Annotated in this window: 55 protein-coding genes and 1 pseudogene (1 of these 56 running past the window's edge); 24 read left to right on the plus strand and 32 right to left on the minus strand. The window is 71.0% G+C overall.

Annotated elements, in window-relative coordinates; translation table 11 throughout:
• The 8 genes from ACIA47_RS07925 to pdxH all read right to left on the minus strand — a co-directional run.
• The coding region (locus ACIA47_RS07925; protein ID WP_396706428.1) for a DDE-type integrase/transposase/recombinase at window positions 1-659 on the minus strand (659 nt) is incomplete at its 3' end.
• 454 nt (window positions 660-1,113) lie between these two features.
• Complete coding sequence (locus ACIA47_RS07930; protein ID WP_350854005.1) at window positions 1,114-1,980, minus strand: DUF4230 domain-containing protein; 867 nt, start codon at window positions 1,978-1,980, stop codon at window positions 1,114-1,116.
• A 99-nt stretch (window positions 1,981-2,079) separates the two neighbouring features.
• Window positions 2,080-3,243, minus strand: coding sequence for an acyl-CoA dehydrogenase family protein (locus ACIA47_RS07935; RefSeq protein ID WP_396706430.1), 1,164 nt, complete (start codon window positions 3,241-3,243; stop codon window positions 2,080-2,082).
• A gap of 44 nt (window positions 3,244-3,287) precedes the next feature.
• Window positions 3,288-3,593 carry a type II toxin-antitoxin system VapB family antitoxin gene (locus ACIA47_RS07940; protein WP_030329612.1) on the minus strand — a complete coding sequence of 102 codons (306 nt, stop codon included), beginning with the start codon at window positions 3,591-3,593 and terminating at the stop codon, window positions 3,288-3,290.
• Window positions 3,594-3,780: 187 nt separating this feature from the next.
• A complete protein-coding gene (locus ACIA47_RS07945) occupies window positions 3,781-4,383 on the minus strand; it encodes a nitroreductase family protein (protein WP_396706432.1) in 603 nt (200 codons plus the stop codon).
• Window positions 4,383-5,312 carry an aldose 1-epimerase family protein gene (locus ACIA47_RS07950; protein WP_203120297.1) on the minus strand — a complete coding sequence of 310 codons (930 nt, stop codon included), beginning with the start codon at window positions 5,310-5,312 and terminating at the stop codon, window positions 4,383-4,385. The genes ACIA47_RS07945 and ACIA47_RS07950 overlap by 1 nt, the downstream gene beginning before the upstream one ends.
• 10 nt (window positions 5,313-5,322) lie before the next feature.
• Window positions 5,323-6,630 carry an MFS transporter gene (locus tag ACIA47_RS07955; RefSeq protein ID WP_396706435.1) on the minus strand — a complete coding sequence of 436 codons (1,308 nt, stop codon included), beginning with the start codon at window positions 6,628-6,630 and terminating at the stop codon, window positions 5,323-5,325.
• Window positions 6,627-7,256, minus strand: coding sequence for a pyridoxamine 5'-phosphate oxidase (pdxH, locus tag ACIA47_RS07960; RefSeq protein WP_396707317.1), 630 nt, complete (start codon window positions 7,254-7,256; stop codon window positions 6,627-6,629). Before pdxH ends, ACIA47_RS07955 begins: the two co-directional genes overlap by 4 nt.
• Window positions 7,257-7,534: 278 nt before the next feature.
• Here pdxH and ACIA47_RS07965 point away from each other — a divergent pair, with 278 nt between their 5' ends.
• From ACIA47_RS07965 to sepH, 3 genes are all read left to right on the plus strand, one after another.
• Window positions 7,535-8,641: a citrate synthase 2 gene (locus ACIA47_RS07965; protein ID WP_124774249.1), complete on the plus strand. Its 1,107-nt coding sequence runs from the start codon at window positions 7,535-7,537 to the stop codon at window positions 8,639-8,641.
• A 196-nt stretch (window positions 8,642-8,837) separates the two neighbouring features.
• Window positions 8,838-9,965 carry a phosphoserine transaminase gene (serC, locus tag ACIA47_RS07970; protein ID WP_396706437.1) on the plus strand — a complete coding sequence of 376 codons (1,128 nt, stop codon included), beginning with the start codon at window positions 8,838-8,840 and terminating at the stop codon, window positions 9,963-9,965.
• A gap of 186 nt (window positions 9,966-10,151) precedes the next feature.
• Complete coding sequence (gene sepH, locus ACIA47_RS07975; protein WP_203120300.1) at window positions 10,152-11,231, plus strand: septation protein SepH; 1,080 nt, start codon at window positions 10,152-10,154, stop codon at window positions 11,229-11,231.
• A gap of 54 nt (window positions 11,232-11,285) precedes the next feature.
• Here sepH and ACIA47_RS07980 read toward each other — a convergent pair whose 3' ends face one another.
• Together ACIA47_RS07980 and ACIA47_RS07985 are read right to left on the minus strand one after the other, a co-directional pair.
• On the minus strand, window positions 11,286-12,116 hold the full coding sequence (locus tag ACIA47_RS07980) for an alpha/beta fold hydrolase (protein ID WP_396706439.1): 831 nt from the start codon (window positions 12,114-12,116) through the stop codon (window positions 11,286-11,288).
• A gap of 15 nt (window positions 12,117-12,131) precedes the next feature.
• Window positions 12,132-12,797, minus strand: coding sequence for a DUF4097 family beta strand repeat-containing protein (locus ACIA47_RS07985; RefSeq protein WP_396706441.1), 666 nt, complete (start codon window positions 12,795-12,797; stop codon window positions 12,132-12,134).
• Window positions 12,798-13,034: 237 nt separating this feature from the next.
• Between ACIA47_RS07985 and ACIA47_RS07990 the strand changes: the two genes are divergently transcribed.
• Window positions 13,035-13,802, plus strand: coding sequence for a helix-turn-helix domain-containing protein (locus tag ACIA47_RS07990; protein WP_396706443.1), 768 nt, complete (start codon window positions 13,035-13,037; stop codon window positions 13,800-13,802).
• Here ACIA47_RS07990 and thpR read toward each other — a convergent pair.
• From thpR to ACIA47_RS08015, 5 genes are all read right to left on the minus strand, one after another.
• Complete coding sequence (gene thpR, locus ACIA47_RS07995; protein ID WP_396706445.1) at window positions 13,772-14,353, minus strand: RNA 2',3'-cyclic phosphodiesterase; 582 nt, start codon at window positions 14,351-14,353, stop codon at window positions 13,772-13,774. The two genes, ACIA47_RS07990 and thpR, sit on opposite strands and share 31 nt — an antisense overlap.
• Before the next feature lie 13 nt (window positions 14,354-14,366).
• Entirely contained in the window at window positions 14,367-14,876 is a 510-nt protein-coding gene (locus ACIA47_RS08000; RefSeq protein ID WP_396706447.1) for a hypothetical protein, read from the minus strand.
• Window positions 14,877-14,970: 94 nt separating this feature from the next.
• Window positions 14,971-16,254 carry an MFS transporter gene (locus ACIA47_RS08005; RefSeq protein ID WP_203120305.1) on the minus strand — a complete coding sequence of 428 codons (1,284 nt, stop codon included), beginning with the start codon at window positions 16,252-16,254 and terminating at the stop codon, window positions 14,971-14,973.
• Window positions 16,255-16,326: 72 nt separating this feature from the next.
• Window positions 16,327-16,776 (minus strand): MarR family winged helix-turn-helix transcriptional regulator, encoded by a 450-nt coding sequence (locus ACIA47_RS08010; RefSeq protein WP_030486369.1) that lies wholly within the window; start codon window positions 16,774-16,776, stop codon window positions 16,327-16,329.
• A gap of 115 nt (window positions 16,777-16,891) precedes the next feature.
• Window positions 16,892-18,370 carry an NCS2 family permease gene (locus tag ACIA47_RS08015; protein ID WP_396706450.1) on the minus strand — a complete coding sequence of 493 codons (1,479 nt, stop codon included), beginning with the start codon at window positions 18,368-18,370 and terminating at the stop codon, window positions 16,892-16,894.
• Between the two features lie 88 nt (window positions 18,371-18,458).
• Between ACIA47_RS08015 and ACIA47_RS08020 the strand changes: the two genes are divergently transcribed.
• On the plus strand, window positions 18,459-18,704 hold the full coding sequence (locus ACIA47_RS08020; protein WP_203120307.1) for a DUF2530 domain-containing protein: 246 nt from the start codon (window positions 18,459-18,461) through the stop codon (window positions 18,702-18,704).
• A gap of 33 nt (window positions 18,705-18,737) precedes the next feature.
• Here ACIA47_RS08020 and ACIA47_RS08025 read toward each other — a convergent pair whose 3' ends face one another.
• Window positions 18,738-19,577: a DUF3027 domain-containing protein gene (locus tag ACIA47_RS08025; protein WP_112581830.1), complete on the minus strand. Its 840-nt coding sequence runs from the start codon at window positions 19,575-19,577 to the stop codon at window positions 18,738-18,740.
• An 88-nt stretch (window positions 19,578-19,665) separates the two neighbouring features.
• On the opposite strand from ACIA47_RS08025, the gene ACIA47_RS08030 reads away from it, so the two are divergent.
• The 3 genes from ACIA47_RS08030 to ACIA47_RS08040 all read left to right on the plus strand — a co-directional run bounded on the left by ACIA47_RS08030 (window position 19,666) and on the right by ACIA47_RS08040 (window position 23,004).
• Complete coding sequence (locus ACIA47_RS08030) at window positions 19,666-21,267, plus strand: MFS transporter (RefSeq protein ID WP_203120308.1); 1,602 nt, start codon at window positions 19,666-19,668, stop codon at window positions 21,265-21,267.
• Window positions 21,264-21,914, plus strand: coding sequence for a futalosine hydrolase (locus ACIA47_RS08035; protein ID WP_112725243.1), 651 nt, complete (start codon window positions 21,264-21,266; stop codon window positions 21,912-21,914). The genes ACIA47_RS08030 and ACIA47_RS08035 overlap by 4 nt, the downstream gene beginning before the upstream one ends.
• A gap of 241 nt (window positions 21,915-22,155) precedes the next feature.
• Window positions 22,156-23,004, plus strand: a complete 849-nt coding sequence (locus ACIA47_RS08040; protein WP_396706453.1) for a 1,4-dihydroxy-6-naphthoate synthase — start codon at window positions 22,156-22,158, stop codon at window positions 23,002-23,004.
• On the opposite strand, the gene ACIA47_RS08045 is transcribed toward ACIA47_RS08040, so the two are convergent.
• Complete coding sequence (locus ACIA47_RS08045) at window positions 22,965-23,351, minus strand: cold-shock protein (protein ID WP_196920747.1); 387 nt, start codon at window positions 23,349-23,351, stop codon at window positions 22,965-22,967. The genes ACIA47_RS08040 and ACIA47_RS08045 overlap by 40 nt on opposite strands.
• A gap of 27 nt (window positions 23,352-23,378) precedes the next feature.
• Window positions 23,379-24,002 carry an HAD family hydrolase gene (locus ACIA47_RS08050; RefSeq protein WP_091395288.1) on the minus strand — a complete coding sequence of 208 codons (624 nt, stop codon included), beginning with the start codon at window positions 24,000-24,002 and terminating at the stop codon, window positions 23,379-23,381.
• Window positions 24,003-24,085: 83 nt separating this feature from the next.
• Between ACIA47_RS08050 and ACIA47_RS08055 the strand changes: the two genes are divergently transcribed.
• Window positions 24,086-26,569, plus strand: a complete 2,484-nt coding sequence (locus tag ACIA47_RS08055; protein WP_396706456.1) for a helicase-associated domain-containing protein — start codon at window positions 24,086-24,088, stop codon at window positions 26,567-26,569.
• A gap of 30 nt (window positions 26,570-26,599) precedes the next feature.
• Here ACIA47_RS08055 and ACIA47_RS08060 read toward each other — a convergent pair whose 3' ends face one another.
• Window positions 26,600-26,836, minus strand: coding sequence for a hypothetical protein (locus ACIA47_RS08060; RefSeq protein WP_091395293.1), 237 nt, complete (start codon window positions 26,834-26,836; stop codon window positions 26,600-26,602).
• Between the two features lie 96 nt (window positions 26,837-26,932).
• Window positions 26,933-27,811, minus strand: coding sequence for a L,D-transpeptidase family protein (locus ACIA47_RS08065; RefSeq protein WP_396706458.1), 879 nt, complete (start codon window positions 27,809-27,811; stop codon window positions 26,933-26,935).
• Window positions 27,812-27,983: 172 nt separating this feature from the next.
• On the opposite strand from ACIA47_RS08065, the gene ACIA47_RS08070 reads away from it, so the two are divergent.
• Window positions 27,984-29,663, plus strand: coding sequence for a DNA repair helicase XPB (locus ACIA47_RS08070; protein ID WP_124854244.1), 1,680 nt, complete (start codon window positions 27,984-27,986; stop codon window positions 29,661-29,663).
• A gap of 251 nt (window positions 29,664-29,914) precedes the next feature.
• Here ACIA47_RS08070 and ACIA47_RS08075 read toward each other — a convergent pair.
• A pseudogene (locus ACIA47_RS08075) lies at window positions 29,915-30,058 on the minus strand (GntR family transcriptional regulator); the annotation flags it as partial.
• Between ACIA47_RS08075 and ACIA47_RS08080 the strand changes: the two are divergent.
• Entirely contained in the window at window positions 30,040-30,297 is a 258-nt protein-coding gene (locus tag ACIA47_RS08080) for a hypothetical protein (RefSeq protein ID WP_203120325.1), read from the plus strand. The pseudogene ACIA47_RS08075 and the gene ACIA47_RS08080 sit on opposite strands and share 19 nt — an antisense overlap.
• 30 nt (window positions 30,298-30,327) lie before the next feature.
• On the opposite strand, the gene ACIA47_RS08085 is transcribed toward ACIA47_RS08080, so the two are convergent.
• Window positions 30,328-30,897, minus strand: coding sequence for a TetR/AcrR family transcriptional regulator (locus tag ACIA47_RS08085; RefSeq protein ID WP_203120311.1), 570 nt, complete (start codon window positions 30,895-30,897; stop codon window positions 30,328-30,330).
• Window positions 30,898-30,986: 89 nt separating this feature from the next.
• Here ACIA47_RS08085 and ACIA47_RS08090 point away from each other — a divergent pair, with 89 nt between their 5' ends.
• Window positions 30,987-31,358, plus strand: a complete 372-nt coding sequence (locus ACIA47_RS08090) for a DUF4267 domain-containing protein (RefSeq protein ID WP_396706461.1) — start codon at window positions 30,987-30,989, stop codon at window positions 31,356-31,358.
• Between the two features lie 507 nt (window positions 31,359-31,865).
• The gene (locus ACIA47_RS08095) at window positions 31,866-35,960 is read left to right on the plus strand and encodes a hypothetical protein (protein WP_396706463.1); all 4,095 of its coding nucleotides are present in this window, start codon (window positions 31,866-31,868) and stop codon (window positions 35,958-35,960) included.
• A gap of 208 nt (window positions 35,961-36,168) precedes the next feature.
• Here ACIA47_RS08095 and ACIA47_RS08100 read toward each other — a convergent pair whose 3' ends face one another.
• On the minus strand, window positions 36,169-37,086 hold the full coding sequence (locus ACIA47_RS08100) for an RNA polymerase sigma-70 factor (protein ID WP_396706465.1): 918 nt from the start codon (window positions 37,084-37,086) through the stop codon (window positions 36,169-36,171).
• 168 nt (window positions 37,087-37,254) lie between these two features.
• Between ACIA47_RS08100 and ACIA47_RS08105 the strand changes: the two genes are divergently transcribed.
• Complete coding sequence (locus ACIA47_RS08105) at window positions 37,255-37,740, plus strand: carboxymuconolactone decarboxylase family protein (protein ID WP_396706467.1); 486 nt, start codon at window positions 37,255-37,257, stop codon at window positions 37,738-37,740.
• A 33-nt stretch (window positions 37,741-37,773) separates the two neighbouring features.
• On the opposite strand, the gene ACIA47_RS08110 is transcribed toward ACIA47_RS08105, so the two are convergent.
• The 3 genes from ACIA47_RS08110 to ACIA47_RS08120 form a co-directional block, all read right to left on the minus strand.
• On the minus strand, window positions 37,774-37,980 hold the full coding sequence (locus ACIA47_RS08110; protein WP_396706469.1) for a hypothetical protein: 207 nt from the start codon (window positions 37,978-37,980) through the stop codon (window positions 37,774-37,776).
• Window positions 37,981-38,069: 89 nt separating this feature from the next.
• A complete protein-coding gene (locus ACIA47_RS08115; RefSeq protein ID WP_396706471.1) occupies window positions 38,070-39,032 on the minus strand; it encodes a zinc metalloprotease in 963 nt (320 codons plus the stop codon).
• Between the two features lie 159 nt (window positions 39,033-39,191).
• On the minus strand, window positions 39,192-39,944 hold the full coding sequence (locus ACIA47_RS08120; RefSeq protein WP_396706473.1) for a TIGR03089 family protein: 753 nt from the start codon (window positions 39,942-39,944) through the stop codon (window positions 39,192-39,194).
• Between the two features lie 140 nt (window positions 39,945-40,084).
• Between ACIA47_RS08120 and ACIA47_RS08125 the strand changes: the two genes are divergently transcribed.
• Complete coding sequence (locus ACIA47_RS08125; protein ID WP_396706475.1) at window positions 40,085-41,182, plus strand: hypothetical protein; 1,098 nt, start codon at window positions 40,085-40,087, stop codon at window positions 41,180-41,182.
• 248 nt (window positions 41,183-41,430) lie between these two features.
• Here the strand turns inward: ACIA47_RS08125 and ligD (ACIA47_RS08130) are convergent, their stop codons facing one another.
• Both ligD (ACIA47_RS08130) and ligD (ACIA47_RS08135) read right to left on the minus strand, forming a co-directional pair.
• Window positions 41,431-42,342 (minus strand): non-homologous end-joining DNA ligase, encoded by a 912-nt coding sequence (ligD, locus tag ACIA47_RS08130; protein WP_203120319.1) that lies wholly within the window; start codon window positions 42,340-42,342, stop codon window positions 41,431-41,433.
• Window positions 42,332-43,273, minus strand: a complete 942-nt coding sequence (gene ligD, locus ACIA47_RS08135; protein ID WP_203120320.1) for a non-homologous end-joining DNA ligase — start codon at window positions 43,271-43,273, stop codon at window positions 42,332-42,334. Before ligD (ACIA47_RS08135) ends, ligD (ACIA47_RS08130) begins: the two co-directional genes overlap by 11 nt.
• Window positions 43,274-43,358: 85 nt before the next feature.
• Here ligD (ACIA47_RS08135) and ACIA47_RS08140 point away from each other — a divergent pair, with 85 nt between their 5' ends.
• The 6 genes from ACIA47_RS08140 (at window position 43,359) to ACIA47_RS08165 (ending at window position 48,662) form a co-directional block, all read left to right on the plus strand.
• A complete protein-coding gene (locus tag ACIA47_RS08140; RefSeq protein ID WP_196920728.1) occupies window positions 43,359-44,390 on the plus strand; it encodes a Ku protein in 1,032 nt (343 codons plus the stop codon).
• A gap of 73 nt (window positions 44,391-44,463) precedes the next feature.
• Complete coding sequence (locus tag ACIA47_RS08145) at window positions 44,464-45,102, plus strand: DUF4241 domain-containing protein (RefSeq protein ID WP_396706479.1); 639 nt, start codon at window positions 44,464-44,466, stop codon at window positions 45,100-45,102.
• A 146-nt stretch (window positions 45,103-45,248) separates the two neighbouring features.
• The gene (locus tag ACIA47_RS08150) at window positions 45,249-45,920 is read left to right on the plus strand and encodes an FKBP-type peptidyl-prolyl cis-trans isomerase (protein WP_396706481.1); all 672 of its coding nucleotides are present in this window, start codon (window positions 45,249-45,251) and stop codon (window positions 45,918-45,920) included.
• Between the two features lie 189 nt (window positions 45,921-46,109).
• Window positions 46,110-46,937, plus strand: coding sequence for a hypothetical protein (locus ACIA47_RS08155; RefSeq protein ID WP_396707319.1), 828 nt, complete (start codon window positions 46,110-46,112; stop codon window positions 46,935-46,937).
• Window positions 46,938-46,969: 32 nt separating this feature from the next.
• Window positions 46,970-47,623: an HAD family phosphatase gene (locus tag ACIA47_RS08160; protein ID WP_203123686.1), complete on the plus strand. Its 654-nt coding sequence runs from the start codon at window positions 46,970-46,972 to the stop codon at window positions 47,621-47,623.
• Window positions 47,624-47,651: 28 nt separating this feature from the next.
• A complete protein-coding gene (locus ACIA47_RS08165) occupies window positions 47,652-48,662 on the plus strand; it encodes an NADPH:quinone reductase (RefSeq protein ID WP_396706483.1) in 1,011 nt (336 codons plus the stop codon).
• Window positions 48,663-48,845: 183 nt separating this feature from the next.
• On the opposite strand, the gene ACIA47_RS08170 is transcribed toward ACIA47_RS08165, so the two are convergent.
• On the minus strand, window positions 48,846-50,480 hold the full coding sequence (locus tag ACIA47_RS08170; RefSeq protein WP_203123690.1) for a fatty acid--CoA ligase: 1,635 nt from the start codon (window positions 50,478-50,480) through the stop codon (window positions 48,846-48,848).
• A 71-nt stretch (window positions 50,481-50,551) separates the two neighbouring features.
• On the opposite strand from ACIA47_RS08170, the gene ACIA47_RS08175 reads away from it, so the two are divergent.
• Window positions 50,552-51,043 carry an NUDIX domain-containing protein gene (locus tag ACIA47_RS08175; RefSeq protein ID WP_396706485.1) on the plus strand — a complete coding sequence of 164 codons (492 nt, stop codon included), beginning with the start codon at window positions 50,552-50,554 and terminating at the stop codon, window positions 51,041-51,043.
• 15 nt (window positions 51,044-51,058) lie between these two features.
• Here ACIA47_RS08175 and ACIA47_RS08180 read toward each other — a convergent pair whose 3' ends face one another.
• On the minus strand, window positions 51,059-52,093 hold the full coding sequence (locus ACIA47_RS08180) for an aldo/keto reductase (RefSeq protein ID WP_396706487.1): 1,035 nt from the start codon (window positions 52,091-52,093) through the stop codon (window positions 51,059-51,061).
• 125 nt (window positions 52,094-52,218) lie between these two features.
• Here ACIA47_RS08180 and ACIA47_RS08185 point away from each other — a divergent pair, with 125 nt between their 5' ends.
• Window positions 52,219-52,851, plus strand: a complete 633-nt coding sequence (locus ACIA47_RS08185; RefSeq protein WP_396706489.1) for a TetR/AcrR family transcriptional regulator — start codon at window positions 52,219-52,221, stop codon at window positions 52,849-52,851.
• 63 nt (window positions 52,852-52,914) lie between these two features.
• Here the strand turns inward: ACIA47_RS08185 and ACIA47_RS08190 are convergent, their stop codons facing one another.
• Window positions 52,915-54,591, minus strand: a complete 1,677-nt coding sequence (locus ACIA47_RS08190) for an MDR family MFS transporter (RefSeq protein ID WP_203123676.1) — start codon at window positions 54,589-54,591, stop codon at window positions 52,915-52,917.
• A gap of 158 nt (window positions 54,592-54,749) precedes the next feature.
• Complete coding sequence (locus tag ACIA47_RS08195) at window positions 54,750-55,292, minus strand: type 1 glutamine amidotransferase domain-containing protein (protein WP_112677663.1); 543 nt, start codon at window positions 55,290-55,292, stop codon at window positions 54,750-54,752.
• Window positions 55,293-55,475: 183 nt separating this feature from the next.
• Here ACIA47_RS08195 and rfaE2 point away from each other — a divergent pair, with 183 nt between their 5' ends.
• Window positions 55,476-55,769, plus strand: the start of a protein-coding gene (gene rfaE2, locus ACIA47_RS08200; RefSeq protein ID WP_203123674.1) for a D-glycero-beta-D-manno-heptose 1-phosphate adenylyltransferase. The gene runs 1,542 nt beyond the window's last position; the window shows 294 of its 1,836 coding nt (coding positions 1-294); it begins with the start codon at window positions 55,476-55,478; the stop codon falls past the right edge of the window.

Raw genomic sequence — 55,769 nt, forward strand, 5'->3', positions numbered from 1 at the left:
TGGCGGTAGACGCCTAGCAGGTTCTGTAACTCGGTGAGGGTGCCGGGGGCGGGTTGGGTGCTCAGCCATTTCTTGAGGGTTTGGTGGTGGCGTTCGACCTTGCCGCAGGTCTGCGGATGGTAGGGGCTGGAGTTGATCGGCCGGACGTTGTGGTCCAGGAGGTACTGGACGAACGTGGAGATCGATCCAGGTCGGGTCAGCCTGCTGGTGAACGCGGTGCCGTTGTCGGACAACACGATCGCCGGGGCGCCGTACTCGGTGAACGCCTGTCTGAGCGTGGTGATCGCGCCTTCGGCGGTCTCCGCGATCGTCGCGTGAGAGCCGACGAGGGTGCGGGTGCAGTCGTCCAGGACGTCGAAGACCGCAGCGAGGTTGCCGTCGGCGAGCCGGACGTTCGTGGCGTCGATCTGGTAGCAATCCCGGGGCCGGGCGTAGGCGAACCGCCGAAACGAGCTGCGCGGCCGTTTCGCCGGGTTCCGTTCGAGCAGGTCATGCCGGGCCAGGACCCGGTTGATCGTCGACCTCGAGGGCACCCGCCACCCCGGAGCGGTAGCGTCGTGCACCTCGACCAGGGCGTCGTGGATGAAGTCGGCACCGTTGTCCAGACCGAGTTCGGCGCGCAGCTTGCAGATCCAGGCGTCCAAATCCGGCGGCGTCACCCGCGGACTGCTCTGCGGCCGCCGGGACCGCTCACGCCACTCTCCCTCGTCCCGGATCCGTGCCTGATGCCGATACACGGTACGGACCGACACACCATGCTCACGCGCGAACTCGGCCGCGTTGATCCGCACCCCAGCAACCAACTGGGCATCGAGCAGATTCAAGACATGCCGCCGAGAAGCCATGCCAGGCACCGTGTACCAGCACACCCAAGATCCCTACCAAGTGACACATGTATCGGGACTTCATCACTGACAGATGTCATGGGACTGAATAGTCACGCGCTGACGGAAACTGTCCAAGATTGCTCGTACCGCGGCCACACCGACATCTCAAACCCGGCAGGTAGGTGGCCAGAGAGCGGCTTGGGGCCGCAGGCCCACCCGCAGAGGCAGAGACGGAAACGCCCGCTCCGACGAGTCGGGGCGGGCGCTTCGACGTACGGGGGGCAGGTCAGGGAGCTATGTAGGTGACCGTTATCTGCTGGTAGCCGAGGGAGCGGAGCAGCCCCTCCAGCATCTTGCGGGTGTTCTCCTCGGCTCGGGCCGAGAGCCCGCTGTCGCGGGCGGCGGCGGTGATCCGGTCCTCGGCGAGCTGGTAGACCTGCTGCTGCCGGTTGGGGTCGTTGCCGACCAGGTCACCGAGTCGGTTGAGCAGACCGCGCTGCTCGGCGAAGACGTAGCTCTTCTCCATGTCGAGGTTGGTCTCACCGAGCTGCGGCGCGGGCAGCTTGATCTCGACGGACTTGCCGTCGGCCGACTGGACGACGGCACCCTCACCGATCTTGGTGAAGTCGACGTACGCCTCGACGCTGCCGGCCCCGACGAACAGGGTGCGCTCGTTGAGCAGGAAGTCTGGAACGTTGCGTCGGTCGTTCTGCGTGTCGACCACGACCTGGAAGTTGCCTTCCGCGGCCACGTAGCGGCTGAGGTCCTGGATCGACTTCAGCAGCGGTGGCTGACTGCGGTCGGTCTGCTCCTTGGCGAACGGGTTGCGGAACTCCGGCAGGATGCCGGTCGCCTGAATGCCGAGCAGGACGACCACGGCCAGCGCGGCGGCGCCGAGCAGCAGGAGCAGACCTCGGGCCGCCCCACCGCCACCGCCGGGGCCGTCGCCACCGCTCGTCGGGCCACCGGGACCACCGGGGCCTCCAGGCCCGCCGGGACCAGCAGGCCCGCCGGGACCGGCCGGCTCGCCGGGGCCACCCGGCGTATCCGTGGTCCAATCGGGTGTCGCGGTCGACCGCGCCTTGAGATCGTCACCGGTCGGGTAACCGGGGAACTCTCTCGTGGGCTCGTTGCTGCCAGCGTCGCGGGCCATCACGCTCACCGTCCTCGTCAGACACGTCGTCTGTCAATGACGGTACGGCCCCGATACGACAGTCGCGCGGCGAGCGCCAGGAAGCGACAAACGAGCAGGTCAGGCGAACGCGGAGAGCCCGGTGAGCCGCTGCCCGATGACCAGTTGGTGGATCTCGGAGGTGCCCTCGTAGGTCAGCACGCTCTCCAGGTTGTTGGCGTGCCGCATCACCGGGTACTCACCGGAGACGCCGTTGGCGCCGAGGATGGTTCGGCACTGCCGGGCGACGGCCAGGGCCTCCCGCACGTTGTTCAGCTTGCCCACGCTGACCTGCTCGGGCCGCAGCCGCCGGGCGTCGGCGAGCCGGCCCAGGTGCAGCGCAAGCAGTTGCCCCTTCACCAACTCGACGGCCATGTCGGCGAGCTTCGCCTGGGTGAGCTGAAAGCCGGCCAGTGGGCGACCGAACTGGATGCGGGTGCTCGCGTACGCCAGTGTGGTTTCCAGACAGTCGCGGGCCGCGCCGACCGCGCCCCAGACGATGCCGTAGCGGGCCTCGGTGAGGCAGCTCAGCGGCGCCTTCAGCCCGACCGCCTCGGGCAGTTGGGCGTCGGCCGGGAGCCGGACGTCGTCGAGCACGATCTCGCCGGTCACGGACGCGCGCAGCGACATCTTGCGGCGGATCTCCCGGGCCGTGACGCCGGGAGTGTCCATGGGTACGGCGAAACCCCGCACGCCCTCGTCGGTGCGCGCCCAGATCACCGCGACGTCCGCGATCGGGGCGTTGGTGATCCACATCTTCCCGCCGGTGAGCACCCAGTCGTCACCGTCGCGGCGGGCCCGGGTGGCCATCGAGGCGGGATCGGAGCCGTGATCCGGCTCGGTCAGGCCGAAGCAGCCGATCACCTCACCGGTGGCCATCGACGGCAGCCACCGTTGCTTCTGCTCCTCACTGCCGTAGCGCCAGATGGCGTACATGGCGAGCGATCCCTGCACGGAGACCAGGGAGCGGAGGCCCGAGTCGCCGGCTTCCAACTCCTGGCAGGCCAGCCCGTAGGCGACCGCGGAGGCGCCGGCGCAGCCGTAGCCGGTCAGGTGCATGCCGAGCAGGCCGAGCCTGCCGAACTCGCGGGCCAGCTCCCGGGCGGGCACCTTGCCGTCCTCGTACCAGTCGGCGACGTGGGGTCGCACCCGGTCGTCGACGAGCTGGCGGACGACGTCACGGATCTGCCGCTCCTCCTCGCTGAGCGACGGGTCCAGGTCGAGCAGGTCCAGCGCAGCGGTCACGGACGCCACCCTAACGGAGGTTCAGCGCGGGAAAGAAGGGCTCGTCACTCGATGGGCTCGGAGAGCACCAGCACCCGGGCGTGGATCTGGTTGCGCTGCTGGAGGGCGGCGCGCAGCGCCCGGTGCAGCCCGTCCTCCAGGTAGAGCCCGCCGTTCCACTGCACGACGTGCGGAAAGAGGTCACCGTAGAAGGTGGAATCCTCGGCGAGGAGCTTGTCCAGCGCCAACTCGCGCTTGGTGGTGATCATCTGATCCAGGCGCAGTGGCCTCGGCGGGATCTCCGCCCACTGCTTGAGCGTCAGATTGTGCTCCGGATAGGGACGCCCGTCCCGGACCGCTCTGAAGATCACGACGGCACGCTCCCCTCCCCGTGGCCGGGCCGACCGACGGCGCTGAGCCGGGCCGCGGCGGGCACCGCGCGGCGCGGCACCGATGACCGTGCCAGCCTAGCCGCCCAGCGCACGCTACGTTCTGCTCCCTGATGTCAGTTTCGCTATCGCTCGTCCGATCCTCAACCGGACGAACGGGACGTCCGCGTCAGTTCCACCGGCCGCGCCGCACGACCTCGTCCATCGGACGACGTCCACGGCGCAACGATGGTGACCGATGGTCGGCTGCACGGTAACCGATTGTGACGGCACCGATGGGTTGGTACTCCGCCGGCACGCCGAACGCGTCCCGGTAGGCGGGGAGCCGCTGCGGCGGAATGCCGAAGAAGCACGCCCCCAGCCCCTCGTCCACAGCGGTGAGCAGCATCAGCAACGCCGCGAATCCGGCGTCCACGTGCCAGTACGGCACCGGCCAGCGGTCCGTGGACTGATCCGTCCAGCCCTTGTCCGGCTCCGCGTACCGCCGCAGGTAGGCCGACTCGTTGGCGTGCGGCACCACGATCAGGGGTGCCCGGCGCATGCCCGCGAGCCAGCGTTCCCGCCCGCCGCCATCGGGGGTGGTGGCGGCCCAGAACCGGTCCCGATCGGCCAGCTCCTCCAACACCAGGAAGCCCCAGCCCTGGGCGAAGCCGGCCGACGGCGCGCGGACCGCGTGGCCGAGCAGCCGGTCCACCACGTCGGGCGGGACCGGGCGGTCCGGGTCGTAGTTGCGCACCATCCGCCGTCGGCGGACGACCTCGGCGAACTCCATCAGGCGCCGGGGCGGATGCCCCAGGCACCTCGCCAGGTGGTGCCGGGCTTGAGGGTGAGCAGGTCCTTCCCCGACCGGAACGCGTCCGGTGGGCAGGTCATCGGCTCGATCGCCACCGAGCGGCGGTGCCGTTCGCCGGTGAGGGCGTCCCCGGTGAACACCTGCCACCAGCCGAACTCGGCGTCCGCCCAGATGCTCACAGCGGTCGCACCGTCCGGCGCGGAGAGGCTCACCGACGAGCCGCCGTCAGCGTCCCGGATCACCTCACCGAAGCAGGCGTCCAGCACGGCCGCGCCGATCCGACGCGGGCTGGTCCAGTCGTACTCGGTGCCGGCCACCGGGGTCACCCCCACCGGCAGCAGCCGACCGTCCACCACCACCCGGCTCCGGGTGGGCAACCGCAGCACCAGGTCGTCCACAGCGACGCCCGGCAGTTGCAGGTACGGGTGCACCGAGAAGCCGAACGGGGCCAACTCCCCGCCGATGTTGGTCACCTCGTGCTCGGCACGCAGCCCGTCCGCGTCGACGCTCCACCGGCTGCGCAGCCGCAGCGGCCACGGGTAGCCGGGCTGCGGCGGCAGGTCGTAGCCGACCGTCACGGCGTCCGCCGCCTGCTCCAGCAACTGCCACGGCACCCAGTTGACCAACCCGTGGATGGCCACGTGCCGCTCCGGCTCGGTCAGCGAAAGCTGGTGCGTCCGCCCGTCGAACGAGTAGCGACCATCGCGGATCCGGTTCGGCCACGGTGCCAGCACCTGCCCGGTGCAACCGGGGCAGACCTCGTCGGTCTGGTACCCGTCGAGCAGGTCGACACCGTCGTGCCGGTACGTCCGGAGCCCACCGCCGACCTCCACGATGACGGCCTCGTGGCCGGCGGCGGAGATGGTCCACTGGGCGCCGGAGAACGGGCGCGGATCGGGGCTTTCCATGCCGGCGACCCTAACCGGTCAGGGTCCGGTTGTCGCTCGACGCCGTCCCCGCCCGGTAGCGCAGCAGCGCCGGGAACGCGACAGCGAGCACCACCACGAGCACCGCGGACGCGAGCCCACCGGCCACCCAGGCCACCCCGCCGCCGAACCCGGCGGCCATGGTGCCGGCGCGCAGATCACCCAGGCGTGGGCCACCCGCCACCACTACCGTGTTCACGCCCTGGAGTCGGCCGCGCATCCGGTCCGGTGCGTAGACCAGCAGCATCGACTGACGCAGCACCGCGCTGATCAGGTCGGCGGCGCCGGCCACGGCGACCAGCACGACCATCAGCCAGAGCTGGTGGGCCAACCCGGCCGCGGCGATCGCCAGGCCCCAGCCGACCACCGCGAGCACCAGGCCGAGCCCCTGGCGGCGGAGCCGGCCGATCCAGCCGGAGGTCAACCCACCGATCATCGAGCCGATCGCGATGGCGCTGTAGAGCAGACCGACCGCGCCACCGCCGCCGAAGCGTTCGTGCGCGATCTCCGGAAAGAGGGCCCGTGGCATGGCGAGGATCATCGCGATCAGGTCCACACCGAAGGACAGCAGCAGGACCGGGGTGGTGGCCAGGTAGCGGAATCCGTCGACGACGCTGGCCAGACCGGCACGCCGGGCCTGGCCGTCGGCGGTGGGCTCGGGCGGGAGCGAGGGCAGCCGCAGCGCGGCCCAGAGCATCGCGGTGAACAGCACCGCGTCCAGCCCGTAGGCGATCGGCAGGACCACAGTGGTGTCCGGCGAGGCCGAGAGGATCAGACCGGCGGCGAGCGGGCCGGCGACCGAGGCGGCGGTGAAGGTCGTGTAGTTCAGAGTGGTGGCGGACGCCACCAGGCCTTCCGGCACCAGCCGGGGCAGCATGGCGCTGCGGGCCGGCGAGCTGATCGCGAACGCCACCGACTGCAACGCCATCAACGCCAGCAGCAGCACCGGGCTGCCCACGTCCAGCACCGCCTGGAGCAGCAGCCCGAGAGTGGATGCCCAGAGCAACAATGAGCCGCCGAGCAGCACCGCACGCCGGTCACGGGCGTCGGCTATCGCGCCGCCCCAGAGCCCGAAGATCAGCAACGGTACGAAGGCAGCCACGCCCAGCAGGCCCACCCAGAACGAGTCCCGGGTCAGGGCGTACATCTCCACCGGCACCGCGACGGCGGTGAACTGGAAGCCGAACATCGCCACCGTGTTGCCGAGCCAGAGCCGGCGGTACGCCGGAACCCGCAGCGGGCGCACGTCGATCGCCCAGCGGCGCGCTTCGCGCGGCCGGGTCTCCCGCACACCCGTCACGGCGCCAACCGCTCGACGATCCAGCCACCCTCGTCGAGGCGACGGAAGCGGAGCCGGTCGTGCAACCGGCCGGCCCGACCCTGCCAGAACTCCACCGACTCGGGTTGGACCCGCAGCCCGCCCCACTGCGACGGGGTCGGGATCTCGGCCTGGTCGGCGAACCGCTCGGCCGCCTCCTGGTACCGCTGCTCCAGCGCCGCCCGACCCGACACCACCTGCGACTGGGGGCTGGCCCAGGCACCCAGTTGGGAGCCACGCGGCCGGCTGGCGAAGTACGCCTCGCTCGTGGCGCGGTCGACGTGCGCCACCCGCCCGGCGACCACCACCTGACGCTGCATGGGAAACCACGGAAAGACCAGGCTGGCGTACGGGTTGGCGCTCGCCTCGACGCCCTTGCGCGACAGGTGGTTGGTGAAGAAGACGAAGCCCTCCGGGTCGTACCCCTTCAGCAGCACCGTCCGTCCGCTCGGCCGGCCGGCCGGGTCGGCGGTGCCCACCACCATGGCGTTCGGTTCCGGTAGCCCGAAGGCCACCGCGTCGGCGAACCAGCTGTCGAACTGGGTGTGCCAGTCGGCGGCCAGGTCAGCCTCGGTCAGGCCCAGGTCCGCGGCGTACTCGTTACGCATCGCGGCCGGGGCGGGTGTGTCGCCCGTCACGTCCCCACTCCTTCTCGGGGGCCCCACCAGCACCCTCCCGCGCTGACCAGCCCACCCTGCCCAGTCTCACCGAGCCGGACGGAGAATGCGCGTCCGGGGATGTCGCGTGCAGCACAGTCGCAGCGGGTCGCGTATCCCTTACTCAGCAGGCAGTATGTTGCGAACACATCCCTGAGGGTCGCCTAAGGCGCTCGGCCGATCGGGCCGGATGAGCGATCGGGCGCACCGACCAGATCCAGGAGAGCGACATGGCCGATTTCAAACCCGGGCTGGAGGGCGTCGTCGCCTTCGAGACCGAGATCGCCGAACCTGACCGTGAGGGCGGTGCGCTGCGCTATCGCGGAGTCGACATCGAGGATCTGATCGGCCAGGTGTCGTTCGGCAACGTGTGGGCACTGCTGGTCGACGGCCGGTTCGGGCCCGGCCTGCCGCCGGCGGAGCCGTTCCCGGTGCCGGTGCACTCCGGTGACATCCGCGTCGACGTGCAGTCCGCGGTCGCCATGCTGGCCCCGTACTGGGGTCTCAACCAACTGCTGGACATCTCCGACGAGCAGGCCCGTGAGGATCTCGCCCGCGTCTCGGTGACCGCGCTCTCCTTCGTCGCGCAGTCCGCCCGCGGCCTCGGCCTGCCGGCGGTGCCGCAGAAGGAGATCGACAAGGCGCAGACCATCGTCGAGCGGTTCATGAAGCGCTGGCGCGGCGAGCCCGACCCGCGGCACGTCAAGGCCGTCGACGCGTACTTCATCTCCGCCGCAGAGCACGGCCTGAACGCGTCCACCTTCACCGCTCGCATCGTCGCCTCCACCGGGGCGGACGCGGCTGCCTGCATCTCGTCGGGCATCGGCGCCCTCTCCGGCCCGCTGCACGGCGGCGCCCCGTCCCGGGTGCTCAGCATGCTGGAGGCGGTGGAGCGCAGCGGCGACGCCGAGGGCTACGTCAAGGGCGTGCTCGACCGCGGCGAGCGGTTGATGGGCTTCGGCCACCGTGTCTACCGCGCCGAGGACCCGCGCGCCCGAGTGCTCCGGCGCACGGCCAAGGAGCTGGGCGCACCGCGCTTCGAGATCGCCGAGGCGCTGGAGAAGGCCGCCCTCGCCGAGCTTCAGGCCCGCCGCCCGGACCGGGTGCTGGCCACCAACGTCGAGTTCTGGTCGGCCGTCGTGCTGGACTTCGCCGAGGTGCCGGCGCACATGTTCACCTCGATGTTCACCTGCGCACGGATGGGTGGCTGGAGCGCGCACATCCTGGAGCAGAAGCGCCTGCAGCGGCTGGTCCGTCCGTCCGCCCGCTACATCGGCCCGGAGACCCGCAAGCCGTCCGACGTCGAGGGCTGGGCGGCCATCCCGCACGGCGTCTGAGCTGGTAGACAAGGGCCCCTCCTCGGCGCCGGACGTCGATGGGGGGCCCTTCTCGTCGGTTACCGGAGCCGACTGTGGCGAAGGACTCAGACCGACCGCCGGGACCCAGCCCATCGCCGTCCGGCCCGGGTGCGAGGATGAGGGCCGGCAGTGTCGCCGGGCCCGCCCTCGCCCTTGCGGAAGGATCTTCAAGACCGTGGCTGACGCACCGATCATCCGGATTCCCGATGAGATCAAGCCCGCCGATGGACGCTTCGGCTGCGGCCCGTCCAAGGTTCGCCCGGCGGCGGTTTCCGCTCTCGCCGAGGTCGCGACCAGCTATCTCGGCACCTCCCACCGGCAGAAGACGGTCCGTGACCAGGTGGCCAGGCTGCGCTCCGGCATCGCCGAGTTCTTTTCGCTGCCCGAGGGCTACGAGGTGGTGATCGGCAACGGTGGCACCACAGCGTTCTGGGAGGTCGCCACCTTCGGCCTGGTTCGCGACCGGGCCCAGTTCGCCAGCTTCGGCGAGTTCGGCGCCAAGTTCGCCAAGTCGGTCAAGGACGCCCCGTTCCTGGGTGAGCCGACCGTCCGCAAGGCCGACGCGGGCAGCGCGCCGACCCTGGTCGCCGAGTCCGGCGTGGACGCGTACGCGACGCCGCAGAACGAGACCTCGACCGGTGTGGCCGTCCCGATCAGCCGGGTGGCCGGTGCCGACGAGGGCGCACTGCTGCTGGTCGACGCGACCTCCGGCGCGGGTGGCCTGGAGGTCAACGTCGGTGAGACCGACGTCTACTACTTCGCCCCGCAGAAGTGCTTCGGCTCCGACGGCGGTCTCTGGCTGGCCCTGATGTCCCCGGCCGCACTGGACCGGGCCGCCGAGATCAAGGCGTCCGGGCGCTACATCCCCGCCTTCCTCGACCTGGTCACCGCGATCGACAACTCGCGGCTGGAGCAGACCTACAACACCCCGGCGCTGGCCACCATCTTCCTGGCCGCCGAGCAGACCGACTGGATGAACGCGCAGGGCGGCCTGTCCTGGGCGGCGAAGCGCACCGCCGAGAGCGCCGCCGCGGTCTACGGCTGGGCCGAGCGGTCCAGCGTGGCCACCCCGTTCGTCACCGACCCGGCGCTGCGCTCCAACGTGGTCGCCACCATCGACTTCGTTGACGGGGTGGACGCCACGGCGATCGCCAAGGCGCTGCGCGCCAACGGCATCGTGGACACCGAGCCCTACCGCAAGCTCGGTCGCAACCAGTTGCGGATGGCGCTGTTCCCGGCCGTCGAGCCGGCCGATGTCGAGGCGCTCACCGCGTCCATCGACTACGTGGTCGAGCGACTCTGACGTTCGGTCACGGTCGGTGTCCGTTGGGGCCTCCACGGACACCGACCGTGATCATCGCCGCAGCTCAGTCACGACATGCGGGGTGTCGCTTCCCCCACCCCGAGGCAGATGCGCGTACGGTGGTCCGAGACGCCTGGGTGGCCGACTCGTGGCGTACGGCCAGCGAAGCGGGACGGAGGCAACGTTATGCGCCCAGTACGCTTCGTCGCCCTCTCCGAGGACGGTCAGGCCCTGGTGCTCGCCGACGAGGTTGGGCGACTCCTCGCCCTGCCGATCGACGAACGCATCGCCGGCGTGATGCACCCCGAGCCGGGTGCCCCGCCGCTCGCGGTGGCACCGAGCACCGTCGACCTGACTCCCTCACTGTCCCCCCGGGACATCCAGGCCCGCATCCGCTCCGGTGAATCCGCCGAGGACGTCGCCCGGATCGCCGGAGTGCCGGTCGACCGCGTGCTGCGCTACGCCGGCCCGGTGCTTCAGGAACGGGCGATGCTCGCCCAGCACGCTCGGCGCACCCGGCTCAAGGGCGCGGAGAAGCCCACTCCGCTCGCCGAGGTGGTCAACGGCCGGCTGAGCCAGCACGGCATCGACACCGAGAAGATTTCCTGGGATGCATACCGGCGCGACGACGGCACCTGGCGGATCATCGCCACCTGGCCGTCCGGCAAGGCCACCGCGCAGGCCATCTGGGACATGGACAAGGCCCGGCAGGTGGTTACGCCGCACGACGACATGGCGCAGTACCTGTGCGCCGAGCGGCCCACGCCGATCCTCGGCCAGGAGCCGGCGCCGGAGCGGGGCGGGCACGCCCTGCCCGGTCCGTCGCGCGGTGAGCCGAGCCGTGGTGGGCACGGGTTGCCGGCGGCGTCCGAGCACCCGCGCCCTGGCCGGGATCCGATCCGAGCCGGCCGGGACGCGCTGCTCGCCTCACTGGACCGCCCGCTCGGTGGCTCGTCGGGTCGCGGCCTGGAGCCGCGTACCCCGGCTGCCCTGGCCGGGTCGGACGCGCCCCGGCAGCGGCCGGTCGGTGGGGGTGCCGCCGCGCTGCTCGGCGGTGGCCAGGGCTCGGCCTTCGACGACGATTCGGACGCGCCCAAGGAGGTGCCGGCCGTGCCGTCGCTGGCGGTGCTGCGGCCCCGCCGGACGGGCGCCGCGGCGGCCGCCGGCGGCGAGTCCACCGATGCCAACGGCAAGCCGCGCAAGCGGCTGCCGAGCTGGGACGACGTGCTCTTCGGCAGCGGCCCGGCCGCCCGCGAGTCTTCCTGACGCTTCGCGTTGACGGGTGACAGTGCGCCACCCGTCAACGCGAGCGTTCGGACCTCACCGAATGTCTCCGGCGCCGTTGCGATGAGGGGCGGCGACCCCGCGTACGGCCTCGGCGACGGCGCGGAAGTCCTTCTTGAGGATGGCACCGTGGTTGCTGGCGACCTTCGCGCTGATGGTGATGTGCGGGTTTCGGGCGGTCACCGCGTCGAGGCCGGCGCGGATCTGCTCCTGTTCGTCCCCGCGACTGCCCAGGGACGTTCCCGAGGCGACCACGTACCGCACCGGGACGGTGATGGCGTCCAGCACCGGGCCCAGTTCGCGCTCGCGGGAGAGTTCGCCGAGTTCGATGTTGCTGTCCGCCATCTGGTCGGCATTCATCCGTGGGGTCAGGCCGGTGGGGCGCAGCAGCGGCATGAACAGGTTCATCCGTCGGAACATCTTGCGGATCCGTTGCGCCATGGCCTCGTCGAGCCAGTCGTGCGGGAACGCGCCGTCGACCAGGACCGCGCCCAGGGCACGCTCCGGGTTCCGGTTGGCCCAGTGCGCCCCGACCACCGCCCCGTAGGACCAGCCCACCAGCACCGCCTGGTGCACCCCCCGGGCGGCGAGCACGGCGTCGACGTCCCGGACGGCCGCCTCGAAGGAGTAGTCGGCTGAGCGCTCCGACTTCCTGCCACGAGCCCGCTCGTCGTAGGTGATGTGCCGGAATTCGGTGCCCAGCTCGGCGATGACCCGCCGCCAGTAGCCCTGAGTGGCGAACTGGCCGTTGAGGTAGACCACTGGGATGCCGGGGCCGCCGGTGTCGGTGACGGCCAGGGCCGTGTCGTCGACCTGCACCATGCCGGTCCACGCGGAGCTGGCCGAGGACATGCTGTTGTTAGTCATCTCGATCCGTCCTTTTCAGAGGCTGCGGGCGTTGATGTCGCCGTGCAGGGTGCTGGCGTGGATGTCGAGCTCGACGGTGCCGTCGTTCTTGAGGGCGTTGCTGACACGGCCGTTGCCGGTGCCGGCGTCCAGGGCGGCCGAGACGCCGGCCGCCGCCGCGACCGAGATGTCGCCGGACTGGGTACGGAGGACGACAGTGCCGCGCATGGCCTCGGCGACAGTGATGTCACCCCGGGCGGTGCTGATCTCGGCGGAGCCGTTGAGCCGGCCGACCTCGACGTCGCCGTCGATCGCGGTGAGGCGAACGCTCGCGGCCTCGTCAATCTTGATTTCCCGGTACGCCCCGTCGAAGGCGACGTCGCCGAGGCGGCCGACGGCCCGAAGCTCGGCGCTGGCGGCCCTGCCCTCGACGTGGGAGTCGGCGGGCACCCGGACGGTGACCTCCAGGGAGCCGGAGGGGCCGAAGAGCTTGTTGATGGGACGTGCGGTCGTGATTCGCAGGACGCCGTCGGCGTAGGCGACGGTGGTCTGCTCGGCGGCCCTCGTGTCGCTGCTCTTGGCGGGGTCGGCCGGGAGGATCTCGACGGTGGTGTCGGCGCGGTCCGCGGCGATGAGTTGGATGCGTCCGGCGGGGATGTCCAGGACGGCGGAGATGGGGGCGGGTGTGGCGAACGTCTGCATCGTGCTCTCCCAGGTCGGTGCGTGTTTCCGATGTGGGAAACGCTACGTTGCTTTCCAGTTTTTGCAACTACCGTGTTGCAGTTAAATTGCGTTCTAGCTGTTCAGAGTCGTGCAATCGTTGCAACGACTCTGAACATAATGCAACGCCGTTCCCGTCGTCGTTGCATTGACGTGTGGGTTAACGCTATGGTGACGGGGTCGGGGCCGCCGCCCTACGGGACCACGAGGGAGATCGCGATGCCGGGAGGCAGGCTCACCCAGCAGGAACGCCAGCAGATCGCACTGGGGCTGGCCGACAGCCTCCCCTACGCCGAGATCGCCCGACGCCTCGACCGTCCGACCTCGACGGTCACGCGCGAGGTGATGCGCAACGGCGGCCCCACCGGCTACCGCGCCGATCTGGCCCACCACGCGACCGAGCGCCGCGCCCACCGGCGCAAGCCCGCCTCTCCCCGTGGCGCAGAGGCGGCTTCCCGACCAGACGGACGCGACGCCCAGGCCATTGCCGACTATGAGGACGCGTTCACCACCGTCCTCATGGCCTCCGGTCTGAACAAGATGGGGGCCCGGGTGTTGACCAACCTGTTCCTCACCGACTCGGGCAGCCTCACCGCGTCTGAGCTGGCCCGGCGCCTCCAGGTCAGCCCGGCGTCGATCTCCAAGGCGATCACCTTCCTGGAGAGCCAGAGCCTCGTCCGCCGCGAACGCGACGAACGCCGCCGCGACCGCTACGTCGTCGACAACGAGCTCTTCTACCAGGCGACGATCGCCAGTGCTCGGGCCAACGACCATCTCGTCGTGACCGCACGCCGGGGTGTCGCTCTCCTCGGCGCGCACACCCCCGCCGCCGCCCGACTGGAGAACATCGCCCGCTTCCTCGACTTCATCAGCGAGTGCATCACCCGCGCCGCCGAGCAGGCCCGCGAGGTTCTCCGCAGCAGGCCTCCCACCGCGACCAGCCACGTGCCGCCGGGTCACAGCGACCAGGCGGCAATCCGCTCGTAGCGCGGTCGGCCGCCGCCGAGGTAGCTGCGCACCAGCAGCAGCTCCGACGCAGGCCACGATGGCCCTTCGTACCCGTCCAGGCTGGCCCGGTCGGCCTCGATGTCGGCAGGGTCCATCCGGTCGCCGGGCCGGGCGACGGTCAGGTGGGGCCGAAACGGCTTCTCGTCGCACGGCAGCCGGCCGTGGCTCAGCCGGGACCGAATCAGCCCGGCCAGCAGGTGCAACGCCTCTATCTCCCCGCGCAGGTCCACCCACAGCAGCGTGGATCGGCCCCGGCCGAACCGGCCACCGCCGCCGAGACTCAACCGGGGTGCGGCGCCCCGGCCGTCCCGGAACCCCTCGGCGGCCAAGCCGAGCGCACTCTCCACCTCGACCAGCCGGTCAGACTCGACAGCGCCGAGGAATGCCAGTGTGAGGTGCAGGTCAGCCGGGTCGGCGAGCCGGACGTTGACGCCAGCGGCGGTCGCCGCCGCGACGCGCAGACGGGCGACCTGTACGCCGAGGTGATTGACCGCCTCGACGGACGGGCGGACCGCGACGAAGAGTCGCACAGCGTGCGGCCGCTCAGCGGTGCCGCTGCCGAAGCCCAGCCCGGGCCGCCGGAAGGGCCAGCCCGGCGGCTTGCAGCACGCCCTCCACCCGGACCCGCTCGATCTCCTGATCGACGCCCTCCAGCTCGGCGAGGTGTTCGGCGATGCCGAGGGCGCGACAGGCGAGACGAAGCCGGTCGTCGTACGCCTGGAGCAGCGCGCTGTGCCAGACCATCGATCGACCGCCGCCGCCGATCCGCTGACCGCCGAGGCGGCGTAGGTCGGCGGCGAGCTGCTCCAGCGGCCGGCGGTCTACGCTGTCGAACTCGCTGAGGTCGATGTCCCGGGTCAGCGCGTCGGCCTCGATGGCACGGTCGAGACGGGCGATCGTGCGCTTCTCCCGTCGGCGGTCACGCCACTCGGACCAGCCGCAGACCACCCGGTCGACAATCTCGTCGTAGCAGAAGATCAGGGCGAATGCCGTCGGCAGCGTGGCCACGGCGAGGAACGCCAGGGCCAGCATCAGCGCGCGTCCGACTCCCACATATCGACGCTAAGCCCCACCGTGCCACCCCGCCACCGGTTTCGCCGCATCCGCGCGATTCGCGCAACCGGACGCGGCCCGGCCGCCTTGAACCTCAGCAGTCGGTGGAGGTGACGTAGAAACGGGGCATCGGCAGCACCCGGAAACGCAGCCGGGCACCGGAGTGCCGGAGCTGCCAGGTGAGCGCGATCACCGCGGCGGCCAGCGAGATGAGCCCGCCCATCCAGATGCTGGCACCGGCACCGTAGTGCTCGGCGACCCAGCCGATCAGCGGCGCGCCGACCGGGTTGGTGCCCAGGAACACCAGCACCCACAGGGCCATCACCCGTCCCCGGAAGGCCGCGTCGACGCCCATCTGGATCCGCTGGTTGGCGGCCTGGGCGAAGAAGACCATGCAGAAGCCGGTCGGCACCAGCAGCGCCACGACCAGCCAGTACGCCGTGGAGAGGCCGACCAGGGTGCCGAAGCTGGCGCAGGCGATCGCCGCGCCGAGCACTAGCCACACCGACGGGCGGCTACGCCGACCGGTGCCACTGAGCGCGCCGCCGAGCGCGCCGACGGCCAGTGCCGTGCTGAACAGGCCGAAGGAGGCGGCGCCGGTGTGGAAGACCGTCTTCGCCAACGCGGCCAGGGTGAGCTGGAAGTTGAACAGCGACATGCCGATCACCGACATGATCGCCATCGGCAGCAGCAGGTCGGGTCGGCGCCACACGTACCGCAGCCCGTCGACGACCCGGGCGGACGCCCGCTCGTCACGGGGCAGCAGGGCGTCGCGATGCAGGTCGGTCGTACGCATCCGGACGACGTTGACCAGGGGCGCGACCGAGCTGAGGGCGGTGAAGAGGAAGACCGGGCCCACGTCGAACGCGGCGATGGCCAGGCCGGCGACGGCCGGGCCGACGATCCGGGCGGAATTGAACACCGCGGCGTTCAGCGACAGCGCGTTGGGCAGCAGCGGCGTGCCGACCAGTTCGGAGACGAACGCCTGCCGGACCGGGGTCTCCACCGCGTTGGCCGTGCCGAGCAGCGCGGCGAAGGCGAAGACGTGCCAGAGCTGCACCAGGTCGGTGAGAACCAGCACCGCCATGCCGAGTGCCAGCAGGCTCCAGAAGGCGTTGGCGGCGAAGAGCAGCACCCGCTTGTCGTACCGGTCGGCGAGCCGGCCGGAGAGCAGGGTGAGCAGGAGCACCGGGGTGAACTGGCAGGCGGTGACCACGCCGAGCGCGGTCGCCGAGTTGTTGGAGAGCTCGAGGACGAGCCAGTCCTGGGCGATGAACATCATCCAGACGCCGATCAACTTGATCAGCTGCCCGGATGCGAAGAGGCGGTAGTTGCGGACCTGTAGGGACTGGAACATCGTGCTCAACTTCGCCTGCACTCTTGGTGCGCCTCCTCCGGACGTACGCGTCATCGACACGTGACGGCACGGACCCGGTGGCGCGGGTACGGCTCAGGCGCGAGCGAGCTGCTGAAGAATCTCGGCGGCCCTCTGCAGGGTCTCCCGTTCGTCCTCGTCGAGTGCGGCCAGCCGGTGGGCCAGCCACTCGTCGCGGGCCCGCTCGAACTGGTCGAGCACGGCCTGCCCTCCCTCGGTCGCCGCGAGGATGACCTGCCGCCCGTCGGTCGGATGGGGTGTCCGCCGCACGAGGCCGCGGTCCTCCAACTTCCCGACGATCTTGGTCATCGTCGGCGGCTGCACCCGCTCCACGTCGGCCAGTTCCCGGGGTGTCATCGCGCCTGCCAGCCGCAGGCTGGTGAGCGCGGAGACCTGGGTGACCGTGAGGTCGCCGACCGGTCGGGCCTGTCGGACCCGCCGGTTGAGTCGGGTGATCGCATCACGCAGCTGGGGAGCCAGCTGCGCCGGTGGCACGCGTTCCGCCGTCACCGTCCGCTCCGTCACAGTAGTTAGCTTAACTAATGAGCATGGCTAACGACATCCGTTATGACCAGGCTCACGAGGGGATTCAGATGGTACGGGCGGGGAATCGGTGATCGATTCCCCGCCCGTACGTGCCTCAGAGCACCAGGGACTCGATCGGCCCACGCAGGAAGTACAGCACGAACAGCGCTGCCACCCCGTACAGCAACGGGTGGATCTCCCGCGCCTTGCCCCGCGCCAACTTGACCACCACGAAGGTGATCAGACCAGCGCCGATCCCGTTGGAGATCGAGTAGGTGAACGGCATCAGCACGATGGTGAGGAACGCCGGAATGGCGATCTCGTAGTCGGACCAGTCGATCGTCCGCACCGCGGTCATCATCAGGAACCCGACCACCACCAGGGCCGTCGACGCCGCCTCGAACGGCACGATCACGACCAGCGGCGCCAGGAACATCGCGAGCAGGAAGAGCGCGCCGGTGACCAGGTTGGCCACGCCGGTCCGGGCACCCTCCGCGACACCGGCGGCGCTCTCGATGTACGACGTGTTGCTGGAGGTGCTGGCCGCACCACCGGCCGCCGCCGCGATCGAGTCGACCAGCAGGATCTCCTTGGCCTTCGGCGGGGTGCCCTGCTCGTCGAGCATGCCTCCCTCCTGGCCGACCGCGACCATCGTGCCCATGGTGTCGAAGAAGTCCGTGATCAACAGCGTGAAGACGAACATCAGCACGACCAGCCAACCGGCCCGGCCCCACGAGTCCAGCACGTTGAACTTGCCGAGCAGCGACAGGTCCGGCAGGTCGACCACCGACTTCGGCAGCTCCGGCACGTTCAGCGACCAGCCCTTCGGGTTGGGCTGACCGTTGACGAACGACGGGCCGATGTTGCCGATCGCCTCCACGATCACCGCCAGCACCGTCGAGGCGAGGATGCCGATCAGGATCGCGCCCTTCACCTGACGGACCACCAGCACCAGCGTGATCAGCAGGCCCACCACGAAGACCAGCATCGGCCAGCTCACCAGCTTGCCGCCGATGCCCAGGCCGACCGGAACGGTGGTGTTGGCATCATCCGGGATGCGCCGGACGAAGCCGGCGTCCACCAGGCCGATGATGGTCAGGAACAGACCGATGCCGACGCCGATCGCGCTCTTCATCTGGGTCGGCACCGAGCGGAACACCGCGGTCCGCAGACCGGTCAGCACCAGCACCGCGATGATCAGACCCTCGATCACCACCAGACCCATCGCGTCGGCCCAGGTCATCTCGGGGGCGATCTCGTACGCCACCAGGGCGTTGACACCCAGACCGGCGGCGAGCGCCAGCGGGAACCGGCCGACCACACCCATCAGGATGGTCATCAGGCCGGCAACCAGCGCGGTCGCGGCAGCCAGCGCGGGGATCGGAAGGGTCTTGCCGTCACCGTCGACGGCACCGCCAAGGATCAGCGGGTTGAGCACCACGATGTACGCCATCGTGAAGAAGGTCGCCAGGCCACCGCGTACCTCACGGCTCAACGTCGAGCCACGGGCGGAGATCTCGAAGAAACGGTCGAAACCGTTACGCGGATGAGCGGGGTTGGGAGGTGTGCCGTTCTCGGGCGGCGCTACGGCCATCAGGTCCTCGCAGGTGATCTTCCAGTTGTCGCGCGCATCGTCCCAGATCGTCGGTGGGCAGGGGAAGTAGATCCCGTACGCTTGCCGAATGCCGAACGAGCAGCCACCGCGGCCCGCACCACTGGATCCGCCGATGGTGCCGTTCGCCCTCGCCGGGTTGATCGCGTGGGCGGTGGCCGGGCTCGTCCTGCTGATCTTCTTCCGGGGCTGGCTGACCGACCACGATCACCAGAACTGGCTCTGGACCTGCCTCGCCGGTTTCCTGTGGGGTTTCCCGGGCCTCGCCGTGATGATGCGGCACGACGCCAACCGACGCCGCCGCCGGGCGAGGTGAGCTGGCCGCGCCGGAGCACTCCGGTGCGGACGATCAGGAGTGCCCGTACGGCTCCGCCGGCTCAGCCGCCTCCACCGAGCCCGGAGCCCGGCTGACCGACATGGCCTCCACCGCGCTGTCGTCGTACACCGTGGGCAGCTCGTCGACAGCGGTCTCGGCCGCCTCGATCAACGTTTCGGAGTGGGCGCCGCAACCGTGATCGGCGCTCACCACCCGGCCGTCGTCGGGAGCGTAGAAGTTGCCGCACGCTCCGAAGGCCTGCCGCATCGCACCGGCCAGCGGCAGGTAGAAGCCGCAGGTGCCGCAGCGGGCGGCGGACGGTGCGGCGGTCGAAATGGCCGCGGCGGGGCCGTGGTCACCTTCGTACCAGCGCTGTGCCGTGTCGATGCGGCCCTCCCGGGAGAGCACCCGGGCGCGCCCGAGGCCCAGCTCCCACGCCGTCTCCTCGACCGCCGGGTCGTCGGAGAGCAGGTAACCGGGGACCAGTCGATCGTCGTCGGGCGAGGTCGGGAGCAGGTCGCCCGGGCCCAGGTCGCCCGGCTTGAGCCGCTCCTGCCAGGGCAGCCAGCCGGGCGCGAGCAGCGCGTCCGGGCCGGGCAGCAACACCGTCTCGCAGATGGTCACCGTCTTGCTGCGCGGCACCCGGGTGACGGTGACCGCCCACCGCCAGCCGTTGTAGCCGGCGAGGCGACATTCGAAGTAGTGGGTGACCAGCCGATCACCCTCGGCCACGACCTGCAGGTGGTCGCCGACATCGTCGGCGTCCACCTCGGTGATGCCGGCGCGGGCCACCTCGACGGCGGCGGCGCAGACCTGGTCGAGACGGGCGGCACGGGTGGAGGCGGGCCTGGTCACCCGACCATTGTTCCCCATGCGCCTCGCAGGGGTGACAGGGACTCCCGGGGAACCTTTCCCAGCGGTGGTGCGGCGTACCCGGATCAGATGGGCGAGGATGGTGCACATGCCGTCGTACTCCCGCTCCGGGCGTTCCGTCCTCGGGCGGACCGTCGGCACCGGCATTCGCGCCGTCCGTCTGCTGTTTCGCGGTTCGCTGGGCAGCGGCCGCTGGGTGACCCGCCGGGCCGGGCGGGCCCGAGCCCGGGGTGCCGGCGGCGAGGTCGGCATGGTTCGCCTGTTCGACCTGCACGCGCTCTCCTGTGCCGGCGACACCCTGATCGCCATCGGTCTGGCCGGCACGATCTTCTTCAACGTGCCGCTCGGTGAGGCCCGCAGCAAGGTCGCGCTCTACCTGCTGGTGACCATGGTGCCGTTCGCGATGCTCGCCCCGGTGGTGGGCCCGCTGCTGGATCACTTCCGGCACGGCCGGCGGTACGCCCTGGCCGCGACGATGCTCGGCCGCGCCTTCCTGGCCTGGTTGATCTCCGACTACATCCACGGCTTCGGGCTCTACCCGGCCGCGTTCGGGGTGCTCGCGCTCTCCCGGGCGTACGGCGTGGCCCGCTCCGCGGCGGTGCCCCGGTTACTGCCGGAGGGGCTCGGCCTGTCCCAGGTGGGTGCCCGGGCCAGCGTCTACGGCACGGTCGCGGGTGCGCTGGTGGCCCCGATCGGGTTGGCCGCGTTCTGGTTCGGGCCGCAGTGGCCGCTCCGGGTCGCGTCGTTGATCTTCCTGGTCGGCATGGTGATCTCGTTGCGGCTGCCGCCGAAGGCCGACTCGGAGCCACCGGAGCGCGTCCCCCGGCCACTGCGCGCGCTGGGCCGCCGCCGCGGCGACCGGCCGCTGGGCCGGGGCCGACCGTCCGGCCGGCTGGTGATCGCCACCCTGATCGGCGCGGCGACGCTACGCGCGCTCTACGGCTTCCTGCTGCTCTTCCTCGCCTTCGCGATCAAGAAGGGCGACCTGACCACTGTGGTGTTCGGCCGGGAGCTGGGCGCCGAGTGGGCGTTGGGCGTGGTCGGCGGCGCGCTCGCGGTCGGCACCTTCCTGGCCACCGCCATCGGGACCCGACTGCGCATCCACCGGCCCACCGCCATCCAGTCCAGCAGCATGATCATCGTGGCCGGGGTGGCGGTGCTCGCCGTCATCCAGTTCTCGCTGCTGATGGTCGCCCTGCTCTGCCTGGTCGCCGCGCTGGCCAGCGGGATAGCGAAGCTGGCGGTGGACGCCTCGATCCAGGAGCGCATCCCGGAACGGTTGCGGGCCAGCTCCTTCGCCCACTCCGAGACGGTGCTGATGCTCGCCTTCGTCGCCGGCGGCGGGCTCGGGCTGGTGCCGTTCGATGGTCGGATGGGCATCGCCGTGGCCGCCGGGGTCGGCGTACTGGCCGCGACCCGGGGTGTGCTGGCCGCCGCCCGGCTGCGCGGCGAGAAGCTGGCCGGCCGACCGCTCGGTGACGACGAGCTGACCGAGGACGAGCCGGCGGACGAGCCCGGGGACCCCACACCAACCTCACCGGCGCCGGCCCGGACCAGCTCACCGCAGTACGACGACCCGAGCCCCGCCCCGCCGGGCTACCACATCTACCGCCCGTCGTCGGCTGTTGGCGGCCCGGGTGGCGGGGTCGACGACGAAACCCGCCGCGAGTCCCCCGGCTCACTCTCGTGACCGGTCTGCTGGTGGTGACGGCGGTTCCAGCCGAGGCGGACGCGGTCCGCGCCGGGCTGACCGACCCCACAGTGACCGTCACCCCGATCGGTGTGGGTCCGGCCGTCGCCGGTGCCGCCACCGCCCGGCTGCTGGCGCTGGCCGAGGCCGCTGGCCGCCCGTACCGTGCGGTCGTCAGCGCCGGCGTGGCCGGCGGCTTCACCGGGCGAGCCGAGGTCGGCGACACGGTCCTCGGCACCGCCAGCATCGCCGCGGACCTGGGCGCCGAGTCGCCCGACGGCTTCATACCGGTCGACGAGCTGGGCATGCCGCCCGCGCTGCTGGGTGCGGGCAGCAGGGTACCGGCGGACCCGGGTCTGCTGGCGGCACTGCGAGCCGCCCTCCCGACGGCCACGGCCGGTCCGGTGCTCACGGTCAGCACCGTCACCGGCGCCACGGCCAGCACCGACGAGCTGCGCCGGAGGCATCCGGAAGCGGTCGCCGAAGCCATGGAGGGGTACGGCGTGGCGGTCGCCGCAGCGCAGGCCGGGGTGCCCTTCGCCGAACTGCGCACCATCTCCAACCCGATCGGCCCCCGCGACCGGGACGCCTGGCGGCTGCGCGAGGCCCTGGCGGCCCTGACCGCAGCAGCCCCGGCACTACGCTGACCCGGGCGACGTTCAGGAGCTATCAACACCCTGCGCCAGGCTGTGGACAAGGCTGTGGACAACCTCTTCGACCGGTGGATTACCTGCTCCCGCGATCCCTTTGGAGCTGAATCGTTTGCGGCATCAGCTCCAGGGAGACTCGGGCGGGTGCTCGGCCTTGCTGTGCCAGTCATCCCGGTCGCGAATCACACTCGCCGGGTGGGCACGCGCCCCGGGGGGAGGGCGGGGCTACCGTGAGGGTGTGGCGCTCTCCCTGGCGATCTCGCCCTGCCCCAACGACACGTTCGTCTTCCACGCGCTGGTGCACGGGCGGGTGCCCGGCGCCCCGCCGGTCGAGGTGACGTACGCCGACGTGGACGTCACCAACACGGCGGCCGAGCGCGGCGCGTTCGACCTGGTGAAGGTGAGCTTCGCGGCGCTGCCCTGGCTGCTCGACGACTACCACCTGCTGCCCTGCGGCGGCGCCCTCGGTCGCGGTTGCGGTCCGCTGGTGCTCACCCGGGGCCACCGTGACGGCGGGCCGGACCGCACCGACCTGACCGGTGCCACGGTGGCGGTGCCGGGCGACCGGACCACCGCGTACCTGCTGTTCCGGCTCTGGTCGGCTGGGCGACCGCCGGCCCGGATCGAGGTGGTTCCGTTCCACGAGATCATGCCGGGCGTGGCGGCTGGGCGCTACGACGCTGGGCTGGTCATCCACGAGGCTCGGTTCACCTACCACCGGCACGGCCTGAGCGCCCTTGTCGACCTCGGCGAATGGTGGGAGGCCGACACCGGCCTGCCCATCCCCCTCGGCGCGATCCTGGCCCGACGCGGGGCGGTCGACCCGGAGGCCGCGGCCGGCTGGGTCCGCGAGTCGGTCCGGCAGGCCTGGGCGGACCCGGCGGCCAGCCGGGAGTACGTGCTGGCGCACGCCCAGGAAATGGAGCTCGACGTGGTCGACCGGCACATCGGCCTCTACGTCAACGAGTTCACCGCGGACCTGGGCGAGGCCGGTTTCGCTGCGGTGGCGGCACTGCTCGACCGGGCCGCCACCGCCGGCCTGGTGCCTCAGACCTCCAGCTCGCGGGCCACCGCGTGGACCAGCTGAGCGATCTTCTGCGCGGCCTTCTTGTCCGGGTACCGACCCCGGCGCAGGTCCGGCTGGACCTTCGCCTCCAGCACCTTGATCATGTCTTCGACCAGGCCGTGCAGTTCCTCGGCCGGCCGACGGCGCAGCTCCGACATCGACGGCGGCGCGTCCAGCAGCTTGACCCCCATGGCCTGCGCGCCCCGGCGGCTGTCCACCACGCTGAAGTCGACCCGCTGGCCACCCTTGAGGTCGGTGACACCCGCCGGCAGCGCCCCCTTGGGCAGGAACACGTCGCCGCCCTCGTCACTCGTGACGAAGCCGTATCCCTTGGCCGTGTCGTACCACTTCACTCGACCCGTAGGCACCTGAAAACCCCTGCTTCACTTGAGCCGCTACTGCTCCAAGGCTAGCTGGATCATCCCGTCGAGCGCCGCTGGGAATTCGGTGAGCTCGTCCAGCACCACTTCCGCGCCGGCCGCGCGCAGCTCGTCGGAGGAGCAAGGGCCGGTCGCCACACCGATGCCGGGCACCCCGGCCGCTGCCGCCGCCACCATGTCCGCGACATGGTCACCGACGTAGTGGGTCGCGCCGTGCTCCCGCAGAGCTGTCGCCTTCTGCTCGGCGAACAGGTCGCCGGCCAACTCGTCGACAGTGAGACCGAGGTGGTCCAGGTGCAACCGGGCCAGCCGGCCGATCTTGGACGTGACGACCAGCACCCGGCCACCCCGCGCACGGATCGCGTCGATGGCCTCCCGCGCGCCGGGCAGCAGAAGCGTCGGGGTGATCGCGTACGCCGGGTAGAGCTCGCGATACACCCGCACGGCCGACTCGACCTGCTCCGGCGGGAACCAGTGCGCGATCTCGGTACGCAGCGGCGGCCCGAGCCGGGACACCGCCAGTTCGGCGTCGACCGGCACACCGGTCCTCGCGGTCAGCGCCCGGTACGCCGCGGCGATGCCGGGACGGGAGTCCACCAGGGTCATGTCGAGGTCGAATCCGACGGTCAGTGCGGGCATGTCGAGAAACGTACCGGCTACTCCCGGTCGACCGGACGTCCGAGGGGCGCGGAAGCCCGATGCCGGGCTAGCGTGGAAAGACGATGACCACCTCACTCGCCGACCACCTGCGGTCGCTGCCCGACGAGTCACTGGCCGCGCTCCTCCAGCTGCGGCCGGACCTCGTCGTGCCCGTGCCGGCCGACGTCTCCGCCCTGGCCATCCGTGCCCAGTCCCGGGTCTCCGTGGCCCGCGCGCTGGACGGTCTGGACCAGTTCACCCTCCAGATCCTCGACGCCGCCCGCCTCACCCGGAATCCGGACGATGCCACCACGGCCACCGACACCGTGCTCGCGATGGCGACCGCCGGGCCGCAACCGCCGGCTCCGACGGCCGTCCGGGCCGCCGTGGGCCGACTGCGTGCGCTCTTCCTGCTGTACGGCCCGGAGCACGCGCTCCAGGTGCTGCCCGCCGTCGACAAGGTCTCCCCGTACCCCGCTGGGCTCGGCCGACCGGCCGCGGAGCTGGACCCGCGCACGGCCGCGCTCTGCGCGGACCCGGCGAAGCTCCGACGGACGCTGCTCGCCGCCCCGCCCTCGGCCCGGGCGATCCTGGACCGGTTGGCGGCCGGCCCGCCGGTGGGCAGCGTGCCGCCCGGGGCGTTGCAGGCGCCGCCGCTCGGCGCGGAGGACCCGGTCCTCTCCGACCCGACCAACGGGGGCGCCCCGACCGGCTCCCCGGTGCGGTGGCTCGTCGACAACCGGTTGTTGGTCCCGGTGACGACCGGCTCGTCCACGGCCAGCGGAACGGTGGAGCTGCCCCGCGAGGTCGGCCTCCTGCTGCGCCGCGACAGCGGCCCCCTCGGGCCGCTGCGCACCAGCCCACCGCCGGTGGCCGCCGCGCCTCGCGAGCCGAAGGCGGTCGACTCGGCCGGCGCCGGGCAGACCATGGAGGTGGTCCGACACACCGAAGGGCTGCTGGAGCAGCTCGCCGACGAGCCCGCCCCGGTGCTGCGTTCGGGTGGCATCGGGGTACGGGACCTGCGCCGGTTGGCGCGTACCGCCGGGCTGGACGAACCGACCACCGCGCTGCTGCTGGAGGTGGCGTACGCGGCGGGACTCCTCGGTGAGCTGGAGATGCCCGGTGCGACCACCGGTCGGTACGGGGCGGATCAGCAGGTGCTGCCGACCGGCGGGTACGAGGTGTGGCGGGCCGCCTCGCTGGCCCAACGGTGGGAGCAGCTCGCCCGAGCGTGGCTGACCATGACCCGGCAGGTCGGGCTGGTGGGCCGCCGTGACGACCGGGACCGGCCGATCACCGCGCTCTCCTCCGAGGCCGAGCGGGCCAGCGTGCCGGCCACCCGACGGGCGGTGCTCGGCGTACTCGCCGACCTGGAACCGGCGACGGCACCCACCCCGGAGGAGGTGCAGGAGCTGCTGGACTGGCGGGCACCGCGTCGCAGCCGGGGCCGGGACGCCGCCCACCGGGAGGTGCTGGCCGAGGCCGCACAGCTGGGCGTGACGGGGCTGGGGGCGCTCACCTCGTACGGTCGGCTGCTGCTGGGGGACCTGACGTCGACCGACGAGCGGGGTGATGACCCGCTGGGGGTGCACGCCGACGTCGAGAGCGGCGACCCGTCCAGTGCCGCGCGGGCGCTGGACGCCCTGCTGCCCGCACCGGTCGACCATTTCCTGGTGCAGGCCGACCTGACAGTGGTGGTGCCTGGCCCACCCGAGCCGGCGCTCGCCGTCGAGTTGGAGGCGATGACCGAGCTGGAGTCGGCCGGCGGGGCCAGCGTGCACCGGGTCACCACGGCGAGTGTGCGGCGCGCCCTGGATTCCGGCTACACGGCCGACGATCTGCACGACGTGTTCCGGCGTCGGTCACGTACCCCGGTGCCGCAGGGGCTCACCTACCTGATCGACGACGTGGCCCGTAAGCACGGCGGGCTGCGGGTCGGCCTGGCCGGGGCGTACCTGCGCAGCGACGACGAGACGCTGATCAGCGAGGTGTTGGCCGACCGGCGGCTGGAGTCGTTGGCGCTGCGCCGGCTCGCGCCGACGGTGCTGTGTACGCAGTACCAGGTTGGTCGGCTGCTGGGCGCTCTGCGCGACGCGGGGTACGCCCCGGTGCAGGAGGACGGCACCGGCAGCACGGTGCTGGCCCGGCCGCGAATCCGGCGGGCCCCGCCCCGGGTGTCGGTGACCACCCGGACGATCGACCCGCTGGGCGCCCCGAAGCTGCCCATGCCCCGGCTGCTCGGCGTGGTGGAGCACATCCGGCGAGGCGACGCGGCGGCGCGGGCGGCCCGACGGGCACCGGCGGTGGTGCGCGGCGGTGCGCCCGGGCTGGGCGGCGGCCCGGTGCCGGCGCACACACACAGCGAGGCCCTGGCGGTGCTCCAGCAGGCGGTCCGGGACAAGGCGCTGGTCTGGGTGGGTTACGTCGACGCGCACGGGGCGACGGCGTCACGCCTGCTCAAGCCGGTCTCGATCGGAGCCGGCTACCTGCGGGCCGAGGACGAACGGACCGAGATGCTGCACACGTTCGCGTTGCACCGGATCACCGCGGCGGTGGTGGCGGACTGACCGGCGGCGCCACAGCGCGGGCGTCGTCGGTCAGCGGCGGCTGCGGCGTACGGTGCCGACCACCGAGATGATCAGCAGCAGCGCGAAGCCTGCGCCGGCGGATTCCCCGACCGAGTCCACGAAGCCCTGCTGGAGCACCAGCCAGCCGAAGAGGAACCACCCGAGGAGGAGCGTCGCCGCGACGGCGTACGCGATCACCGTTGCTCGGGACACCTCGTCGGGTGGTGCGTGCTCATGCTCCGCGATCACGTCACGGTCGACCGTCATGCCCAGCCTCCCCGCCGGTCCGGCACTGGACTCCAAGGGTGACACTCGTTAGTCCGGTCGGACAGGGGATTACCGCCGCGATTCGCTTCGTGTCAGTCAGGTGCCGGGGCGCCGGCCGATCAGCACCACCCGAATGCCGACCTTGCCGAGCTCCCACATCCGGACGGCGTCGGCGTGCAGCAGGTTGACGCACCCGTGCGAGCCGATCGACTTGTCGTGCAGGTAGGTGGTGGTCTCGTGGAAGCCCATCCCCTGGGTGAAGTGCTGCCAGTACGGCAGCCACACCTCGTACGGGTCGGACCACTCCTTCGGGTTGCGGTAGTTGACGGCGTACGTGCCGGCCGGGGTGCGGTAGCCGGACATGCCGGTGCGGGTCACCGTCGGCGCCATGATCACCTTGCCGCCGCGGAGCGCCCAGACGGTCTGCCGGGTCAGGTCCACGCAGAACGTGGTGCCCGTGCCGGCCTTGCAGCGGGCTGTGTCGGTGGTGGCGAGGCGCTGGGCCACGTCGAAGGTGGTCGGGCCGGCGCGACCCTCGACGGGGCGAATGCCGTACCTCTTCTGGAACTTCTTGATCGCCGCGCAGTCGGCGGCGGACTGCCGGCCGTCCACGGTCACCGGCCCGAACCCGCCCAGCCGGGCCAGGTGGGTCTCCACCGCCCGCTGGTGCTGACCCTGGGGGCAGCCGGCGACGGTCGGCGTACCGGTGCCGGGGGTCGTGGCGGGTGCCGGGCGGGTCGGCTTCGGCGTGGGTTTCCGGGAGGGTTTCGCTGTGGGCGCGGCCGGGGTGGGCCGGCCGTGCTGGTCGGGCCCGGGTGTGTCGCCCGCCCCCGTTGCCTGTTCCGCGGCACCGGCCGGGGCGGCTCCCCCGCCACCACTCCCGCCGGACTGCGGATCGAACGCGCACGCTCCCGCGCCGACCAGCACGACCACCACGAGGGCAACCAGCCGGGAAGTGATCCGGACATGCTTCATTGGCCCTCCCCAGACAGTCGTCCCTTTACTAGACGTTCGTGAGTGCCATCACGGTTGCGCCCGGTGAGCATCTTTCTTCCGTCGTCCCGCATCGTGCAACACTGGATGGTCGGCCAGCAGCGGGTATGCGACCCGTTTCGGCCGGTCGGTCAACCGAGGAGAGGACGCTGGCGTGAGCGGTGGACCACTGATCGTGCAGTCGGACAAGACCCTGCTGCTGGAGATCGACCACCCCGACGCGCAGGCCTGCCGGATGGCGATCGCGCCGTTCGCGGAGCTGGAACGCTCGCCGGAGCACGTGCACACCTACCGGCTGACGCCGCTGGGTCTGTGGAACGCCCGCGCGGCGGGTCACGACGCCGAGGGCGTCGTGGATTCGCTGCTCAAGTACTCCCGCTACCCGGTGCCGCACGCGTTGCTGGTGGACGTGGCCGAGACGATGGACCGGTACGGCCGGCTTCAACTCGCCAACGACCCGGCGTACGGGCTGGTGCTGCGCGCACTGGACCGGCTGGTGCTGATCGAGGTGGCCAAGAGCAAGAAGCTCGCCGGGATGCTCGGCGACAAGATCGACGACGACACCATCCGGGTGCACCCGTCCGAGCGTGGCCGGCTCAAGCAGGCGCTGCTCAAGCTGGGTTGGCCGGCGGAGGACCTGGCCGGTTACGTCGACGGTGAGGCGCACCCGATCGAGCTGGCCGAGGCCGGCAAGGACGGGCGCAAGCCGTGGACGCTGCGCTCGTACCAGCGGGAGGCCGTGGAGGCGTTCTGGGCCGGCGGGTCGGGGGTGGTGGTGCTGCCCTGCGGCGCCGGCAAGACCCTGGTCGGCGCGGCGGCGATGGCCGAGGCGAAGGCGACCACACTGATCCTGGTCACCAACACTGTCGCCGGCCGGCAGTGGAAGCGGGAGCTGATTGCCCGCACCTCACTGACCGAGGAGGAGATCGGCGAGTACTCCGGCGAGCGCAAGGAGATCCGCCCGGTCACCATCGCCACGTACCAGGTGCTCACCTCGCGGCGTGGCGGCGCGTTCACCCACCTGGACCTCTTCGGGGCCCGCGACTGGGGCCTGGTCGTCTACGACGAGGTGCACCTGCTGCCCGCACCGATCTTCCGGTTCACCGCGGACCTCCAGGCCCGTCGCCGGCTGGGCCTCACTGCGACTCTGGTACGCGAGGACGGCCGCGAGGGTGACGTGTTCAGCCTGATCGGGCCGAAGCGGTACGACGCGCCGTGGAAGGACATCGAGTCGCAGGGCTGGATCGCACCGGCCGAGTGCACCGAGGTCCGGGTGACCCTTACCGACGCGGAGCGGATGTCGTACGCGACGGCGGAGGCGGAGGAGCGCTACCGGATGGCGGCGACCGCCCGCACCAAGCTGCCGGTGGTCAAGGCGCTGGTCGACCGGCACCCGGACGACCAGGTGCTGGTGATCGGCGCGTACATCGACCAGCTGCACCAGCTCGGCGAGTACCTCGACGCGCCGATCATCCAGGGCTCGACCACCAACAAGGAGCGGGAGCGGCTGTTCGACGCGTTCCGGTCCGGTTCGCTGCGCACCTTGGTGATCTCGAAGGTCGGCAACTTCTCCATCGACCTGCCCGAGGCGGCGGTGGCGATCCAGGTGTCCGGGACGTTCGGCTCGCGCCAGGAGGAGGCACAGCGGCTCGGTCGGGTGCTCCGGCCGAAGGCCGACGGCCGGCAGGCGCACTTCTACACTGTGGTGTCCCGGGACACGATCGACACCGAGTACGCGGCACACCGGCAGCGCTTCCTCGCCGAGCAGGGCTACGCGTACACCATCGTCGACGCCGACGACGTCCTCGGCCCGAAGCTCCCGACCGTCGACTGACCCGCGCGCGACGTTGATCGACTCGGTCTGCAGGAAGTCGCGGTGTCCAGGGCGCTGTGATGCCCCGGTTTCCTGGAACCCGAGTCGATCAATGCGTTGGGTGCGGGTGCGGGGCGGGGATGTGGTGTCTCTCGCGCTCGCTATTTGGGGCCGGACGGGCAGGTCTACTGGGCGCGACGACTCCAAGGCTGAGTGATCCAGGCAACGGAGAAGACCCGACCCGGATCATGGCGCAAGGCCGACGATCCGGATCAGCGCCGGGTGGACTTGGACTCCGCGACGAAGACCCCGCGCCCCGGACGCCCGACGAGCACGCCCTCTTTCCTCAGCTTCGCCATCGCGCGGCTGATCGTGGACTGGGAGACGTCGTACTCGTCTGCCAGCGCGCGCCCTGCCGATCACCGCGCCCGACCTGCTGCGCGCCCGGATCTTCGCGCGTACCGCAGCTCGGGTGTTGGTCCGGCTCAGCGCCCGGGTCGAGCCGGGCGGGGTGACCGTCTCGGCGGAGGACCGGCAGGGCGTACGACATTGGGTCTTCTGTGATCGGCCACTGCCCGGCGGCGCGCGGTGCACCCTGCCGGTCGACCACCTCGCGCCCTGCGCCCGACGCACACCAAGGCCCAGCGGTCGGTGAACCCAGCATGCCCGACTCTGACGGCGACGCTCAGCGGGAGAAGCGGTCCACCAGCACCGCGAGGCGGCGGTCGTGCTCGGCGCGGCGGAGCCGGCCGCTGCGCATCAGCGTGACCAGCCCGTGCAGGCCGGCCCAGAACGTCTCGGTGACCGTCTCCAGGTCGTCGCCGGCGACCGGGCGCACCGTCTCGGACAGTTCGGCGAAGCCTCGGGCCAGGTCCGTCGGGACGTCCTGAGTGGCGAACGGCAGGTCCACGGCGAGGGTGAACATCGCGTCGTAGATCGCGGGCCGCTGCTGGGCGAACGTGACATACGCGGCAGCCACGTCGGCGACCGCCTGCCGGGGGTCGGCTGCGGAGGCGCGGGCCGAGACCAGTGCGCTTGCCAGCTCGGCGAAGCCCTCGACGGCGACGGCCGCCATGATGGCGTCCTTGCCCCTGAAGTGGCTGTAGAGGACGGGCTGGCTGTACTCGATCTCGGCGGCGAGCCGTCGGGTGGTCACCGCGTCCCAGCCTTCGGCCAACGCCAGGTCCCGTGCCGCCGTGATGATCGCCTGCTCCCGTTCAGCCCGCTCACGCTCCCGGCGCGCCTGTGTCGACATGACAGCAACCCTAGCATCGCTAGCGTTCCTGTCGCTGCTCTGCTAGCGTCGCTCTCATATCTAGCAGGGCTAGGAATCGGAGCAGAATCATGCTGGCACCCCTCGCCTACGGGCTCGCCGTCGTACTCAGCCTCTTCGTCGCCTTCATCGGCGCGCGGTTCCTGCTGGTCCCGCAGGCCGCCGCCGCCGGGTACGGCGTGCCGGCCAGAGCGGACGGTGACCCCGCCTACCTGACGGTCAAGGGCCTGCGCGACTTCAGCTACGGGCTGATCGGTCTCGCCCTGATCGCCTTCACCACCGCCGATGCCGTCGCGTGGTTCATGCTGATCGTCGCGCTCAACCCACTGGGCGACACAGTCGTCGTGCTGCGAAACGGCGGGACGAGGGCTGTGGCATTCGGCATCCACTTCGCCACCGCAGTCGTCGTCCTCCTGGACGCCGCCCTGCTGTTCGCCCTGTAACCGGACCCGGCCCCAAACCTGACCCCGCCCATGTTGATCAAGCGATTTGCGTCATCGATCGACCGCGTGGGACGGGCCCCGTCGGAGCCTGTCCATTTGATGTCGCGAAGCGCATGATGTGGGGGTGACTGCGCGGCGGGTAGCAATCCTGGTGACGTGTCTGGTGGTGGGGGCGCTCGGAGCGACCTTCGCGTTCAGCCAGTGGGATCAGGCAGATCGAATCGCTACCGTGGCGTCCGCCCTAGCCGCGGTAGCGGCGCTAGGTGTGGCGGTGTGGGCGGCGTTGCCGGGCAAGAGCCCAGGCCACCGCGCCGGCAGCACCGGCAGTGCCACGGCAGGTGGGCCGGGCAGCCGAGCGAACAGCGGGGTGACGGGCTCGTCCACGATCGCAGGACCAGCGGTTGCGGATCGCACCGGTGACGCGCGGGCTAGTAACGGCGGCAGCGCCAACAGCGGTGTGAACCTCAACCCCTGACGTCGAGGCCCTGCGCGGCGGAAGGGCTCGCGGTGAGCTTGAGACGATTGCCCGAGGCAGTAGCCCGCGATACCGGCAACGCGATAGCTGACAGCGGCGGATTCGCCAACACCGGCGTGATCACGGGGCCAGTCACCATCGACTCGCGGCCCGTCGCCCGGTCGGCCTACCGCCAGCAGGTGCAACGCATAGCCCCGTCGGATCTGCTGGACCGGGAACAGGAACTGGCCGAGCTCGCGGCGTTCTGCACGCTGCCTGATGCCGCCGGCTACCGGTGGTGGCGTGCGGACGCGTGGGCCGGCAAATCGGCGTTGATGTCGTGGTTCGTCCTGCACCCGCCGCACGGGGTACGGCTCATCTCGTTCTTCATCACGGCCCGATGGGCTGGACAAAGTGACCGCGTTGCCTTCACCGACGTGGTCATCGAGCAACTCGCCGAACTGCTCGGCGAGCCAATGCCGGCCCACTACACGGACGCGACTCGCGACCAGAACTTTCTCGACCTGCTCGACCGCGCTGCCGAAACCTGCCAGACACGAGGTGAGCGACTGATCCTGCTCATCGACGGCTTGGATGAGGATCGCGGATCGGACACCCACAGCATCGCCGCACTGCTGCCCGCAACGCCGCCGGCCGGGATGCGCATTATCGTTTCTGGGCGGCCGAACCCCCCGATCCCCACCGACGTGCCAGATGGTCATCCGTTACGCGATCCCCGGATTGTTCGACTACTGAACAGATCGCCGCAGGCGGAGGTGAACAGGGCAGACATGCTGCGGGAGTTGGCCCGGCTGCTGTCGGGCGCTCCAGCCGAGCAGGACCTGCTAGGGCTTCTCACAGCCGCCGGGGGCGGCCTGAGCGGCAACGACCTTGCTGACTTGACCGGCTGGCCGGCCTGGCAGCTTGCGGACCACCTCAGTACCGTCGCCGGTCGCTCATTCACTCAACGCCCGAGCCGCTGGCAGCCCAACACGGGACCCGACCTGTACGTGCTCGGTCACGAAGAACTGCAGAGTGCCGCCGTCGAGCGCCTTGGCCAGGCGCGACTGGAGGGCTACCGGCAGCGTCTACACGTCTGGGCCGACACCTGTCGGGAGCAACGATGGCCGGCCGGCACCCCCGAATATCTGCTGCGCGGCTACTACTGGATGCTGCTTGCCACCGGAGATCTATCCAGGATGATCGCCTGTGCCGTGGACCCTCACCGACACGACCGGATGCTCGACATCACCGGGGGCGACACTGCTGCCCTCGCTGAAATCACCACCACTCAGGACGCCATTCTCGCCCAGCCCGATCCTGACCTACTGGTCATGGCTCGCCTTGCCGTTCATCGAGACAACCTCGCGGGACGCAACGCCACCATTCCGACCGGGCTACCCGCGGTCTGGGCATCCCTCGGCCAGCCCGTTCGGGCCGAGGCATTGGCACGCTCCATCGACCAACCCGGTCGGCAGGCGTTGGCGTTGGCTGATCTCGCGACGACGGTCGCCAGAGATGGCGATGTCGAGCGGGCTGGCGTGCTGGCCGACCGCGCTGAGGCGCTGATTCACTCGGTCGCTGATCCACACCGGCGGGTGCAGGTATGGATCGCACTGGCCGGGGCAGTTGCCCAGGCAGGCGACGCCGAGCGGGTTGGCGGGCTGGCTGACCGCGTCGAGGAGCTGGTTCGCGCGGCCGACCGCCCGGACTGGCAGGCGTGGGCGCTGGCTGGTCTGGTCGTGGCGGTGGCCGCAGCAGGCGACACCGCGCGGGCTGGCGGGCTGGCCGACCGCGTCGAGGAGCTGGTTCGATCGATTGACGGTGCGGAGAGGCGTGCGCGGGCGTTGGCCGGACTGGCGGCGGCGGTGGCCGCGGCAGGTGACAGTCATCGCTCTTACAGCCTGGCCTGCTCGATCGGTCAGCCCGAGCCGAGGGCGCGCGCATTGATCGCCGTGGTGAGGGCGGTGGCCGCAACGGGCGACGGCGAGCGGGCTGACGCGTTGGTTGATCAGGCCGAGGATCTGATCCGCTCGCTTCCAGATCCACACCAGCGGGCGCAGGTACGGGTCGTCCTCGCCGGGGCAGTCGCCCGGACAGGCAACACCAAGCGGGCTGAGGCGCTGGTCGAGGGCGCTGAAAACCTGATTCAGTCGATGGACCCGACTGACCGAGCGCAGGCGTTGATTGGCATGGTCGCGGCAGTTGGCGGAGTTCGCGACTCCGAGCGGACGATTGTCCTGGCCGACCGGGCCGAGAAGGCAGTCAACTCGATGGTTCGCCCGGACAGAAGAGCGTGGGCGCTCAGTGAGTTGGCGAGGGCTGTCGCGGAGGCCGGCGACGCGGCGCGGGCCGGTGCGCTGGCTGACCACGCCGAGGAACTGGCTCGTTCGGTCAGCGACCCGGACCGGCGGGGGCGGACGCTGGCCGCTCTGGCCCCGGCGCTGGCTGCGGCCGGCGACTTCGATCGGGCAGAGACACTGGTGCGTTCGATCAGCGGTGGAAGGCTGGAGGCAGAAGCCTGGGCATCCCTGGTGCGAGTGATGGCTGCGGCAGGCGAAATCGAGCGGGCCGAAGGGCTGGTGCGTTCGATCAGCGGCAGTGACCGCCAGGAGCGGGCACTGTGTGCGCTCGCGCCGGCTGTGGCCGCAGCGGGCGAGATTGAGCGGGCAGAGATGTTGGCCCGTTCGATCACGAACCGCGACCGACGGGAGCAGGCGCTGTCTGCGCTGGTGCCGGCGGTGGCCGCAGCGGGCGAGATTGAGCGGGCGGAGAACCTGGCCCGTTCGATCACCAACCAAAGTCGCAGGGAGTGGACTCTAGGTGCGCTTGTGCCGGCGATGGCCGCAGCGGGCGAGATTGAGCGGGCAGAGATGTTGGCCCGCTCAATTGGTCGCCGTCAGGGGCGGGCCAGAGCGATGGCCGCGATAGCGGAAACGGCGGCAGGCATGGCGGAGACCGCTGCGGCAGACGGCAACACGAAGCGGGCGGAGGCGATCGTCCGCTCGATCAGGAGCCCCGACCGGCAGGCGTCGGTGGTGACCGCTCTTGCCCGACGGATCGCTGCGGCTGGCCAGATCGAACAGGCAGAAGCGTTGGTGCGGTCCGTTCAGCGTCCCAAGCAACAGGCAGAGGCGCTCAGCGCGCTGGCGGAGGCGGTGGCTGCAGGGGGCGACACGGAGCGAGCGGAAGCGTTGGTCTCCTCGATTGACCGCCACGACTGGCAGGTGCCGGCGTTGGCCGCTCTGGTAACGACGGTCGCCAACGCTGGTGACAGAGAGAAGGCGGGCGCCCTGGCCAACCGGGCGGAAGAGTTGGCTCGGTCGATCAACCATCTGGACCGGCGTGCCCGGGTGATGGGCGTGCTGGTTGCGGCGGTTGCTGCGACCGGTGACATCGATCGGGCCACCAGGCTCGCCCAATTGATCGACAACCCGGAGAGTCGGGCGAGAGCCTTGACCGCAGTCGTGATCTCGACGGCCGGGGCAGGGTGCACTGAGCGAGTCTGGGCGCTTGCTCACCGGGCCGAGGAGCTGGTCCACCTGATTGAACGTCTGGACAGCCGGGCGCGGGCGTTGGCACGGCTGGCAGTGGCAATGGCTGTGGTCGGCGATGCTGAACGGGCCAGTGCGCTGGCTGACCAAGCCGAGGAGATGGTTCGTTCAATCAGCAATCGGAACCAGCGTGCACAGATTTCTCTCACGCTTGCGGAGATGGCTGTGGCAGCCGGCGAGATCGAATGGGCCCGGAAGCTGGTCCGTTCGATTGGCCGCCCGGATCAGCAGGCGTCCATGTTGGCCGCGCTGGCAAGGACGGCGATGGAAGCCGGGAACGTGGAGTCGGCCAAGGAGTTGGCCCAGTCGATACGGAATCAGGAGCGGCAGGCGTCGGTGCTGACCAGGCTCGCCAGAACAGCAATGGCCAGCGGCGACACCGAGGGTGCCGAGAAATTGGCCCGCTCGATCGGAAATTCGGAGCGACAGGCAGCGGCGCTGACGACGTTGGCAGAAATGGACGCTGCCCGTGGACCGATGCTCATCGCGTGGGCGTTCCGTTTAGGCAGCTGGACGACTCCGTTGAAGGCTCTGGTTCAAGTCCAACCAGCTGCACTGCCGGAGGTCGCTGACGAATTCCTGGACCTCGCCTGAAGGCCAGAGCCGTGTCGTCGAGCCCAAGTCGATCAAGGCGGAAGGCGCACGGGCGCGGGCGGTGTGCGCTGTCGGTGGATCACACCTCAGCGTGCGCACAGCGCCCGCCGTGGCCCTGGCGACGCTGAATCGTTCACGTCATCAGGTCCATAGTCGCTCACCTGGAGACAGCCACGCGGACGCGGACGCGCCCGGCCAGGCGGGGGGGTCAGCGGCTCAGGACGATCTCCCGCTCCATGTGTGACAGCTTCGCGGGATTGCGCACGGCGTAGATCCCGGTGACGAGGCCGTCGTCGATGCGCAGGGCCACGACGGTGTCCAGCTCGCCGTCGAGGTGCACGATCAGCGCCGGGTAGCCGTTGACCTGCGCCGGCCGCAGCGAGGTGACGCCCGGGACCTTGCCCCACCCGCCGGCCAGCAGGCGGGCCACCTTGTCGGCGCCGAGGATGGGCCGCGGAACGGCCTGCTTGACGCCGCCGCCGTCGCCGAGGAGGACGACGTCCGGCGCGAGGATGTCGAGCAGGCCCTGGAGGTCACCGGTCTCGACGGCCCGCTGGAACGCGTCGAGCGCGCTCCGGGTTTCGGCCACGGACACGACCTGGCGGGGCCGGCGGGCGGCGACGTGTGCGCGGGCGCGGTGGGTGATCTGGCGGACCGCAGCGGGGCTCTTGTCGACGGCTTCGGCGATCTCGTCGTACCCCAGGTCGAACACCTCGCGCAGCACGAACACCGCGCGTTCGGTCGGCGCCAGGGTTTCCAACACCAGCAGCATGGCCATCGAGACGCTGTCGGCCAGCGCGATGTCCTCGGCCACGTCGGGGGCGGTGAGCAGCGGCTCGGGCAGCCAGGAGCCGACGTAGGACTCCTTGCGGCGACCGAGGGTCCGCAGCCGCGTGAGTGACTGCCGGGTGGTGATGCGGACCATGTACGCGCGCTGGTCGTGAACCGTGCCCAGGTCGACGCCCGCCCACCGCAGCCAGGTCTCCTGGAGTACGTCCTCCGCGTCGGCGGCCGAGCCGAGCATTTCGTACGCGACGGTGAAGAGCAGGTTGCGGTGGGCGAGGAACGCCTCGGTGGCCCGGTCCGGGCGGTCGTCGGCGGCGGCGGTCTGCGGCTTGCCCACCATGGGTGACTCCTGTTCGCTCTCGACTGCGTCGCCCATCAGATGCCGGACCCGGCGATTCTGTGACACCTGCGGCCTGTGGCGGTCGTCACCCGACCGTGCCGTCACAGAACGGGGAGGGCCGGCATCTCATGGTCGTCCGATCGAACAAGGCGAGTGGAGGACGGAACCATGGACGCCCGATTCAACATGCTCGACAACGAGCTTGCCATGAAATTCTTCAAGCGGTTCGCCAACGCCGGCCAGGTGATTCAGCGGTCGTCGCTGCCGCAGTCAACGCAGGAGCTGGTGTCGCTGCGAGCCAGCCAGATCAACGGCTGCGGCTGGTGCATCGACATGCACACCAAGGAGGCCGTGGCGGCCGGTGAGAGCGCGGTCCGGCTCAACCTGGTGGCCGCCTGGCGCGAGTCGACCGTCTTCACCGATGCGGAGCAGGCCGCGCTGGCGCTCGCCGAGGAGGGCACCCGGCTCGCCGACGCTCACCAGGGCGTGTCCGACGAGACCTGGGCTCAGGTGCGCAAGCACTACGACGACGACCAGATCGCGTCGCTGGTCGCCCTGATCGCCCTGATCAACGCGGCCAACCGGCTCGCCGTGATCGTGCACCAGCGCGGCGGTTCGTACCAGTCGGGCATGTTCGCCGCCGCGTTCGACTGAACGCAGTGCTCGAGCGGCTGACCGGGTTACCGGTCACGATGTTGGCGGTGGGCACCGGTCGGGGAGCGTGACCTGACCCGGCCGGTGGTCGAAGGTCGTCATGGTGAACCACTCGTCCAGCTCCGGGTCGAAGAGGTTCTGCAGGCCAAACTGCAACACCTGCCACCACCGGGTCGGGTCGTGCTGGTCGACGTAGATGTCACCGAGCGCGAGCGGGAACCGGAAGAACTCCCCCGGCACTGGGGAACCCCCGACCACCCCGACCCGCCAGTGGAACGGGGCCGGCGGTTCGCCGCAGAGCGAACAGCCGGCCCCCGACCTTCAGTGGGCTATCCGGCGCCGCCGGCCCGGAACGCCACCCAGGCGTCGCTCATCCGGTCGGCCTGCCCGGCCGTGAACATGTTCATGCAGGAGTCCTGCGTGTAGTCCATGAAGTTGTGGATCGGGTCGAGCCCGGGCGCGGTGCAGGAGTCCGCGCCCACCGGGCAGTCGAACTGCGGCGCCGCCTCGCGCGGGGTGTCCGCGACGAAGTCGCCGGACGCGGAGCAGCCGTGCGCGAAGGTGTGCTCCAGCATCAGCCAGTGCCCGACCTCGTGCGTGAGCGTGTCACCCAGGGCGTACTTGCCGGCCGTGCCGCCCGGCATCGACTCGTCGAGCATCACCACGCCGTCGATGTAGTCACGCCCGTTGTTGTAGCCCTTCGGGAAGTACGCCCAGCCGAGCAGCCCGTCGCCGATGTTGGCCGCGTACACGTTGAGGGTCTCCGAGTCGCCTGTGTACAGCGCCTTCTTCATGTCCCGCTCGTTCTTGCCCGGAACGACCGTGTACCAGGCGGGGTTCACCGTCCACGTCGTGTCGACGAGCGAGAACCGGAACGGGGTGTTGGAGGCGGCTCCCGCCGTGCGGCCCGCGAACGAGTCGTTGAGCACCGTCATCTGCGCGGCGATCAGGGTGTTCCACCTGGTCGTCTCGGCTGCGGTGAGCGGATGGTCGGAGATCATGTGGAAGACCGTCGGCACTGTGACGCTGCCGTTCGCCAGGCGCGGCGCGTCCTTGATCACGCCGTAGGCGTTGGCTTCGTTCGTGGCGTACAGCTCCGGTTCCTGGGCGGTGGCGCCCTCGGCTAGCCGGGCGGCGCTGTGCGCGTCGGCGCCCGGCTCACACGCGGTGGCGCCCGGGGAGGCAGTCGCGGGCGCGGCGGTGGCGAGCGCCCCGGAGGCACCACCGGACGCCAGGAACGTCGCGGCGGTGGCGGTGAGGACCGCCAGTCGGAAGGTTTGTCTTCTGCGCATCGGTGCACCTTTCGATGAGGGAGGCGGTGCCGGGTCGATGACGTCGCTGTTCGGGTATGAGAACACGCCGACGGCATCGACAAAAGACCCTCTGAGCAGGGCAGATGGCGATGTAACGGAACCGGACCGGCCAGCGCTGTTTGGCCGCTCCGGCGGGGGTCAGAGAACCCGGGTCACCTGTTCGGCGGCGACCACCGCGTCCCGCCGCGCCGGGTCGAGGTTGGCGCTGATCACCACGGACGCACCGGCCGAGAGCGGCGCGAGCAACCACTTCAGCGGCTGCTCGGTCTCGGCCGCGTCGACCAGCAGCCGGTCGCCGGCACGCAGGTCCAGCATCCCCGCGACCTCCCGGGCGAGCGCACCCCACTGACCGTAGGTAGTGCCGTCCGCGCTGGCCGGGTCCGACGGGTGGATGGCGGTGTGGTCGGGCGTGACGTCCGAATGGCGAAGCACCTCGGCGGACCAGTCCAGCCAGCCCAGTGGCACGTCGGCGAGCCGGCCCGGCCCGGTGCCGACGAGGTAGCGGTGCGGCGCGTCCGGCACGTCCTCCAACCAGTCGTCCTGGCGTTCGGGGGTGACGAAGACCGCGTCGAACGGCCGGTCGCCGCCGGGCTCCAGCACCGGCAGGCCCGCCGTGGCGCGCGGCCGGAACGACACCGCCAGGCCCGAGGCCCAGGCGCCCAACAACACTGCGGCGGTACGCCAGTGCGGCGGCAGCAGGACCGCTACGCGGCTGCCGGGGCCGAGCCCGCAACCGTCCCGCAGCAGGCCCGCGCTGCGGGCCGCCCACTGGCCGACCTGCTGGGCGGTCAGGTCGATGCGTTCACCGGTCGCCTCGTCGCGGTAGCTGAGCAGCGGATATTCGGCCTCGACGGGTCGAGCCGCCAGGTCGGCCGTGACGGTTGGCTGCATCTCCACGCTCCCCGCGTCGACGTCGGCACCACACTACTCAACGACTTTGGTCGCACCGGTCGTCGGCCGATGGCCGTATCGGATGACCGGGTGGGCCGCGCACGGTGCAGGTGACCCCGAAACGCCGCCGAGGAGCGCCCATGCCGACCGGACCCGAGCCCGTCACCGGCGACCATTCCGCCGCCGACCGCCCCGCCGCCGCCGGCGGTCCACCGCTGCGCCGACGGCTCCTGCCGGTGATCGCGTTGCTGCTGCTCGCGCCGTGGGCGGCCGAGTGCTCGTGGGGTGGCTTCGCCATCGACGACTTCCTCCCGGTGCTGATCTTCCTGGGCCCGATGTACGGCGGCGCGGCGATCCTCATCCGGGAGACCGCCCGGCACCTCGGCGCGGGCTGGCCGACCATCGTGCTGCTCGCCGCCGCGTTCGGCGTACTCCAGGCCGGGCTGGTCGACCAGTCGCTGTTCAATCCCGGCTACCTCGACGACACGCAGTACGCCGACACCCGTGCCGCCGCCGAGGCGTCGCTGGTGCCGGGGCTCGGATTCAGCCTCCGGCAGGCGTTCGACTACGTGGGCAACCACATCGTGCTGACGATCTGCGCGCCGATCGTGCTCATCGAGTCGTTCCTCGCGCCGGAACGGCGGCTGCGGCCGTGGCTGGGCCGGCCCGGTCTCGCCGTGGTGGGCGTGCTCTACCTGCTCGGCAGCCTGTTGATCTTCTCCGACAGCAGCGGCCGGAAGGGCTTCCTGGCCAACCCGCTTCAACTGGCCTTCGCCGCCGTGGTGGTCCTCGCCCTGGTCGCTGTCGCCCTGCTGCCCCGCTGGCGTCACCCACGCCCGCGCCGGGCCCGTCGGGTGCCGCACCCGCTCTGGGTGGGTCTGCTGGTCGTCCTCGTCCGCCTCGGCAGCGACCTGGCACCGGGCTGGACGGGGGTGGCCATCGCACTGGGACTCGCCACCACCGTGGGAGGACTGATCGCGTACTGGTCGTCGGGCAGCGGTTGGGGGCAGCGGCACGTGCTCGTTGCGGGCACCGCGGGCCTGGTCACCGCCGCCGCGTTCGCGTACCTGGTGCCGCCGTACTCCCCGGCGGGCCCGGCCGCGGCCCTGGCCGGCGACGTCGCGGTCACCGTCATCACGGTCGCCCTGGTCGGCGGCGCCTGGTGGCGGCTGCGCCGTGCTTCGCCGCCTGTGTCGGCCGGCGTCCACCCACGCGGTGGGCGCCGGCCGGTCACATAAGTGACCACGGTGCGGGCCACCGCCCCACCTCACAGCCTTGCTCTGCTTGTCTATATGCGACACGCACGCTCCGTGAGGAGAGTTTCCGCCCGTCGAGTACGGGGCCGTCATGAAGTCCCAGTTCAACGCGGTGTTGCATATAGGTAAGCAGAGCAAAGGTGGTGGTGGCCGGAGCGGGACGCCGAGGCCTATAACACTCTGTTGCGGGTAGTGCCCGCGCCCATCCGGGTATCCATCGCCACCTAGCATCAGCCCGGCAACTCCGGGCCGCCGGCGAGCAGCGGGCCGAGCAGGTCGTCGTACTCCTCGACCCGGGCCAGGACCTCGGCGGCGGTGAACTGGCGGACGGCCGGCTTCCGGCCGCGCGCGCCGGCCTCGACCTCGTCCCAGGTCAGCGGCGTCGACACCGACGGCACCGACTGGGCCCGCAGCGAGTACGGCGCCACTGTGGTCTTCGCCGCGTTGTTCTGGCTCCAGTCGATGAAGACCTTGCCCGGTCGGAGGTTCTTCGCCATCTTCGACACGATCAGCTTCGGGTGGGCCTTCTCCAACTCCTGGGCGATCCGCCGGGCGTAGTCGGAGACGAGGTCGGACGACTGGGTGCCGGCGATCGGGCAGCAGAGCTGCATGCCCTTCTTGCCGGAGGTCTTCGGGTACGACTCGATGCCGTCGTCGGCGAGGCGGTCGCGCATCAGGACCGCCACCGGGCAACACTCGGCGAGCCCGGCCGGCGGGCCCGGGTCCAGGTCGACGACCATCATGTCCGGGTGTTCGCCCACCTTCCACTGCGGTGTGTGCAGCTCCAACGCGGCCAGGTTGGCCAGCCAGACCAGGGTGGGCAGGTCGTCGGCGACCACGTAGTCGATGGTCTCCCGGCCCTTCGTCGACCCGGGCGCCGGCAGGTTCTCCACCCGCACCCAGTCCGGGGTCGCGGCCGGCGTGTTCTTCTCGAAGAACGACTTGTCGTCCACCCCGTTGGGGAAGCGGATCCGGGTGACCGGCCGGTCCCGCAGGTGCGGCAGCAGCACCGGGGAGATCCGGGTGTAGTAGTCGATCACCTCACCCTTTGTGAACCCGGCCGCCGGGTAGAGCACCTTGTCCAGGTTGGACAACTCCAGCGCGCGGCCCTCGACGTCCACCCGTAGCCGTTCAGCCGGCATCGTCGACCTCCTCCGGAGGCTTGTCCGGGCGCAACCGCAGCACCCGGGGGAAGCGCAGCCGGCCGTCGGGGGTGCGCTGGCCGTACTTCACCTCCACCACCACCTGGGGTGTTACCCAGATGGCGCCCCGCGCATCCTCGCGCGGCACACCCGGCGCGAACGGTGACACGCCGGAGCGCAGCGGCTCCAGCTCGGCGAGGAGCTGCCGCTCGATGGCCGCGCCGATCCCGCCGCCGACCCGACCACGGTAGATCAGTCGGCCGTCCGGGCCGGGCACCCCGACCAGCAGCCCGCCGATCCGGCGCGCGCCAGGTCGCCAACCGCCGATGACGAAGTCGCCGGTCACCTCCAGCTTGACCTTCACCCAGTCCGGCGAGCGCACCCCCGGGCGGTAGACGGCCCCGACCCGCTTGGCCATCACCCCCTCCAGGCCGTGCTCCCCCGCCGCCTCGTAGGTGGCCGGCCCGTCGGCGAACATCGGCGGCACCGCCCACCGGAGGCCACCGAGCGCCAGCGCCTCCAGCGCCTCCCGGCGGCGCTCGTACGGCCAGCCGGTCAGGTCATCGCCGTTCAGCCGGAGCAGGTCGAAGATCATGTACGTCACCGGCATGACCGCGGCCAACCGGGCCGCCTTGGCCCGGTCCCGGACGTGCATCCGCTCGGCCAGCGCGGTGAACGACGGCTGCCCGCCCTGGCCGAGCAGCACAACCTCACCGTCGAGCAGCGCGTCGTCGACCTGCTCGGGCAGGGTGGCCAACTCCGGGTACGCGGCGGTGATCTCCACGCCGGAACGGGCATACAGGTGCTGACCGCCACCTGAGATGTCGGCCAGAGCGCGGACGCCGTCCCACTTGAACTCGTAGGCCCAGCCGTCACCCGCCGGGAGCGGCCCGGTCATCGCGAGCATCGGCTTGAGCGGCGCGCCGGGCACGACCCGACTGTAGTAGCAGCCCGAACACCTCGCGTCCGGTTCTTTCGGATGCGAGCATGGTCGATACCGGGGAAGGGAGCGCAGGATGCGTGCCATCTGGAAGGGAGCCGTGTCGTTCGGGCTCGTCTCGATCGGGGTGAAGCTCTACTCCGCGACCGAGGAGAAGGACATTCGGTTCCACCAGGTGCACCGCGAGGACGGCGGCCGGATCCGCTACAAGCGCACCTGCTCGGTCTGCGGCGAAGAGGTCACCTACGACGACATCGCCAAGGGCTACGACATCGGCGGCGGCGAAATGGTGATCCTCACCGACGAGGACTTCGCCGACCTGCCGCTGACCAGTTCCCGTGCCATCGACGTGCTGGAGTTCGTGCCGGCCGAGCAGGTCGACCCGATCCTCTACAACAAGGCGTACTTTCTCGAGCCGGAGGGCGCGGCGACCAAGCCGTACGTGCTGCTGCGCGACGCGCTCATCGACTCGGAGCGGGTGGCCATCGTCAAGGTGGCGCTGCGCCAGCGGGAGCAGTTGGCCACGCTGCGGGTCCGCGAGGGTGTGCTGCTGCTCAACACCATGCTCTGGCCGGACGAGATCCGTACCCCGGACTTCGGTTTCCTCGACGAGGACCTCAAGGTGCGCCCTCCGGAGCTGGCCATGGCCAGCTCACTGATCGACTCGATGACCGGCGAGTTCGAGCCGGACGTCTTCACCGACGACTACCGGGCCGCGTTGCAGGAGGTCATCGACGCCAAGGTGGAGGGTCGGGAGGTCGTCCAGCCCGAGGAGGTCGAGGAGGCCCCGGCGGCGGCGGTGGACCTGATGGCCGCGTTGAAGGCCTCGGTGGAACGGGCCAAGGCGGCTCGCGGCGAGCAGCCCACCCGTGGCGGCGGTGGTGGCGGCGGCGAGCCGACGCCCATCTCGTCGGCCCGGTCGGCGCAGAAGGCAGCCGAGAAGAAGGCGGCCAAGGCGCCCGCGAAGAAGACCGCGGCGAAGAAGACGGCCGAGAAGAAGGCGGCCGAGCCGGCGAAGAAGACCGCCGCCAAGAAGACCCCCGCGAAGAAGGCGGAGCCGGCGAAGAAGACCGCCGCGCGCAAGACAGCACCCCGCAAGAGCGCCTGACCGTACGGCAGCGGCGGCGATGTCCGCCTCGCCGGGTACGCTCCGCCGGCCGCTGGCGACCGGAGGAGCCCCCATGCCGTACACCCCTGATCTGGACCGGTTGCTGACGCCCGGCGCCCGCTTCACCGACCAGCACGGCGCGTACCTGATCGAGGCCCACCCGGCGGGCGACGTCGTCCTGCCCACCGGCCAGGTGGTCGGGTGTGACCCGCTGGTCTGCCCGGAGGCGGAGCCGTTCACGGTCACGGTGCCGCCGGGGCGGTATGCCGCCCGCGCCTGGGTGGCCGTGGTGCTCCGGGAGGACGCCGAGGTGGACCGGCGGGTGGCCGCGTTTCAGCTGGTGGTCTCCGACGAGCCGACCACGCGCTGGGAGCTGGCCGTGGCGGGCGACCAGGACGTCGCCACGCTCGGTGCGGACGACTACTTCGGGTACGGGGTGGACGCCGGCGCCGGCACCCTCGCCGACCCGACAGCGCTCAGTGTCCTGGAAGGCTGGGACTACGACCGGGTCGAGCAGGTCTTCATCCCCGACAAGCTGCCCTCGTCCCCGGTCCCGGGGCTGATCAGCGCTGTCCTGGACGAGGCCAGCGGCGCCAACGTCGTCACCGTGACCACCGGTTGGGGCGACGGCTGCTACGGCACCTGGATCGGCCGTGCCGCCGACGGCCGGGTCACCTCGTTCGTGACCGACTTCATGGTCGTCCCGGAATAACCGCCCGGGAAAGCCCCGGAACTGTCGCGCTGGGCGATCCGAGGCGTCCGCGGCGGGCACGGTAGGCCGCGGTGCGGGTACCGTGTGCGTCGGCTTTCCCCCCGGCACCGGGTGCCGGCCACACTTCGCAGCAGGGAGTCGACGACGTGAGCGAGCGGACGCAGCAGACGGGCCCGGACCAGAGCCCGGCAACCAAGTCGGGGCGCCGCCTGGCCGCCCAGTTGGCGGAGAAGAAGGCCGCCGACGCGAGGCGCAAGCGCAACGCGTGGGCCAGCGGCCTCGCCGCCGTCGCCGTGGTCGCGGTGCTGATCGGCGTCTTCGTGACTATCGGCGGGGGCGACGACAAGCCCAAGACCCAGGCCGACGCGACCCCGTCCGCCTCCGCCCCGGCCCCCGACGAGGCCGGCGCGCCGCCCGCGCCGCAGCTGCCCGAGGGCGCCGACCCGGCGCTGGGCAGCAAGCCGACGGTGACGCCGGGCACGGGCGACCTCAAGAAGCTCACCGTCACCCCGCTGATCAAGGGCAAGGGCCCGGCCGTGCAGAAGGGCCAGAACATCACCACCAACTACGTGGGGGTGTTCTACAAGGACGGCAAGGAGTTCGACTCCTCCTGGAAGTCCGGGCAGCCGGCCACCTTCCCGATCGGCGTCGGCCAGGTCATTCCCGGCTGGGACCAGGGTCTGGTCGGGGTGACCGTCGGCAGCCGGGTGCAGCTCGACATCCCGGGCGAGCTGGCGTACGGCAACGACGAGGCCGCCGCCGGTGGACGTCCGACCGGTCCGCTGCGCTTCGTGGTGGACGTGCTCGCCGCCCAGTGACCTGTCCGGGTCGTCCCGGTTGTCCCCGGGACGCGATGGAGTTGTTCACATGGGGCTTCCGGCCCGTCACCCTGCGGCAGTAGGTTCGGCGTCACCCCGGGCGGTTCGCCGCCCGGGGTGAGCATCCGGAACCGGGACGCGGAGGTGCATGTGACGGCGCTGGACGAGCCTGGGCGGACCGCCCGGTCGATGTGGGCGTACTTCGAGCCGGTGCACACTGTCACCTACCTGCACCCCCGGGCCCGGGCCGCGTACGAGGCCGTCGGGTTGCGTGGCTACTGGCGCGGTTACTTCGCCGGCCGGGCCGCGCCGCTGGGAGCCGCCGAGGCGGCCCCGGTGATCGCCGCCTTCTTCAACTTCGCGCCGCAGATGGTGGCCCGCGCACTGCCGGCGGTGTGGCGGTTGGCCACCCCGCAGGAGGCGCTGCGCGCTCGCCTGACCGGTGCCGTGCAGGCGCTCGCCGAGCTGACCTACGAGCTTCCGGAGTCGCACCTGGTGGAGGCCGCCGACCTGCTGGAGCGGGCCGCCGCGGCGGCGCAGACCGCAGGCCGGGTGCTCGGCGCGGCCAACGCGGCCCTCCCGGCCGGCGAGTACCCGCTGGCGCGGCTCTGGCAGGCCGCCACCACGCTGCGCGAGCACCGGGGGGACGGGCACGTGGCGGCGCTGGTGGCCGCCGGCCTGGACCCGGTGGAGACGCTGACCGGGCGGGTCGCGCTGGACGGTTCGCCGCCGCAGTACCTGCTGGGCCGGGGCTGGTCCGAGGAGCAGTGGCACGCCGCCCGCGAGCGGCTCACCGAGCGGGGCTGGCTGACCGGCGACGGCGCGGCCACCGACCACGCCCGGGCCGAGTTCCAGGCCATCGAGGACGCCACCGACCAGGCCGCCGCGCACCCGTGGCAGGCGCTCGGCGCCCGCGACACGGACCGGCTCCGGGAGCTGCTGGAGCCGATCGCCCGGTCCGGTCACAATTTGCTCCCCGAGGGCAGCCCGCTCGGTCTGCCCGCGTTGCCCGGCTGACCGGGCACCCACCGGTCGGGCAGGATGGGCCCGTGACTGATGCGGTGGTCTTCGACCTGGACGGCGTGATCGTGGATTCCGAGCCGGTGTGGGAGGAGGTCCGCCGGGCGTACGTGGCGGCGCACGGCGGGACGTGGCAGCCGGACACGCAACGCCGACTGATGGGGATGAGCACCGGCGAGTGGGCGCACTACCTCAGCGGAGAGCTGGGCGTCGGCCGCACCGCCGAGCAGGTCGCCGCCGAGGTGGTCGAGGAGATGACCCGACGCTACCGGGACCACGTACCCCTCATCGACGGCGCCGACCAGGTCGTCCGCCGGCTGGCCGCGCGGTGGCCGCTCGGGTTGGCCAGTTCGTCCCCGACGCGGCTGATCGAGGCGGCGCTGGCGGCGACCAGCCTGACCGACGCGTTCGGCGCGACCCTCTCCACCGAGCAGACCGAGCGGGGCAAGCCCGCACCGGACGTGTACCTGAGCGTGGCGCAGCGCCTCGGCGTCGACCCGACCCGCTGTGTGGCGGTGGAGGACTCGTCAAACGGGGTGCGCTCCGCCGCAGCGGCGGGGATGCGGGTGGTGGCGGTGCCGCACGGCTCGTACCCGCTCGATCCGGACGCCGCCGGGCTGGCGGTGGCGACGCTGAACGCGATCGGTGAGCTGACCCCGGAGCTGGTGGACGAGCTGGGTTGACCCGGGTCGAGCCGGGTAGAGACCACGGATGAAGGCCATCGTGTACGAGCGCAACGGCGACCCTTCGGTGCTCGATCTGGTCGACCGCCCGGTGCCCGAGCCGGGTGCGGGCGAGGTCCTGGTGCGGATGGCGGTCTCCGGGGTGAACCCGACCGACTGGAAGTCCCGCCGCAATGCCCCGCCGAACGGGTGGCAGATCCCCGGGCAGGACGGCGCGGGGGTGGTCGAGGCGGTCGGCGAGGGGGTCGACCCCGATCTGATCGGTGAGCGGGTGTGGGTCTGGGAGGCCGCCTGGCAGCGACAGTGGGGCACGACGGCGGAGTACACGCTGGTGCCGGTCCGGCAGGCGGTGCGCCTCGGCGCCGCTCCGTTCGAGCTGGGCGCCGCCCTGGGCATCCCGTTCCTCACCGCGCACCGCTGTCTGACCGCTGGCGAGTTCATGCCGGACACGCTGCGGGCCGGTGCGCTGGCGGATCACACGGTGATGGTGCAGGGCGGCGCGGGCGCTGTCGGCAACGCCGCGATCCAGCTCGCCCGTTGGGCCGACGCCACGGTGATCGCCACGGTGAGCAGCGCGGAGAAGGCCCAGCTCGCGGCCTCGGCCGGCGCCTCCTTCGTGATCAACTATCGGGAGCAGGACGTGGTCGAGGAGGTCCACAAGATCGCCCCCGACGGGGTCCACACGATCGTGGAGGTCTCCCCCGCCCGCAACGCCTCGGTCGACGCACGGGTGCTGCGGCACGGCGGCGCGGTCTGCATGTACGCCGACAACGGCGGGGACGAGGTGAGCATCCCGATCCGGGCGATGATGGCACCGAACGCCCGCTGGCAGTTCGTGCTGGTCTACACGGAGCCGAAGGCGGCCAAGGCGCAGGGCGTGAAGGACGTGGCGGCGGCGGCCAGTCAGGGCGGCATCCGGGTCGGCGCGGACGCCGGTCTGCCACTGCACTACTACCCGCTGGCGGAGGCGGCCGCGGCGCACCAGGCGGTGGAGGACTCGACTGTGGGCAAGGTGCTCATCACCACCAGCGACGCCTGATCGGGTCGCTGACCACCCGATTTCCCCGTCAGCAGGACAGAAGCGAATAACTTTCGCAACAATGACGGTGCGGGTCACCCCGCGTGGAGCGGGCGGCCCCGGCGCGGTGCGAACGCCGGGGCCGCCTCTGGGGAGGGTTCAGGAGTACTCCCGCCCCAACAGGCGACAGTGCCCGGGAAAACGTTACGGGGCTGTCAGCTCGCGGACAGTCAGCTCACCCCCGGCGTACCGCGAACGGACGACCTTCTTGTCGAACTTGCCGACGCTCGTCTTCGGCACCGTGTCGATGAACGCCCAGCGCTCGGGCAACTGCCAGCGCGCCACCGACCCGGCCAGGAAGTCCCGCAACTCCTCGGCGGTCACCGAAGCGCCCTCCCGGAGCACCACGGTGGCCAGCGGGCGTTCGTCCCACCGCTCGTCCGGGACCCCCACCACGCACGCCTCCAGCACCGCCGGGTGGGCCATCAGCGCGTTCTCCAACTCCACCGACGAGATCCACTCACCACCGGACTTGATCACGTCCTTGGCGCGGTCGGTCAGGTTGATGTACCCGTCCGGCGAGAGGGTGCCCACGTCGCCGGTACGCAGCCAGCCGTCGCGGAACTTCTCCTCGTCCGGGGCGTCCTCACCGACGTACCGGGCGGTCACCCACGGCCCCCGGACCTCCAGCTCGCCCACGGCCGTCCCGTCGGCGGGCATCGGGTCGCCCGACGGGCCGACGATTCGCGCCTGCACGCCCGCCGGCACCCGCCCCTGGGTGTAGCGGTAGCGCCAGGCCTGCTCACCGGTAGCACCGGCGGGCGGACGCGAGACCGACCCCAGCGGGGACATCTCGGTCATTCCCCAGGCGTGGATGACGTCGATTCCGTGCCGCTCGTCGAACGCGTGCATCAGCGCCGGCGGGCACGCCGAGCCGCCGACGATCACCTCACCGAGCGAGGAGGTGTCCACGTCGTGGGTGTCCAGGTAGGCCAGCAGGTCGGTCCAGATGGTCGGCACCGCGCCGGCCAGGGTGGGCCGCTCTGCGGCGATCATCTCGGCGATCGGCGCGGCCTGGAGGAACCGGTCCGGCATGATCAGCGACGCGCCGGAGAGGAAGGCCGCGTAGGGCAGGCCCCAGGACATGGCGTGGAACATCGGCACGATGGCCAACTCGCGGTCGGTCGGGCCAAGGCCGAAACCCTCCGGCATGCAGACCTGCAACGAGTGCAGATAGATCGACCGGTGCGAGTAGGCCACGCCCTTCGGGTTGCCTGTGGTGCCCGAGGTGTAGCAGAGCGCCGCCGCATCGCGCTCGTCCACCTCGGGCCAGTCGTACGTGTCGGGCCGGTCGGCGAGCAACGCGTCCCAGTGGTGCACGGTGATCCGGTCGCCGGCCGCCGCCACCAGCGGTGCCGGGTCACCACCGCCGACCACCACGACGTGCCGCACAGTGGTCAGCTCACCGATCACCCGGGCCAGCAGCGGGATGAGCGTGCTGTCGACGAGAACCACCCGGTCCTCGGCGTGGTTGGCGATGTAGACGACCTGGTCGGGAAAGAGCCGGATGTTGAGCGTGTGCAGCACCGCGCCCATGCTCGGCACCGCGAAGTAGGCGACCAGGTGCTCGTTGTTGTTCCACATGAAGGTCGCGACCCGCTCGTCGCCGGTCACCCCACACTCGTCGCGCAGCCCGTGTGCCAGCCGGGCGGCGGCCCGGCCCACCTCGGCGTACGTCATCCGGCGGGGTTCGGCACCCGTCCAGGTGACCACCTCGGCCGTGCCGTGCACCAGTGCACCGTGGTCGAGGATCCGGGAGATCTGCAGAGGGGCGTCCATCATCGTGCTACGCATGGGTAACAAGCTAGTGTCGGCGGTCACACGTTGGGAACCCCCGTAAGTTGTCGCAGGTGAGCATCTCCTGGGCCGACTCGTACGTGGGGCAGTTGCGCGCGCTCGCCGGGGACCGGACGCTGATGTTCGTCGGCGCCCGTGCCGTGGTCAGCGACGACGCCGGACGCATTCTGCTGATCAAACGCTCGGACAACGGCCAGTGGGCCATGCCGGCGGGCGCGATGGAGCTGGGCGAGTCGATCGCCGACTGCGCGGTACGCGAGGTCCGTGAGGAGACCGGGCTGCGCGCGCTGCGGGTCTGCGCGTTCGCCCTCTACACCGGCCCGGACCGGACGAGCACCAACATGTACGGCCACACGTACCAGGTGTTCACGACGGCGTTCAAGGTGGAGGAGTGGGACGGGCAGTTGGCCCGGGTCACCGACGAGACCACCGACGCCGGCTTCTTCGCCCGCGACCGGTTTCCCGCCCCACTCTCCACCTCGGTCATCGAGACTTTGGCCGACCTGGACGTCTTCGAGCAGACGAACCGGCTCATCCTCAAGTAGGTCGGCCGGGCCGCGTTACTGCGGGTAGCGCATCTCGGCGAAGAACCCTTCCTGGATCCAGTTCGGGTAGGCGACAGGCAGCTTGGTGGCCTCGTCCAGCTCGGTGAGGTCCTGCTCGGTCAGCGTGAGATCCGAGGCGGCGATGTTGTCGACCAACTGCTCGTGCTTGCGGGCACCGACGATCACGCTGGTCACCGCCGGTCGGGACAGCAGCCAGGCGACCGCCACCCGGGCCGGGCTCACCTCGTGCCGCTCGGCGACACCCTTGAGCACGTCGACCACTCCGAAGGCGTGCTCCGGGTCGAACGGGGTGAAGCTGGCGTACCCGGGCTGGGCGCTACGCGCGCCACTGTCGGCGACTGCGCCGTCCCGGCTGACCTTGCCGGAGAGGAAACCACCGGCGAGCGGGCTCCAGACGGTCAGCCCGACACCCTCGTTGAGCGCCATCGGCACCACGTCGCGCTCGACGTCCCGGCCCAGCAGCGAGTAGTACTCCTGCACCGAGACGAACCCGGCCAACTTCTCCCGGGCGGAGATACCGAGTGCCTTGGAGATCTGCCAGGCGGCGAAGTTGGCGGCGCCGATGTAGCGGACCTTGCCCTGCCGGACCGCGTCGTCGAGCGCGCGCAGCATCTCCTCCATGGGAGTGATCTGGTCGAAGTTGTGGATCTGGTACAGGTCGATGTGATCGGTGCCCAGCCGGCGCAGGCTGTTCTCCAGGTTCTGCATGATGTGCAGCCGGGAGGTGCCGACGTCGTTCGGGCCGGGGCCTGTCCGGGAGTGCACCTTCGTCGCCAGTACGACGTCGCGACGCCGCTTGCCGAGCGCCTTGCCGAGCAGTTCCTCGCTCTCGCCGTCGCTGTAGCCGTCGGCGGTGTCGACGAAGTTGACGCCCGCGTCCAGCGCGGTGTCCACCAGCCGCTGCACCTCGGGCAGCGCCAGCCCACCCAAGGGGCCCCAGAGCGGGTGCCCGCTGCCGCCGAAGGTCATCGCGCCGAGCGAGATCTCCGAGACGTACACCCCGGTGGTGCCCAGCAGTCGGTACTTCACGTGTGTTGCTCCTCGTGGTGGGTCGGAGGCCGAGGTCAGGCACTCTGTGGTCACTATGTCGGACACTGTGTCCGGCAACGAGCGTACGTCGCCGATCCGACCCACCGCCACCTAGGATTCCGGCTATGCCCTCGATCACCCGCCGCCGCCCGCGCCACCCCGGCGGACGCGCGGCCGTCGAAGCGCGGGTGCTGGCGGCCACCGAACGGCTCCTGGAGGAGGGGATCCGCTTCACCGACCTCGGCGTGCAGCGGATCGCCGCCGAGGCCGGCGTCGCGCGGTCGACCTTCTACACCCACTTCCGGGACAAGACCGAACTGCTCATGCGCCTCGCCGGCACCATGCGGGAGAGTTCGTTCGATCGCACCGGCGGCTGGGAGCCCGGCGGGCCCGGCGACCCGCTCGCGCGGCTGACCGAGGTCTTCGCCGACGTGATCCGGATATACCGGACGTACGCCCCGGTGCTGGCCGCGGTCAGCGAGGTCGCCGCGTACGACGAGGTGGTCCGGGAGTACTGGGCGGCCGGGCTGGAACAGTTCGTGACGCGCACGGAGGACGCGCTCCGGGTCGAGCAGCAGGCCGGGCGTACCCCCGTCGACCTGGACGTGACCGCTGCCAGCCGGCTGATCGTGGTCGGCGGCGACCGTTTCCTCGCCGACCACGTCAGCACGACCTCGGCCGACCCCGAGACCGACGCGGCAGCCGCCCGGGAGTTGGCCGCGACCTGGTGGTACGGCGCCTACCGCCGCCCCGCCTGACCACCGACGACCCGGCCGACGCCGACCGCCCCGGAGCGTCCGGGGCGGTCGGTGTCGAGACGCTCAGATCATCGTCTGGGACTTGGCCTCCATGTCGGCGGCGGCCTCCTCCTTCGACTCGCGGGTCAACGGCTTGCCGCCCGGAGCCGGGGCCTCCCCGCCCAGCGGGTCGGCCCCACCGGTGGCACCCTTCGGGCCGGCACCCCGCAGCTGCGTGTTGGGCAGCGTCACTGTGACCACCACCGCCACGATCGCGATCAGGCCGGCGGTCAGGAAGACCATGTCCAGCGCGTCGACGAACGCACCCTGGATGGCCGCGCGCACCGGCCCCGGCAGGGCCAGGATGGTGGCCGGATCGTTGATCGAGATGTTGGCGCCGCCACTCGCCGCCACCGCGGCCTGCTCCTGCGGCGGGAGCTGCGCGATCGCGCCGGGCAACCGGTCGGCGAGTCCGCTGGTCAGCCGGGACGAGAGCACCGTGCCGAGGATCGCCACCCCGAACGAACCGCCCAGCGACCGGAAGAAGGTCGCCGAGGAGGTGCCAGCACCCAGGTCGCGTACCGAGACCGCGTTCTGTACCGCCAGGATCAGCGACTGCATACACAGACCCAGCCCCACGCCGATCACCACCATGTACCCGAATGCCACCCAGAGCGAGGTGGCCACCTCCAGCTGGGTGAAGAGGAACATGCCGACCAGGAGCGTCACCGAACCGGCCACCGGGAACCACTTGTAGCGGCCGATCCTGGTCATCGCGCGGCCGGTCAGGATCGAGGTGATGATGATGCCGGCCATCATCGGCAGCATCAGCAGACCGCTGCGGGTCGGCGAGGCGCCCTTCACGATCTGCAGGTACAGCGGGATGAAGATGATCGAACCGAACATCACCAGACCGATGATGAGCAGGGCCGAGTTGGCCAACGCGAAGGTGGCGCTCCGGAACAGCCGCAGCGGCAGGATCGGCTCGGCCACCCGGGCCTCCTGGAGGACGAAGAGCACCCCCAGCACCACGCCGGCCACGAAGAGACCGATGATCACGCCGGAGCCCCAGGCGTACTCGTTGCCACCCCAGCTCAGCGCGAGCAGCAGCGAACTCACCGCGGCCACCAGCAGGCCGGCGCCGAGCCAGTCGATCGAGTGGTCCCGACGTTCGAACGGGATCAACCGCATCACGTGGTAGCAGACGACGATGGCCAGGATCGCCAGCGGCACGTTGATGTAGAAGATCCACCGCCAGTCCGTCTCCGCGAAGTAACCGCCCACCAGCGGCCCGGCGACCGACGAGATCCCGAAGACCGCGCCGAACAGGCCCTGGTACCGACCACGCTCCCGGGGTGACACCACGTCCGAGATGATGGTGAACGCGAGCGTCAGCAGACCACCGGCGCCGAGACCCTGGATACCCCGGGTGACGATCAGCTGGGTCATGTTCTGCGACAGCCCGGCCAGCAACGACCCGAGCAGGAACGTGCCGATCGAGAAGAGGAAGACCGGCCGACGCCCGTACAGGTCGGCCATCTTGCCGTAGAGCGGCGTCGACGCGGTCGAGGCGAGCAGGTACGCGGTGACCACCCAGGAGTAGTGGTTGATCCCGCCCAACTCGCCCACGATGGTCGGGAGCGCCGTACCAACGATGGTCTGGTCGAGTGCGGCCAGCAGCATGCCGGTCATCAGGCCCAACATGAGCAGCCGGATCTGCTGACGGTTCAGCACCGGCGCATCTGAGGCTTCGGTGGTCATGTGGCCTTCTATCCCGCGAGCCGCAGAACATGCGCCGAACCACCAAAAAACCAACCCGGTACCGCACCCGCTCCGCCAGCGTCGGTCATGAAGTTATCGCCACGACACGCCGCGTGCTACGGCAATAACTTCATGATCAACGGAGGGGTGGCTGGGGGTTAGGGGGTGGTGAAGGTTTTGGTGATTGCTGCGCAGAAGGCGGGGAGATCGTCGGGTTTGCGGCTGCTGGTCAGGTTGCCGTCGGTGACGCACTCCTCGTCCACCCAGGTGGCCCCGGCGTTGGTCAGATCGGTACGAAGGGTCGGCCAGGACGTGATCCGCCGGCCGCGCACCACGTCCGCCTCGATGAGCGTCCACGGGCCGTGACAGATCACCCCGACGGGCTTGCCCGCGTCGAAGAACGCCTTCACGAACCGCACCGCGTCCGGGTCGCCCCGCAGGAAGTCCGGGTTCGCCACCCCTCCGGGCAGCACCAGCGCGTCGTAGCCGGCGGCGTCGGCCTTGTCGACGGTCACGTCCACGTCGTACGTCTTGGAGTGGTCCAGGTGGTTGAAGGACTGGATGGAACCGGGCTTCAGCGAAACCAGCTCGGCCGTCGCGCCGGCGTTCTCGACCGCCTCGCGTGGCTGGACGTACTCGACCTCCTCGACGCCGTCGGCGGCCAGGAAGGCGATCCGCTTGCCCTGCAATGTCGCTGCCATCTCGGTACATCTCCTTTCCGGGGGGGTACCGCAATCCCCTTCCCGCGCTCGAACGCCCGAAACAGGTCGGACAGGTTCGGACCGGTGAGGACCGGTCAGGAGCCGCCGAAGACCGGCCTGACCAGCGGCGGGACCGGTCGGCGCGCAGGTTTGTCCGCCAGGCCGCTGGGGACCCGGGGAGGCATGGCAGGAGCAGCAGCGGAGCAGCGCCGGTTCGCCGCCGTCGTGGAGAGCTGGCTCGGACGCCCAGTCCTGATCGTCGGTGACGCCATGTTGGACGAATGGCGGTTCGCCGACTCCGACCGGCTCTGCCGGGAGGCGCCCGCCCCGGTCCTCACCCTGCGCCGGCGGATCTCCGCCGCCGGTGGGGCCGCGAACACCGCCGTCAACGTCGCCGCCCTCGGCGGCCGGGCGGTGCTGGTGGCACCGGTCGGCGCCGACGTCGCCGGGGACGAACTGCACGACTGTCTGGACCGC

The sequence above is a fragment of the Micromonospora sp. NPDC051227 genome (assembly GCF_044455385.1).
GTDB lineage: Bacteria > Actinomycetota > Actinomycetes > Mycobacteriales > Micromonosporaceae > Micromonospora.

Excerpts from the sequence above, each read along its gene's own strand:
- ACIA47_RS08195 (WP_112677663.1), bottom strand. The coding sequence starts at position 55,292 with ATGGCAGCGACATTGCAGGGCAAGCGGATCGCCTTCCTGGCCGCCGAC.
- ligD (WP_203120319.1), bottom strand. The coding sequence starts at position 42,342 with ATGCCGGCTGAACGGCTACGGGTGGACGTCGAGGGCCGCGCGCTGGAG.
- ACIA47_RS08115 (WP_396706471.1), bottom strand. The coding sequence starts at position 39,032 with ATGCGCAGAAGACAAACCTTCCGACTGGCGGTCCTCACCGCCACCGCC.
- ACIA47_RS08060 (WP_091395293.1), bottom strand. The coding sequence starts at position 26,836 with ATGACGGTCGACCGTGACGTGATCGCGGAGCATGAGCACGCACCACCC.
- ACIA47_RS08065 (WP_396706458.1), bottom strand. The coding sequence starts at position 27,811 with ATGAAGCATGTCCGGATCACTTCCCGGCTGGTTGCCCTCGTGGTGGTC.
- ACIA47_RS07990 (WP_396706443.1), top strand. The coding sequence starts at position 13,035 with ATGCCGGGAGGCAGGCTCACCCAGCAGGAACGCCAGCAGATCGCACTG.
- ACIA47_RS08030 (WP_203120308.1), top strand. The coding sequence starts at position 19,666 with ATGCCGTCGTACTCCCGCTCCGGGCGTTCCGTCCTCGGGCGGACCGTC.
- ACIA47_RS08145 (WP_396706479.1), top strand. The coding sequence starts at position 44,464 with ATGCCGTACACCCCTGATCTGGACCGGTTGCTGACGCCCGGCGCCCGC.
- ACIA47_RS08190 (WP_203123676.1), bottom strand. The coding sequence starts at position 54,591 with ATGACCACCGAAGCCTCAGATGCGCCGGTGCTGAACCGTCAGCAGATC.
- ACIA47_RS08185 (WP_396706489.1), top strand. The coding sequence starts at position 52,219 with ATGCCCTCGATCACCCGCCGCCGCCCGCGCCACCCCGGCGGACGCGCG.
- ACIA47_RS08120 (WP_396706473.1), bottom strand. The coding sequence starts at position 39,944 with ATGCAGCCAACCGTCACGGCCGACCTGGCGGCTCGACCCGTCGAGGCC.
- ACIA47_RS08105 (WP_396706467.1), top strand. The coding sequence starts at position 37,255 with ATGGACGCCCGATTCAACATGCTCGACAACGAGCTTGCCATGAAATTC.
- ACIA47_RS08155 (WP_396707319.1), top strand. The coding sequence starts at position 46,110 with ATGTGGGCGTACTTCGAGCCGGTGCACACTGTCACCTACCTGCACCCC.
- ACIA47_RS07950 (WP_203120297.1), bottom strand. The coding sequence starts at position 5,312 with ATGGAAAGCCCCGATCCGCGCCCGTTCTCCGGCGCCCAGTGGACCATC.
- ACIA47_RS08140 (WP_196920728.1), top strand. The coding sequence starts at position 43,359 with ATGCGTGCCATCTGGAAGGGAGCCGTGTCGTTCGGGCTCGTCTCGATC.
- ACIA47_RS07945 (WP_396706432.1), bottom strand. The coding sequence starts at position 4,383 with ATGGAGTTCGCCGAGGTCGTCCGCCGACGGCGGATGGTGCGCAACTAC.
- ACIA47_RS07965 (WP_124774249.1), top strand. The coding sequence starts at position 7,535 with ATGGCCGATTTCAAACCCGGGCTGGAGGGCGTCGTCGCCTTCGAGACC.
- ACIA47_RS08055 (WP_396706456.1), top strand. The coding sequence starts at position 24,086 with ATGACCACCTCACTCGCCGACCACCTGCGGTCGCTGCCCGACGAGTCA.
- ACIA47_RS07980 (WP_396706439.1), bottom strand. The coding sequence starts at position 12,116 with ATGACTAACAACAGCATGTCCTCGGCCAGCTCCGCGTGGACCGGCATG.
- ACIA47_RS08125 (WP_396706475.1), top strand. The coding sequence starts at position 40,085 with ATGCCGACCGGACCCGAGCCCGTCACCGGCGACCATTCCGCCGCCGAC.
- ACIA47_RS08050 (WP_091395288.1), bottom strand. The coding sequence starts at position 24,002 with ATGCCCGCACTGACCGTCGGATTCGACCTCGACATGACCCTGGTGGAC.
- pdxH (WP_396707317.1), bottom strand. The coding sequence starts at position 7,256 with ATGCGTAACGAGTACGCCGCGGACCTGGGCCTGACCGAGGCTGACCTG.
- ACIA47_RS08085 (WP_203120311.1), bottom strand. The coding sequence starts at position 30,897 with ATGTCGACACAGGCGCGCCGGGAGCGTGAGCGGGCTGAACGGGAGCAG.
- ACIA47_RS08100 (WP_396706465.1), bottom strand. The coding sequence starts at position 37,086 with ATGGTGGGCAAGCCGCAGACCGCCGCCGCCGACGACCGCCCGGACCGG.
- ACIA47_RS08015 (WP_396706450.1), bottom strand. The coding sequence starts at position 18,370 with ATGGCCGTAGCGCCGCCCGAGAACGGCACACCTCCCAACCCCGCTCAT.
- ACIA47_RS08170 (WP_203123690.1), bottom strand. The coding sequence starts at position 50,480 with ATGGACGCCCCTCTGCAGATCTCCCGGATCCTCGACCACGGTGCACTG.
- ACIA47_RS08025 (WP_112581830.1), bottom strand. The coding sequence starts at position 19,577 with ATGGGGAACAATGGTCGGGTGACCAGGCCCGCCTCCACCCGTGCCGCC.
- sepH (WP_203120300.1), top strand. The coding sequence starts at position 10,152 with ATGCGCCCAGTACGCTTCGTCGCCCTCTCCGAGGACGGTCAGGCCCTG.
- ACIA47_RS08165 (WP_396706483.1), top strand. The coding sequence starts at position 47,652 with ATGAAGGCCATCGTGTACGAGCGCAACGGCGACCCTTCGGTGCTCGAT.
- ACIA47_RS08090 (WP_396706461.1), top strand. The coding sequence starts at position 30,987 with ATGCTGGCACCCCTCGCCTACGGGCTCGCCGTCGTACTCAGCCTCTTC.
- ACIA47_RS07930 (WP_350854005.1), bottom strand. The coding sequence starts at position 1,980 with ATGGCCCGCGACGCTGGCAGCAACGAGCCCACGAGAGAGTTCCCCGGT.
- ACIA47_RS07985 (WP_396706441.1), bottom strand. The coding sequence starts at position 12,797 with ATGCAGACGTTCGCCACACCCGCCCCCATCTCCGCCGTCCTGGACATC.
- ACIA47_RS08020 (WP_203120307.1), top strand. The coding sequence starts at position 18,459 with ATGCCGAACGAGCAGCCACCGCGGCCCGCACCACTGGATCCGCCGATG.